General features: G+C 64.9%; 54 protein-coding genes (1 of these 54 running past the window's edge). 15 read left to right on the top strand and 39 right to left on the bottom strand.

Annotated features, from left to right (window positions below; all coding sequences use genetic code 11):
* Positions 1-20 precede the first annotated feature (20 nt).
* A complete protein-coding gene (locus BM136_RS19030) occupies positions 21-1,049 on the bottom strand; it encodes a D-2-hydroxyacid dehydrogenase family protein (RefSeq protein WP_092974150.1) in 1,029 nt (342 codons plus the stop codon).
* 426 nt (positions 1,050-1,475) lie between these two features.
* Here BM136_RS19030 and BM136_RS19020 point away from each other — a divergent pair, with 426 nt between their 5' ends.
* Positions 1,476-3,344, top strand: coding sequence for a phosphoenolpyruvate carboxykinase (GTP) (locus BM136_RS19020; protein WP_092974148.1), 1,869 nt, complete (start codon positions 1,476-1,478; stop codon positions 3,342-3,344).
* Between the two features lie 867 nt (positions 3,345-4,211).
* Complete coding sequence (locus BM136_RS19010; protein WP_092974145.1) at positions 4,212-5,048, top strand: winged helix-turn-helix domain-containing protein; 837 nt, start codon at positions 4,212-4,214, stop codon at positions 5,046-5,048.
* 127 nt (positions 5,049-5,175) lie between these two features.
* On the opposite strand, the gene otnI is transcribed toward BM136_RS19010, so the two are convergent.
* The 6 genes from otnI to BM136_RS18980 form a co-directional block, all read right to left on the bottom strand.
* Positions 5,176-5,964 carry a 2-oxo-tetronate isomerase gene (gene otnI / locus BM136_RS19005; RefSeq protein ID WP_092974142.1) on the bottom strand — a complete coding sequence of 263 codons (789 nt, stop codon included), beginning with the start codon at positions 5,962-5,964 and terminating at the stop codon, positions 5,176-5,178.
* Positions 5,965-5,987: 23 nt separating this feature from the next.
* Positions 5,988-7,313: an MFS transporter gene (locus BM136_RS19000; RefSeq protein ID WP_092974139.1), complete on the bottom strand. Its 1,326-nt coding sequence runs from the start codon at positions 7,311-7,313 to the stop codon at positions 5,988-5,990.
* Positions 7,314-7,376: 63 nt separating this feature from the next.
* Positions 7,377-8,021: a 3-oxo-tetronate 4-phosphate decarboxylase gene (locus BM136_RS18995; protein WP_092974136.1), complete on the bottom strand. Its 645-nt coding sequence runs from the start codon at positions 8,019-8,021 to the stop codon at positions 7,377-7,379.
* A complete protein-coding gene (gene otnK / locus BM136_RS18990; protein ID WP_092974133.1) occupies positions 8,018-9,331 on the bottom strand; it encodes a 3-oxo-tetronate kinase in 1,314 nt (437 codons plus the stop codon). Before otnK ends, BM136_RS18995 begins: the two co-directional genes overlap by 4 nt.
* Positions 9,328-10,239: an L-threonate dehydrogenase gene (gene ltnD / locus BM136_RS18985; RefSeq protein ID WP_092974130.1), complete on the bottom strand. Its 912-nt coding sequence runs from the start codon at positions 10,237-10,239 to the stop codon at positions 9,328-9,330. Before ltnD ends, otnK begins: the two co-directional genes overlap by 4 nt.
* A 15-nt stretch (positions 10,240-10,254) precedes the next feature.
* Positions 10,255-10,971 (bottom strand): FadR/GntR family transcriptional regulator, encoded by a 717-nt coding sequence (locus BM136_RS18980; RefSeq protein WP_092974496.1) that lies wholly within the window; start codon positions 10,969-10,971, stop codon positions 10,255-10,257.
* Between the two features lie 133 nt (positions 10,972-11,104).
* Here BM136_RS18980 and denD point away from each other — a divergent pair, with 133 nt between their 5' ends.
* Positions 11,105-12,088, top strand: a complete 984-nt coding sequence (denD, locus tag BM136_RS18975) for a D-erythronate dehydrogenase (protein WP_092974127.1) — start codon at positions 11,105-11,107, stop codon at positions 12,086-12,088.
* Here denD and BM136_RS18970 read toward each other — a convergent pair.
* Positions 12,085-12,729, bottom strand: a complete 645-nt coding sequence (locus tag BM136_RS18970) for a response regulator (RefSeq protein WP_092974124.1) — start codon at positions 12,727-12,729, stop codon at positions 12,085-12,087. The two genes, denD and BM136_RS18970, sit on opposite strands and share 4 nt — an antisense overlap.
* On the bottom strand, positions 12,726-14,165 hold the full coding sequence (locus BM136_RS18965; RefSeq protein ID WP_092974121.1) for a cache domain-containing protein: 1,440 nt from the start codon (positions 14,163-14,165) through the stop codon (positions 12,726-12,728). Before BM136_RS18965 ends, BM136_RS18970 begins: the two co-directional genes overlap by 4 nt.
* A 226-nt stretch (positions 14,166-14,391) precedes the next feature.
* Here BM136_RS18965 and BM136_RS18960 point away from each other — a divergent pair, with 226 nt between their 5' ends.
* Together BM136_RS18960 and BM136_RS18955 are read left to right on the top strand one after the other, a co-directional pair.
* Positions 14,392-16,446 carry a carbon starvation CstA family protein gene (locus BM136_RS18960; protein WP_092974118.1) on the top strand — a complete coding sequence of 685 codons (2,055 nt, stop codon included), beginning with the start codon at positions 14,392-14,394 and terminating at the stop codon, positions 16,444-16,446.
* An 8-nt stretch (positions 16,447-16,454) separates the two neighbouring features.
* The gene (locus BM136_RS18955; RefSeq protein WP_004628224.1) at positions 16,455-16,649 is read left to right on the top strand and encodes a YbdD/YjiX family protein; all 195 of its coding nucleotides are present in this window, start codon (positions 16,455-16,457) and stop codon (positions 16,647-16,649) included.
* 74 nt (positions 16,650-16,723) lie between these two features.
* Here the strand turns inward: BM136_RS18955 and BM136_RS18950 are convergent, their stop codons facing one another.
* The 5 genes from BM136_RS18950 to gabT all read right to left on the bottom strand — a co-directional run bounded on the left by BM136_RS18950 (position 16,724) and on the right by gabT (position 22,487).
* Positions 16,724-17,470, bottom strand: a complete 747-nt coding sequence (locus BM136_RS18950; RefSeq protein ID WP_092974115.1) for a tetratricopeptide repeat protein — start codon at positions 17,468-17,470, stop codon at positions 16,724-16,726.
* Between the two features lie 103 nt (positions 17,471-17,573).
* Positions 17,574-18,209, bottom strand: a complete 636-nt coding sequence (gene metW / locus BM136_RS18945) for a methionine biosynthesis protein MetW (RefSeq protein WP_092974112.1) — start codon at positions 18,207-18,209, stop codon at positions 17,574-17,576.
* Complete coding sequence (locus BM136_RS18940) at positions 18,206-19,420, bottom strand: homoserine O-succinyltransferase MetX (RefSeq protein WP_092974109.1); 1,215 nt, start codon at positions 19,418-19,420, stop codon at positions 18,206-18,208. The genes metW and BM136_RS18940 overlap by 4 nt, the downstream gene beginning before the upstream one ends.
* A gap of 279 nt (positions 19,421-19,699) precedes the next feature.
* Positions 19,700-21,202, bottom strand: coding sequence for an NAD-dependent succinate-semialdehyde dehydrogenase (locus BM136_RS18935; RefSeq protein WP_092974106.1), 1,503 nt, complete (start codon positions 21,200-21,202; stop codon positions 19,700-19,702).
* Positions 21,203-21,206: 4 nt separating this feature from the next.
* Positions 21,207-22,487, bottom strand: a complete 1,281-nt coding sequence (gene gabT / locus BM136_RS18930; protein WP_092974102.1) for a 4-aminobutyrate--2-oxoglutarate transaminase — start codon at positions 22,485-22,487, stop codon at positions 21,207-21,209.
* Between the two features lie 153 nt (positions 22,488-22,640).
* Between gabT and BM136_RS18925 the strand changes: the two genes are divergently transcribed.
* Complete coding sequence (locus tag BM136_RS18925; protein ID WP_092974099.1) at positions 22,641-24,155, top strand: MocR-like pyridoxine biosynthesis transcription factor PdxR; 1,515 nt, start codon at positions 22,641-22,643, stop codon at positions 24,153-24,155.
* Positions 24,156-24,217: 62 nt separating this feature from the next.
* On the opposite strand, the gene slmA is transcribed toward BM136_RS18925, so the two are convergent.
* The 3 genes from slmA to argB are packed head-to-tail and all read right to left on the bottom strand — an operon-like array spanning position 24,218 to position 26,697.
* Positions 24,218-24,868, bottom strand: coding sequence for a nucleoid occlusion factor SlmA (gene slmA, locus BM136_RS18920; RefSeq protein WP_045205124.1), 651 nt, complete (start codon positions 24,866-24,868; stop codon positions 24,218-24,220).
* 45 nt (positions 24,869-24,913) lie between these two features.
* A complete protein-coding gene (locus BM136_RS18915) occupies positions 24,914-25,771 on the bottom strand; it encodes an HAD-IA family hydrolase (RefSeq protein WP_092974096.1) in 858 nt (285 codons plus the stop codon).
* On the bottom strand, positions 25,771-26,697 hold the full coding sequence (argB, locus tag BM136_RS18910; protein ID WP_092974093.1) for an acetylglutamate kinase: 927 nt from the start codon (positions 26,695-26,697) through the stop codon (positions 25,771-25,773). Before argB ends, BM136_RS18915 begins: the two co-directional genes overlap by 1 nt.
* Positions 26,698-26,868: 171 nt before the next feature.
* Between argB and BM136_RS18905 the strand changes: the two genes are divergently transcribed.
* The 3 genes from BM136_RS18905 to BM136_RS18895 are packed head-to-tail and all read left to right on the top strand — an operon-like array spanning position 26,869 to position 27,929.
* The gene (locus BM136_RS18905; protein ID WP_092974090.1) at positions 26,869-27,462 is read left to right on the top strand and encodes a sigma-70 family RNA polymerase sigma factor; all 594 of its coding nucleotides are present in this window, start codon (positions 26,869-26,871) and stop codon (positions 27,460-27,462) included.
* Positions 27,463-27,504: 42 nt separating this feature from the next.
* Positions 27,505-27,717, top strand: coding sequence for a zf-HC2 domain-containing protein (locus BM136_RS18900; RefSeq protein ID WP_027678660.1), 213 nt, complete (start codon positions 27,505-27,507; stop codon positions 27,715-27,717).
* Positions 27,714-27,929, top strand: a complete 216-nt coding sequence (locus tag BM136_RS18895; protein WP_092974087.1) for a cysteine-rich CWC family protein — start codon at positions 27,714-27,716, stop codon at positions 27,927-27,929. The genes BM136_RS18900 and BM136_RS18895 overlap by 4 nt, the downstream gene beginning before the upstream one ends.
* Here BM136_RS18895 and BM136_RS18890 read toward each other — a convergent pair whose 3' ends face one another.
* Together BM136_RS18890 and BM136_RS18885 are read right to left on the bottom strand one after the other, a co-directional pair.
* A complete protein-coding gene (locus tag BM136_RS18890; RefSeq protein ID WP_092974084.1) occupies positions 27,930-28,151 on the bottom strand; it encodes a hypothetical protein in 222 nt (73 codons plus the stop codon).
* Between the two features lie 46 nt (positions 28,152-28,197).
* Positions 28,198-28,695, bottom strand: a complete 498-nt coding sequence (locus BM136_RS18885) for a copper chaperone PCu(A)C (protein WP_175537170.1) — start codon at positions 28,693-28,695, stop codon at positions 28,198-28,200.
* A 142-nt stretch (positions 28,696-28,837) separates the two neighbouring features.
* Between BM136_RS18885 and BM136_RS18880 the strand changes: the two genes are divergently transcribed.
* Positions 28,838-30,184, top strand: coding sequence for an ATP-binding protein (locus tag BM136_RS18880; RefSeq protein WP_092974081.1), 1,347 nt, complete (start codon positions 28,838-28,840; stop codon positions 30,182-30,184).
* 48 nt (positions 30,185-30,232) lie between these two features.
* Entirely contained in the window at positions 30,233-30,811 is a 579-nt protein-coding gene (locus BM136_RS18875; RefSeq protein ID WP_024977037.1) for a response regulator transcription factor, read from the top strand.
* A 33-nt stretch (positions 30,812-30,844) separates the two neighbouring features.
* Here BM136_RS18875 and BM136_RS18870 read toward each other — a convergent pair whose 3' ends face one another.
* The 20 genes from BM136_RS18870 to gatC form a co-directional block, all read right to left on the bottom strand.
* Positions 30,845-31,048, bottom strand: a complete 204-nt coding sequence (locus BM136_RS18870) for a CsbD family protein (RefSeq protein WP_024977038.1) — start codon at positions 31,046-31,048, stop codon at positions 30,845-30,847.
* Positions 31,049-31,127: 79 nt separating this feature from the next.
* Entirely contained in the window at positions 31,128-31,742 is a 615-nt protein-coding gene (locus tag BM136_RS18865; protein ID WP_092974078.1) for a hypothetical protein, read from the bottom strand.
* 214 nt (positions 31,743-31,956) lie between these two features.
* Positions 31,957-33,288 carry an ATP-dependent protease ATPase subunit HslU gene (gene hslU, locus BM136_RS18860; protein ID WP_024977040.1) on the bottom strand — a complete coding sequence of 444 codons (1,332 nt, stop codon included), beginning with the start codon at positions 33,286-33,288 and terminating at the stop codon, positions 31,957-31,959.
* A 27-nt stretch (positions 33,289-33,315) separates the two neighbouring features.
* Entirely contained in the window at positions 33,316-33,852 is a 537-nt protein-coding gene (gene hslV, locus BM136_RS18855; protein ID WP_004628261.1) for an ATP-dependent protease subunit HslV, read from the bottom strand.
* Positions 33,853-34,007: 155 nt separating this feature from the next.
* Complete coding sequence (locus tag BM136_RS18850) at positions 34,008-35,609, bottom strand: ABC transporter substrate-binding protein (RefSeq protein WP_092974075.1); 1,602 nt, start codon at positions 35,607-35,609, stop codon at positions 34,008-34,010.
* 99 nt (positions 35,610-35,708) lie between these two features.
* Positions 35,709-37,016 (bottom strand): zinc metallochaperone GTPase ZigA, encoded by a 1,308-nt coding sequence (gene zigA / locus BM136_RS18845; protein WP_092974490.1) that lies wholly within the window; start codon positions 37,014-37,016, stop codon positions 35,709-35,711.
* 99 nt (positions 37,017-37,115) lie between these two features.
* Positions 37,116-37,535, bottom strand: a complete 420-nt coding sequence (dksA, locus tag BM136_RS18840) for an RNA polymerase-binding protein DksA (RefSeq protein ID WP_024977044.1) — start codon at positions 37,533-37,535, stop codon at positions 37,116-37,118.
* A 421-nt stretch (positions 37,536-37,956) separates the two neighbouring features.
* Positions 37,957-39,039: a CobW family GTP-binding protein gene (locus BM136_RS18835; protein WP_092974072.1), complete on the bottom strand. Its 1,083-nt coding sequence runs from the start codon at positions 39,037-39,039 to the stop codon at positions 37,957-37,959.
* Positions 39,027-39,554, bottom strand: a complete 528-nt coding sequence (locus BM136_RS18830; protein ID WP_092974069.1) for a Fur family transcriptional regulator — start codon at positions 39,552-39,554, stop codon at positions 39,027-39,029. Before BM136_RS18830 ends, BM136_RS18835 begins: the two co-directional genes overlap by 13 nt.
* Before the next feature lie 97 nt (positions 39,555-39,651).
* Positions 39,652-40,890, bottom strand: coding sequence for a lactonase family protein (locus BM136_RS18825; protein ID WP_092974066.1), 1,239 nt, complete (start codon positions 40,888-40,890; stop codon positions 39,652-39,654).
* 12 nt (positions 40,891-40,902) lie between these two features.
* The gene (locus BM136_RS18820; RefSeq protein WP_092974063.1) at positions 40,903-42,429 is read right to left on the bottom strand and encodes an FAD-binding oxidoreductase; all 1,527 of its coding nucleotides are present in this window, start codon (positions 42,427-42,429) and stop codon (positions 40,903-40,905) included.
* Between the two features lie 132 nt (positions 42,430-42,561).
* Positions 42,562-43,080 (bottom strand): metal-dependent hydrolase, encoded by a 519-nt coding sequence (locus BM136_RS18815; protein ID WP_175537169.1) that lies wholly within the window; start codon positions 43,078-43,080, stop codon positions 42,562-42,564.
* A 78-nt stretch (positions 43,081-43,158) separates the two neighbouring features.
* On the bottom strand, positions 43,159-44,352 hold the full coding sequence (locus BM136_RS18810) for a class I SAM-dependent rRNA methyltransferase (protein ID WP_092974057.1): 1,194 nt from the start codon (positions 44,350-44,352) through the stop codon (positions 43,159-43,161).
* Between the two features lie 36 nt (positions 44,353-44,388).
* The gene (xerC, locus tag BM136_RS18805; RefSeq protein WP_092974054.1) at positions 44,389-45,375 is read right to left on the bottom strand and encodes a tyrosine recombinase XerC; all 987 of its coding nucleotides are present in this window, start codon (positions 45,373-45,375) and stop codon (positions 44,389-44,391) included.
* 14 nt (positions 45,376-45,389) lie between these two features.
* Positions 45,390-46,076, bottom strand: coding sequence for a DUF484 family protein (locus BM136_RS18800; RefSeq protein ID WP_092974488.1), 687 nt, complete (start codon positions 46,074-46,076; stop codon positions 45,390-45,392).
* A gap of 8 nt (positions 46,077-46,084) precedes the next feature.
* The gene (gene gatB, locus BM136_RS18795) at positions 46,085-47,551 is read right to left on the bottom strand and encodes an Asp-tRNA(Asn)/Glu-tRNA(Gln) amidotransferase subunit GatB (protein WP_092974051.1); all 1,467 of its coding nucleotides are present in this window, start codon (positions 47,549-47,551) and stop codon (positions 46,085-46,087) included.
* An 84-nt stretch (positions 47,552-47,635) separates the two neighbouring features.
* Positions 47,636-48,598 (bottom strand): dienelactone hydrolase family protein, encoded by a 963-nt coding sequence (locus tag BM136_RS18790; protein WP_092974048.1) that lies wholly within the window; start codon positions 48,596-48,598, stop codon positions 47,636-47,638.
* The gene (locus BM136_RS18785) at positions 48,598-49,080 is read right to left on the bottom strand and encodes a hypothetical protein (RefSeq protein WP_045205144.1); all 483 of its coding nucleotides are present in this window, start codon (positions 49,078-49,080) and stop codon (positions 48,598-48,600) included. Before BM136_RS18785 ends, BM136_RS18790 begins: the two co-directional genes overlap by 1 nt.
* Before the next feature lie 39 nt (positions 49,081-49,119).
* Positions 49,120-50,619 (bottom strand): Asp-tRNA(Asn)/Glu-tRNA(Gln) amidotransferase subunit GatA, encoded by a 1,500-nt coding sequence (gene gatA / locus BM136_RS18780; protein ID WP_092974045.1) that lies wholly within the window; start codon positions 50,617-50,619, stop codon positions 49,120-49,122.
* 88 nt (positions 50,620-50,707) lie between these two features.
* Positions 50,708-51,007: an Asp-tRNA(Asn)/Glu-tRNA(Gln) amidotransferase subunit GatC gene (gene gatC / locus BM136_RS18775; RefSeq protein WP_092974042.1), complete on the bottom strand. Its 300-nt coding sequence runs from the start codon at positions 51,005-51,007 to the stop codon at positions 50,708-50,710.
* A gap of 502 nt (positions 51,008-51,509) precedes the next feature.
* Here gatC and BM136_RS18770 point away from each other — a divergent pair.
* The 4 genes from BM136_RS18770 to mrdA all read left to right on the top strand — a co-directional run.
* Positions 51,510-52,553: a rod shape-determining protein gene (locus BM136_RS18770; RefSeq protein WP_004628293.1), complete on the top strand. Its 1,044-nt coding sequence runs from the start codon at positions 51,510-51,512 to the stop codon at positions 52,551-52,553.
* Between the two features lie 239 nt (positions 52,554-52,792).
* Complete coding sequence (gene mreC / locus BM136_RS18765) at positions 52,793-53,839, top strand: rod shape-determining protein MreC (RefSeq protein ID WP_092974039.1); 1,047 nt, start codon at positions 52,793-52,795, stop codon at positions 53,837-53,839.
* Between the two features lie 16 nt (positions 53,840-53,855).
* Positions 53,856-54,368, top strand: a complete 513-nt coding sequence (mreD, locus tag BM136_RS18760; protein WP_015856079.1) for a rod shape-determining protein MreD — start codon at positions 53,856-53,858, stop codon at positions 54,366-54,368.
* Positions 54,369-54,410: 42 nt separating this feature from the next.
* Positions 54,411-55,714: the 5' portion of a penicillin-binding protein 2 gene (mrdA, locus tag BM136_RS18755; protein ID WP_092974036.1), read on the top strand. It continues 1,102 nt past the right edge of the window; only the first 1,304 of its 2,406 coding nucleotides appear in the window; its start codon is at positions 54,411-54,413; the stop codon falls past the right edge of the window.

Genomic DNA, 55,714 nt, shown 5'->3' with positions numbered 1-55,714 from the left:
CGACGGACAGAACGCTGGCGTTATGCGCGGATCAGCGCGGGCGCCAGCGCCGTCGGATTGACCACGCTGTCGACGTTGCCCTGCAGGACATCGAGGATGTTCTGGAACGCGATGCTGAAGTACAGCTCGTAGCCCTCGCGTTCGACATAGCCGATGTGCGGCGTGCAGATGCAGTTCTCCATGCGCAGCAGGGTGTGGCCCTGCAGGATGGGCTCCGTTTCAAACACGTCGATAGCGGCCATGCCCGGGCGCCCGCGGTTGAGCGACGTCACCAGGCCGTTTTCTTCCACCAGCTCGGCACGGCTCGTGTTGACGAAGAGGGCGGTCGGCTTCATGCGCGTAAGGTCGGCCACCGTGACGATGCCGCGCGTTTCGTCGTTCAGGCGCAGGTGGACGGACAGCACATCGGACTGTTCGAACAGCGCGTCCTTCGAATCCGCCACGGCAAAGCCATCGGCGCGGGCCCGCTCTTGCGAGCCTTCGCGGCCCCACACCAGCACATTCATGCCGAAGGCGCGGCCGTAGCCGGCCACGAGCTGGCCAATCTTGCCGTAGCCGAAGATGCCCAGCGTCTGGCCCTTCAGGACGCGGCCAATGCCAAAGTTGGGCGGCATCGTCGTGGATTTCAGCCCCGACTGCTGCCACGCGCCGTGCTTGAGGCTCGCCACGTATTGCGGAATGCGGCGCTGCGCGGCCATCACGAGCGCCCAGGTCAGTTCAGCCGGCGCCACTGGCGAGCCCTTGCCCTCCAGCACCACCACGCCCTTGTCGGTACAGGCATCCAGGTCGATATGACTGCCCGAATCGCGCGATACGCGGCCAGTCTGGCTGATGATCTTGAGTTTGGGCAGGCGGTCCAGCAACTGACGCGTCACACGCGTGCGCTCCCGGATCAGCACGATGGCTTCAACGTCCGCCACACGTGCGGCCAATTGACCCACGCCTTTGACGGTGTTGTTGAACACTTTGACTTCGTGATCCTGCATCAGGCTGAAGCAATCCAGCTTGCGAACAGCGTCTTGGTAGTCGTCCAGTACGGCAATCTTCATCGACATCTCACTTCGAACAATGGTGCGCAGCAAAAAACAGCGATCCCTCGCGGTGGTATTCTTCCCATCCCTCGTCGCACGACAATCTGTGTCGACGTTCGGAATTGCCCGCCGCGGGCACGCAATTTGCGCAGCCCCGCTGGTGACGAGTCCTTGTTCTAGGGTCTGTTGACCTCGGTCCCGCCACTTTAGCGCACGCGGCCCCCGCTGCCCGGAAAAACCCACGTTCCGTCAGCGCACCGCTTTGTAACTGAATGTGAAATCAGCACGGCTACCGTCCCTCCGCCTGCCTCACCTCTCCCTCTGGAAATCGCTGATCCGGCCTGCCCATGAGGTGCCGTCGATCGCTTTCCACCCTGCCGCTGGACGCGGCCACCGTGCTGACCCGCCATCGATTTCTTTCTCACTTCCATTGGAGTTTTGGTCATGAATCAACCCGTGATGCAGGGCGTGCCCGCATTGAACGTGCCCGATTACGTGAAACACCCGCGCCTGATCGCGTGGGTGGGCGAGGTGGCAGCACTCACCAAGCCGGAGCGCATCGTCTGGTGCGATGGTTCGCAAGAGGAGTACGACCGCCTGTGCGCCGAAATGGTGGCCGCCGGCACGATGAAGCAGCTCAATCCGGCCAAGCGCAAGAACTCGTACCTGGCGCTGTCGGACCCGTCGGACGTGGCGCGCGTGGAAGACCGCACCTTCATCTGCTCGCAGAAGAAGGAAGATGCCGGCCCCACCAACAACTGGACGGCCCCGGCCGAGATGCGCCAGACGCTGAACGGCCTGTTTGACGGCAGCATGCGCGGCCGCACGCTGTACGTGGTGCCGTTCTCGATGGGCCCGCTGGGCTCGCCGATCGCGCACATCGGCGTGGAGTTGTCGGACAGCCCGTACGTGGCCGTCAACATGCGCATCATGACCCGCATGGGCCGCGCCGTGTATGACGTGCTGGGCAGCGACGGCGATTTCGTACCGTGCGTGCACACCGTCGGCAAGCCGCTCGCCGCCGGCGAGAAAGACGTGCCGTGGCCGTGCAACCCGACCAAGTACATCGTGCATTTCCCGGAAACGCGCGAAATCTGGTCGTTCGGTTCGGGCTACGGCGGCAACGCGCTGCTGGGCAAGAAATGCTTCGCGCTGCGGATCGCCTCCACCATGGGCCGCGACCAGGGCTGGCTGGCCGAGCACATGCTGATCCTGGGCGTGACGTCGCCGGAGGGCAAGACGTATCACGTGGCGGCGGCCTTCCCGTCGGCCTGCGGCAAGACCAACTTTGCGATGCTGATTCCGCCTGCGGGCCTGAACGGCTGGAAGGTGACGACCATCGGCGACGACATCGCCTGGATCAAGCCCCGCAAGGACGCCACCGGCAAGACCCGCCTGTACGCCATCAACCCGGAAGCCGGCTACTTTGGCGTGGCCCCGGGCACCAGCGAGAAGACCAACTTCAACGCGATGGCTACGCTCAAAGAAAACGTCATCTTCACCAACGTGGCCCTCACGGATGACGGCGATGTGTGGTGGGAAGGCATGACCGACACGCCGCCGGCCCACCTCATCGACTGGCAAGGCCAGGACTGGACGCCCGAGACCGCCAAGGAAACCGGCCGCAAGGCTGCCCATCCGAACGCGCGTTTCACGGCGCCGGCCGCGCAATGCCCGTCGATCGATCCGGAATGGGACAACCCGGCCGGCGTACCCATTGATGCGTTCATCTTCGGTGGCCGCCGCTCGACCACCGTGCCGCTCGTGACCGAAGCGCGCGACTGGACCGAAGGCGTATACATGGCTGCCACGATGGGCTCGGAAACCACCGCCGCCGCCGCAGGCCAGCAAGGCGTGGTGCGCCGCGACCCGTTCGCCATGTTGCCGTTCTGCGGCTACAACATGGCCGACTACTTCGCCCACTGGCTCAACGTCGGCGAGAAGCTTGCCGAGAGCGGCGCCACGCTGCCGAAGATCTTCTGCGTGAACTGGTTCCGCAAGGACGAAAACGGCAAGTTCGTGTGGCCGGGCTTTGGCGAAAACATGCGCGTGCTCAAATGGATGATCGATCGCATCGAAGGTCAGGCGCAGGGCGATGAACACGTCTTTGGCGTATCGCCGCGCTACGAAGAACTGAGCTGGGACGGCCTGGACTTCACGGCCGAGCAGTTCGCCAAGGTGATCTCGCTGGACGCGGCAGCCTGGAAGCAAGAACTGGCGCTGCACGACGAGCTGTTCACGAAACTGGCGCACGGCCTGCCGCAAGCGCTGCCCCACGCCAAGGCCCGCCTGGAAGAACGCCTGGAGGGCTGACAGCCGCCGCCGCTTTGGCATCAGGACAGAAAGCCCGCCTTGTGCGGGCTTTTTTTTCGCCTGCCCGCAGAAAGTTGCCCAAACAATGAGCAGTAATCCTAAAGTTTTAAATCGCGCGAATTACCCCTGCCAACAAAACAGATCAATTGATTTTTAGGAAATCGAATCGTTTTGTAAAAAATACCGGCGCACACATAAGCGCGATCATTATGCCGGCGCGAGCATAATCGTCATGCATTTATGCCTGGCTTGAATCGTTGTACGCATGGTATCGGCCAAGAACGTTGCCTGGCATAGCTTTATGAAGAATGCATGTCAACCACGCCACCCCAATGCGTGTCGAATTGAATGAATTTCCAAATTTTAAAATTCCTGCGTGACGAATCCCTACGGGATTCTTATAATCCGGCAAAACGGAATCCCTTTTCTCTGAGCCAGAGGGGGGGTTCATGACTAGAGGAAACGGGAAAGGGCTAACAAGCCTTATGCCAACGGAGGTGGGGAATCCCTACTTCACCGGCGCTCGGGGGGGCGCCGGCTCGGATTGCGCGCAGGCAAGGCCGCAAACTGTGCAAACGATTGCATGGTTCGGCACGCCGCAGCAGGCACCGAGGGGTTTGCAGACCTTTCTCAAGACCACCCTGGACACCACCCAGGAGGCTCCGCTGGCGATCGTCGACGGGAACAGCAGCATGACGATCCGCGCAAGGCCGACGGCCGGGCAACAGCGCCCGCAAGAAACGACATGCGAGCACACGCGCAACTGCCCGCATGGCACTCATAACAACGCGCACCGCAGACAGCAGAGCGCAGCCGCGAGGCTGCTCGCCGGAGTGTGTCGGCTGGTTAGACGGGAGGTATCACAAAGTGGGTATTCAGATCTTGCTGGTCGAACAAGACCAGGCAGAGGGGGAGCGTCTGTCGTTTTCCCTGCGTGATGGTGGACACGAGGTACAACGGGTCAGCCATCCGGGCCAGGCGCAGGCAGCCATTCTGGCGGCCATGCCTGAGTTGCTCCTGATGGAGTGGACGTGGCCCGAGCGCGAGTCGATCGACATGCTGCTGGCGTTGCGCGCCAACATGCAGACGCGCGGCCTGCCGGTCATCGTGCTGTCCCGTCATGGCGATGCGCGTGCCAAGATTGCCGCACTCGACGCCGGTGCCGACGACTACGTCGTCAAGCCGTGCGACACGGGCGAGCTGCACGCCCGCATTCGCGCCGTACTGCGCCGCCGCGCGCCGCATCAGCATGGCGACGACATCCTCCAGGTCAACGGCCTGCGCCTCGATCCGCTCACGCTGGGCGTGACTGCGCAAACCGAAACCGGTCCGCGCGCCATTCCGCTCAGCCCGCTGGAATTCCGCCTGCTGCACTTTCTCGTCGCGCACCCGCAACGCGTGCACTCGCGCACGCAACTGCTGGACCGCGTATGGGGCAACCATGTATTCGTGGGTGAGCGCACAGTGGATGTGCATGTGCGCAAGCTGCGCGTGGCGTTGGCCGGCACGCCCTGCGATGGCCTGATCCAGACCGTGCGCGGTGGCGGTTATCGCCTCGTGGTGGGCACCGGCGGCGCAACGGCCGCGCATGCTGCCGAAGCGATTGGCATGCAACTGGAAGTGGCGACCCGCAAGGCGGAGCTGCCGGCATACGGCCGCGTCCCCACGACGCGCTCGCTTGGCCCCGCTCAGTTGGGCGCCTGACGAGCCTGTCCGCCAGAGCAGACCGCCGCGTGCGCATTGCGCAGCGGCGGTTTTCTTTTATATCTGCGCTTGGCGATGCGCGCCATAACCTGGGCAGATCGACGCAGGTACTCCTTATGCTTGCGCGTCAACGCTGGCTTTCGCGCCAGCGCTTGAGCCAGCCGAGCCCTTCGCTGGTGCCGGCACGCGGCCGATATTCGCAGCCGACCCAGCCGTCATAACCGAGCGCATCCAGCAACGCGAAGAGGTGCGGATAGTTCAGCTCGCCTTCGTCCGGTTCGTGACGATCGGGCACGCCGGCAATCTGCACGTGGCCCACACCATCGAGGTACTGCTTGAGCTTGACCGACAGATCGCCCTCCATGATCTGCGCGTGGTACAGGTCGAACTGCACCTTGACGTTGGTCGCGCCGACTTCCTTGCACACCGCATGTGCCTGCGCCTGGTGCGTTAGGAAGAAGCCCGGCATGTCGCGCGTGTTGATGGGTTCGAGCACGATGGTGACGCCCGCGCCGGCAGCCTCGCGCGCAGCGTAGGCGACGTTGCTCACGTAGGTGGCCTGATGGCGTGCGCGGTCTGCACCGGCGGGCAGCAGGCCGGCCATGACGTGCAGGCGCGTGTTGCCGAGCACCTGCGCATACTCCAGCGCTGTCGCAATGCCGCGCTTGAATTCATCCTCGCGACCGGGCAATGAGGCGATGCCGCGCTCGCCGCCCGCCCAATCGCCCGGCGGGGCATTGAACAGCGCTTGCGTGAGGCCAGCGTCGTCAAGACGGGCGCGGATATCCGCCTTGTCGAAGTCGTAGGGAAATAGAAACTCAACGCCCTCGAACCCATCTTTTGCCGCGGCGGCAAAGCGGTCGAGGAACGCGTGCTCCTGGTACATCATGGAAAGGTTGGCGGCAAAGCGGGGCATGACAGACCTCTGGATACGATTGCTTATTTATTGACCAACTTCGACGGCGTACGCAACACGGCAATGCAGCCGAGCACCAGCACGCCCGCCAACGCATACATGCCGGTGGATGTGCTGCCCGTCATGTCCTTGAGCGCACCGATCATATAGGGGCTCACAAAGCCGGCCAAGTTGCCGACCGAGTTGATGGCGGCAATGCCGGCAGCGGCAGCCGTGCCCTGCAGGAAGGCCGTGGGCAGGGACCAGAACAGCGGCGCGCACGTCAGCACGCCCGCAGCGGCCAATGACAGGAACACGATCGACAAGGCCACGTTGTGCCCGGCCGTCGCCACCACGGCAAAACCGACTGCGCCCATCAACGCCGGCACAACCAGGTGCCAGCGACGCTCGCGTCGTGCATCGGCACTGCGACCGATCAGCACCATGGTGATCGCCGCACATACGTACGGAATCGCAGAGAGCACGCCCACCATGAAGGTGTCTGTCACACCGGCGTTCTTGACCAGCGTCGGCATCCAGAACGTCAAGCCGTATTGGCCCATGACGAAGGCGAAGTAGATCAGGCTCATCATCCACACACGCGGGTCGGAGAACACCTTGCCGATGCCTTGGTGCTCGGTCTTGCCTTTGTTGTCTGCAGCAATGTTGGCTTCAAGAATCTGCTTCTCGTCTTCTGACAACCACTTGGCCTTGCGGATACTGTCATCGAACTTCCACAGCACCAGCAGGCCGACCAGCACAGCAGGAACGGCTTCGATCACGAACATCCACTGCCAGCCCTGCCAGCCGCCGCCGACGCCCGTCCCGTGAAACGCGCTCATGATCCAACCCGACAGCGGATTGCCGAAAATGCCCGAGATGGGGATGGCCGCCATGAACATCGCGACAATGCGCGCGCGGCGATGCGACGGATACCAGTACGTCAGGTACAGGATGACGCCAGGGTAGAAGCCCGCTTCTGCCAAGCCCAGGAGGAAGCGCATCACGTAGAACTGCGTCGGCGTCTGCACGAATGCGAATGCGCCCGAGATCAAACCCCACGTGATCATGATTCGCGCGATCCAGATGCGCGCGCCGATCTTGTTCATCAGCAGGTTGCTCGGCACCTCGAAGAGAAAGTACCCGATGAAGAAGATGCCGGCACCGAGCCCGTAGACCGTCTCGGAAAAATTCAGCGCCTGCGACATCTGCAGCTTTGCAAACCCAACGTTCACGCGATCGAGATACGCGACTACGTAGCACAGCATGATGAGCGGGACGATGCGGCGCGACACGCGCGCATAGACGCTGTCCTCTTTTGAAACGGCGTGCGAAGGCAACGCCGCCGTGGTGGCGGTCGAGGTGTTCATGTGGTCTCCGGTCTAGGTTTTATGTGGGCCGTGCAGCGGGCGCTACCGATTTGCTATCGGTCGCTACCAACGGGCCCCGAACGTCTGGCGCAGTTCGTCGATCTGCGCGTCGGACAGCGGCGCGGGCTTCGGTTCGGTCATCAACCAAAGCCGTGCGGTTTCTTCCAGTTCTTCCAGCGCGTAGGCTGCATTCGACACCGAGCCGTGCCATACCACGGGCCCGAGTCGATCGAGCAGCACGGCGCGCACGTCATTGGCCAGCGCAGCAATCTGCGAAGCCACATCCGGATGCCCCGGACGCCGATACGTGATGAGCGGCACGTGGCCGACCTTCATCACGTAGTACGGCGTGATGGGTGGCAGCACATCGGCTTCGTTCCAGACGCCGGCTAGCGTGAGCGCCACAAGATTCGTCGAATGCGTGTGCACCACGGCATGCGCGTCGGCATTGCGGTCGTAGATGCCGCGATGCAGAGCGAGCGTTTTCGAAGGCTTGTCGCCGCCGACCCACTCGCCCGTCGCCAGTACCTTGGCAATGCGCGCCGGGTCCAGCGAACCGAGGCAGGCATCGGTGGGCGTGATGAGCCAGCCGTCAGGCAGGCGTGCGCTGATGTTGCCTGCCGTGCCGACGGTATAGCCGCGCGCATACAGGCTCTGCCCGACGCGGGCGATCTCTTCACGCAGCGCTGTTTCTGTGGACGCGCTCATACGGTAGCCTCCGCGGTGGCCAGCGCCAGTTGCGCAAGCGCCTTCTCGAAGAAGTCCACCGTTCCGAAGTTGCCGGACTTCAATGCCAGCGCAACCGGATCGGTGTCGATGGTGGCTGTCCAGGGCACGCCTGGGTCGATCTGCGGGCCGATGCGCAGCGCACGCACGTCAAGCGCCTGCACCACGGCGCCCGATGTTTCACCGCCCGCCACCACGAAGCGGCGCACGCCGTCAGCATGCAGCGTGCGAGCGATGCGGCCCAGTGCGTCTTCAACCAGCTTGCCGGCGCGCTCCACACCCAGCGTTTGCTGCACATGGGCCACTTGCTCGGGCGCGCTGGTGGCGTAAACCAGCACCGTCTGACCGGCATGGCGGTGTACGAAATCGAGCGCGTCGACCACCACCGGCTTGCCTTCGGCCAGCGCCAGCGGATCAATCTGGAACGCGGGGCGCGATGCACGCCAGTGCGCCACCTGTGCGTTCGTCGCACGAGAACAGCTGCCCGACAACACGATCGCCGAGTCGGCCACCGCTGGCAGTTGGGCCGCGTTGCCATGTTCGGTGATCAGCCCTGCGCGGCGGTATTGCGCAGGCAAGCCAAGCGCCAGGCCCGAGCCACCTGTGAGCAGCGGCAAGTCGGCAAACGCCTCGCCCAGCACGATCAGGTCATCGTTGGAAATGGCATCGGCGATCGCCAGCTTCACGCCGTCGGCGCGCAGTTGCTGGGCCTGATCGCGCGCGGCCTGGGCACCGCGCATGATGGTGTCGTAACGCAGCAGGCCGACCTTGCCCGCGCTCTGGCGCGCGAGCACCGGCACAAGGTTCGGATCGCGCATCGGCGTCAGCGGATGGTGCTCCATGCCCGACGCGTTGAGCAGCGCGTCGCCCACGAACAGATGGCCACGGAAGATCGTGCGGCCGTTCTCGGGAAACGCGGGGCAGGCCAACGTGAAATCGGCGCCCAGTTCAGCCATCAACGCCTCGGCTACGGGGCCGATGTTGCCGGCGTCGGTGGAATCGAAGGTCGAGCAGTATTTAAAGAAGAAGCGCGAGCAGCCTTGCGCACGCAGCCATTGCAGTGCGCTCAACGACTGCGCCACGGCATCGGCCGCCGGAATCGTGCGCGACTTGAGCGCCACGACAATGGCATCGGCATCCGCAGCGATGCCCTCGCCGCCTGCCTGCGGCACACCGATGGCCTGTACCGTGCGCATGCCGGCGCGCACGAGCATGTTGGCGAGGTCGGTCGCACCGGTGAAATCATCGGCGATGCAACCGAGGACCGGGCGGGAAGTTGGCGCTGCGCTCATTTTTGCTGGCCCTCCGGCAGCGTGATCCCCGGGAAGATCTTGATCACGGCGGAGTCGTCTTCCCTGGCGTAGCCCGCAGTGGATGCCTGCATGAACATCTGGTGCGCGGTAGCCGCCAGCGGCAGCGGAAACTTGGTGGCACGCGCCGTATCGAGCACGAGGCCCAAGTCCTTGACGAAGATGTCGACGGCGGACAGCGGCGTGTAGTCGCCGGCCAGCACGTGGGCCATGCGGTTTTCGAACATCCAGCTGTTGCCCGCGCTATGGGTGATGACTTCATACAGCGCATCCGCTGCCACACCTTCGCGCAGGCCCAGGGCCATGGCTTCGGCGGCGGCGGCAATGTGCACGCCGGCCAGCAACTGGTTGATGATCTTGACCTTGCTGCCCGCGCCAGCCTTGTCGCCCAGGCGATAGACCTTACCGGCCATGGCGTCGAGCACATGGCCCGCCGCCGCATACGCCTCGGGCGTGGCCGACGTCATCATCGTCATCTGGCCCGAAGCGGCCTTGGCGGCGCCGCCCGAAATCGGGCCGTCCACATACAGGATGCCCTGCTGCGCGAGGCGTGCCTCCAGCGCCATCGACCAGTTCGGGTCGACCGTGGAACACATGACGAACGTGCTGCCCCGTCGCATGGCGGCCGCTGCGCCGCCCTCGCCGAACAGCACGGCTTCAGTCTGCGCGGCGTTGACCACCACCGAGACCACCACATCCACACCAGCGGCAACCTCCGCCGGCGTTGCGCAGGCCACGCCGCCTTCCTTGGCGAAGTCCGCTGCGGCACCCGGGCGCGCGTCGCAGGCATGCACGGTGTAGCCGTGATTGCGCAGGGTCTTGGCAATGCCCAAACCCATGGCGCCAAGTCCGATCACGCCGACCTTCCGGTCCGCCATCGATTGCGTCATGAATGACTCCAGAAATCAGTCTTGCGCCACGTCGCGCCCTTCGGCCAAACGACGAGCGGCATTGAACATGTGGGTCTGCGCGGCATTGCGTGCAGCAAGTGCATCGCGGTGGCGGATCGCCTCGACCATCGCGCGGTGTTCGTCGCGGACCTGGCGGGCGAAGTCTTCGCGGCGCGCTTCGTTGCTGCGCGTCACGCCAATCGCTTCTTCCAGGTATTGGCTGAAAAAGCCGAGTGCCTGCACCAGAAACGGATTGCCGCTGGCCGCGGCGATGGCGTGGTGAAAGCGCAGGTCTTCGGCCACGCCGTCACCGCCGGCCGCCACCGCAGCGTCGATGCCGTCGAGTGCGGCGTCGATCCCGATCATCTCGGCATCGGTGCGACGCTGGGCGGCCAGCGCGGCGCCTTCGGCCTCCAACGCCCGGCGCAATTCGATGATGTGCAGCACGGCATCGATCGAGCCGGCCTGCGCCGCATCGATCCGCAGCGGCTTGAGGCCAGCCTGCTGCGTGACGTACACGCCGCTGCCCTGACGCGCTTCGACCACGCCTTCGTGGCGCAGACGCGAGATGGCCTCGCGGATCACGGTGCGGCTCACGCCGAATTCCTGACCAAGCACGGTTTCGGACGGCATCCGTTCGCCGCGGCGCAGTTCCCCGGCGTCGATCTTGTCCATCAGGGTCTGGGCCACGCGGTCGGACAGGGAAGGCGCGGCGTCGAGTCGTTCAAACATGGTGGCAGGGATGTCTTGGCAATCGTAAATTCGTCGTGTCATCATACAAGTTGAGTCGCGGAGCTTCATCCCTGTTTACCCTAGGCATCAATCAAAACGCCGGGCCGCTCAGGCCCGGCAACAAGGAGACACCATGAACATCGTCATCACCGGCGGCGCCGGTTTCCTGGGCCAGCGCGTGCTGGCGGCACTGCTCCAGCAACCCGGTCTGCCCGGCGCGGACGGCGCGGTGCAGCCGGTTGAGACTTTCATCGTGCTGGACCAGGTGCCGGGCCAGATTGCCGATGCGCGCGTGCGCTATGTGACGGGCGATGCTTCCGACCCGGCCCTCATCGCCCAGGTGATCGACGAAAACGTGGGCGGCGTGTTCCATCTGGCCGCCGTGGTGAGCGGCACCGCGGAAGCCGATTTCGACCTCGGCATGCGCGTGAACCTGGACGGCACGCGCGCATTGCTCGATGCGCTACGCGCGCAACACGCCAAGACCGGCCGGGCGCCGCGCGTGCTGTTCGCCAGCTCGGTAGCAGTGTTCGGCGGTCAACTGCCAGCCGTCGTCACCGACGACACGGCGGCCACGCCGCAGGCTTCGTACGGCGTGCAGAAGCTGATGGGCGAATTCCTGGTGGGCGAGTATTCGCGCAAGGGCTACATCGACGGCCGCGCGGTACGCATCCCGACAGTGTCGGTGCGCCCAGGCAAGCCAAATGGCGCGGCATCGAGCTTTGCCAGCGGCATCATCCGCGAGCCGCTGGCCGGCGAGGAAGCCATCTGCCCCGTGGAAGCCGAGACTGAGCTGTGGCTTGCCTCGCCGCGCCAGGTGGTGGCGTCGCTGCTGCGCGCGTACACACTGCCGGCGTCGGCATGGGGCAATCGCCGATCACTGAACCTGCCGGGCATTACGGTGCGCGTGGGCGAGATGGTGGAGGCGCTGCGCAAGGTGGCCGGCGATGCGCCGGTCTCGCGTATCCGATGGGAGCCGGACGCGCGCATCAAGGCCATCGTGCAAAGCTGGCCGGCGCGCTTCGACACCGCCCGCGCCGACGCAATGGGCTTTGGCCGCGACACCTCGTTCGAGGCGATGGTGCGTGATTACGTGGACAGTGCGAAGGGCATCTAACGGCCCTTTCCCAGCTCGACCGCAAACTTCACCAGTTCCGCCTGGCCCTCGATGCCGAGTTTGCGCTTGAGGTTCAGGCGGTGCGATTCCACCGTGCGCACGGACAAGCCCAGCTCGTCGGCGATGCGCTTGTTGGCATAGCCCTTGGCGATGCCGTCGAGAATGTCGCGCTCGCGCGGGGTGAGCGCCTCGACCGGCGTGGGCATGACGGCCTGCTCGGCCATGCGCATCGCCAGCTGCGCGCTGTAGAACGGTCGGCCGGCCAGCACAGCGTCGATTGCTTCGACCAGCTCGCTGGCGGGCGCGTCCTTGAGCACGTAGCCACGCGCGCCGGCGCGGATCACTTGCCGTACGTATTCCAGGTTGTCGTGCATCGACAGCACGAGCACGGCAATCTCGGGAAACGCCTCGGCAAACTTCTCGGTCAGCGCAATGCCGTTCATGCCGCGCATGCCGATGTCCATCAGCGCCAGATCGGGTGACAAGGTGCGCGCGGCCTGCAGGGCAGCATCGGCGTCACCGGCTTCCCCCACTACCTCGAAATGCGGCACGGCTTCGAGCCGCATGCGCACGCCATCGCGCACGAGCGGGTGATCGTCGACGAGGAGCAGTTTGACGGGCGCGGCGGGTCGCATGTTCATACGAGGGGAGAAGAGGGAGCGGAAGCCAGTTGAGCAATGACGACATGCGGGAGCACAGCACACACCTCCGTGCCGTGCGGGCCCGAAGCGATGGTACAGGTGCCGCCCAGCGCGGCCATGCGTTCGCGCATGTTGCGCAAGCCGATGCCGCGTTGCGGGTCCACCTGCACAGATTCCACATCAAAGCCGGGGCCGTTGTCGCGAACGGATAAGCGCACGGCATCCAGATCGTTTTCAAGCAATACGCCGATGCGCGTGGCTTGCGTGGCGTGGCGCTCGATGTTCGAGACAGCCTCCTGCGCAATGCGGAACAGCGCGGTGTTGCACGCGTCCGGTAACTGCACGGGCGGGCCGACCACTTCGAGCGCAATCGCGAACCCCGGCTGGCTGTCTTCGTGCGCCTCACGCGTTTCTCGCACGAGCAGCTCCAGCGCAGCCGCCAAACCGAGATCATCCAGCAGCGCAGGGCGCAGGTTGTGCGACACGCGCCGCACCTCGCCCAGCGCGCCGTTCAGCCGATCAAGCGCGCGGCGCAACATGCTGTCCGCCCGTTCGATCGACGGCGGCGATGCAGCCGACGCCTCAAGATGACCATGCGCGGTTTCGAGCAGCAGCTTGGTCGACACCAGCACCTGGCTGATGCCGTCGTGCAACTCGCGCGAAACACGCGCGCGCTCGTCTTCCTGAGACTTCACCACTTGCTGCGCGAGTTGGCGCAGCTTGGCGTCGGCCTGGCGGTGATCGCTCACGTTCAGCGCCAAACCGCTGCCCGCCACCAGCAGGATGCTGATCGCGGCAATGCCGACCACCCACGCCAGCGTCTGATCGATGTTGGCCTGCGCGCGTTGGTCAATCTCTCGCAGGGTCTGCTCGATGTCATCCAGGTACAGGCCTGTGCCCACCATCCAGCCCCACTGCGGAATCGGCTCGACATAACCGAGCTTGGGCACGCTCTGGTGCGTCGATGGCTTGTCCCACATGTAGCGCACGAAACCGCCACCCGCCTGCGCGGCAGCCACCAGTTTCTGGATGGTCGGCTGGCCACCCGAGTCCGTCAGGTCCCACAGATCGCGCCCGACAAGTTCGGGCTGGCGCGGGTGCATCAGGTTGCGGCCGCGCAAGTCGTAGAGGAAAAAGTAGCCATCGGTGCCGAAGTCGAGGCGGGCGAGGGTGCGCATGGCTTCGTCGCGCGTGGCTTCGTCCTTGGCAGGGTCGCCACTTTGGCCGGACGCAAGCAACGGCGCGATGGCACTCTGCGCAAGCTTGACGTAAGACCGCAGCTCGGTTTCCTTGGCCTGCAGGTACGCCGATTCCACCAACTGTCGCTCGTGCCGCGCCAGCGCAATCGACTGATGCCGCACGGTCAACATGATCGCCAACATGGCGATGGTCAGCGGTGCGACGGCGAGCAGCAGGATCTTCTGGCGGAGCTTCATGGCAAAAACGCGGCGCTTTGCTGCACTGCAAGATGACGACGCGGTCTCGATCGGGTGTGGGGCCCTGCGTAGAACTACGGACGCGTGCTGCGTAGTCCTCCGCTTGTGGCGCGGGGTGAGGCTGGCAAATACTACACGCCCCTGTCACGGGGCAGGACTTACTGCAGGGATGAACCCACATCCCGCGTTCAGCAAATAACTTCGACCAAGGTTCGAGGAGACCGACATGAGCTTCGTCAGGCAACACCTGATCTGGCTGGTCGTCGCCATTCTTGGCGCGTCTGCCTTTGCCACCGTTGCGCTTGCGCGCGGCGAGGCAGTCAGCGCGCTCTGGGTGGTGGTGGCCGCCGTATGCATCTACCTGATCGCGTATCGCTATTACAGCCGCTTCATTGCCGACAAGGTGCTCGGCCTGGACGGCACCCGCAAGACGCCCGCTTGGCGCTACAACGACGGGCTCGACTACGTTCCCACCAACAAGCACGTGCTGTTCGGCCACCACTTTGCGGCCATTGCCGGCGCTGGCCCGCTGGTCGGCCCCGTGCTGGCCGCGCAGATGGGCTATTTGCCCGGCATGCTCTGGATCTTGGCCGGCGTGGTGTTTGCCGGTGCGGTACAGGATTTCATCGTGCTGTTCATCTCCACGCGCCGCGACGGCCGCTCGCTGGGCGACCTGGTGAAGAGTGAGATGGGCACGGTGCCCGGCGTGATCGCGCTGTTTGGCGCGTTCCTCATCATGATCATCATCCTGGCCGTGCTGGCGCTGATCGTGGTGAAGGCGCTGGTCGGCTCGCCGTGGGGCACCTTCACGGTCGCCGCGACGATTCCCATCGCGCTGTTCATGGGCGTGTACGTGCGGTACATCCGTCCGGGCCGCATCGGCGAGATCTCCATCATCGGCTTCGTGCTGCTGATGCTGGCCATCATCGGCGGTCAGGCGGTGCACGAAAATGCTGCCCTCGCGCCGCTGTTCACGTTCGACGGCAAGGCCCTCACGTGGATGCTGATCGGCTACGGCTTTGTCGCCTCGGTGTTGCCGGTGTGGCTGCTGCTGGCCCCGCGCGATTACCTGTCTACGTTCCTGAAGATCGGCACGATCATGGCACTGGCCATCGGCATTTTGATCGTCGCGCCGCAGATGCAGATGCCCTCGCTCACGCAGTTCGCAGGCGGCGGTGGTCCGGTGTGGTCGGGCAACATGTTCCCCTTCCTGTTCATCACGATTGCATGCGGCGCGGTGTCGGGCTTCCACTCGCTCATCTCGTCGGGCACCACGCCCAAGTTGCTGGAGAACGAACGCCAAGCGCGCTTCATCGGCTACGGCGCGATGCTGATGGAATCGTTCGTCGCCATCATGGCGCTGGTGGCCGCTTCGGTCATCGACCCGGGTGTGTACTTCGCGATGAACAGCCCGGCAGCGCTGGTGGGCGCGACGCCGGATACGGTGGCACACACGCTCTCCACCTGGGGCTTCGTCATCACCCCTGACGTGCTGATTCAGACCGCCAAGGACGTCGGCGAGAACACCATCCTCGCCCGCGCAGGCGGCGCACCGACGCTGGCCGTGGGCATGGCGCACATCCTGCACCAAGTGGTGGGCGGCCAGGCCATGATGGCCTTCTGGTACCACTTTGCGATTCTCTTCGAGGCGCTGTTCATCCTCACGGCCGTGGATGCAGGTACGCGCGCCGGGCGCTTCATGCTGCAGGATCTGCTCGGCACCTTTGTGCCGGCACTCAAGCGCACGGATTCGCTCGTCGCCAACCTCATTGCCACGGCCGCGACCGTCGCGCTATGGGGTTACTTCCTGTACCAGGGCGTGGTCGATCCGCTGGGTGGCATCAATACGCTGTGGCCGCTGTTCGGCATCTCCAACCAGATGCTCGCCGCGATTGCGCTGACACTGGGCACCTGCGTTCTCGTCAAGATGAAGCGCGATCGCTACGTGTGGGTGACGCTGCTGCCGACCATCTGGCTGCTGATCTGCACGCTCACCGCCGGCTGGCAGAAGCTGTTCGATCCGGACCCGAAGATCGGCTTCCTGGCCCACGCCAACAAGTACGCCAGCGCGATTGCCGAGGGCAAGCTGCTCGCCCCGGCCAAGTCGATGGCGCAAATGCAGCAGGTGGTGCTGAACGACCGCATCGACGCATTCCTGTGCGGCCTGTTCATTCTCGTGGTGGTGAGCATCGCCTGGTATGGCCTGCGCACGGTACTCAAGGCGCGCGCGGCGAGCCGCCCGACCGCCAACGAAACGCCGTACGAAGCGCTGGGCGCATGAGCACGGGCATGCGCGAAGAACTCGAAAACTTCGGCCGCTACCTGGGCCAGACGCTGCGCCTGATGGTTGGCGTGCCGGACTACGACACTTACGTGCGCCACATGCAGGAGACCCATCCGGGCCAGGCCGTCATGACGTACGAAGACTTCTTCCGCGAACGCCAGGACGCGCGCTACGCGGGGCGCGTCGGCCGCTGCTGTTGATCAACGGTTGAACACGCTCCAAAGCAAAACCGCCGGTGCATGCAGCCATGCCCGGCGGTTTTTTCTTGGGAGCGCTACATGGACTGGCGTGCCGTTGTGGGCGGGTCGCCGTGCTTGGCGCGGTAGGTTTTCTCCACCAGCTCGCGCAGCTTGCCGAGCGCCCCGACATCCCCTTGCGCAGCCGCCCGGCCGTACCATTTCTTGGCCAGCTCAACATCCTGAGGCACTACGCCGGGCTCGCCACGCTCGTAATAGCTGCCGACGATGTACTGCGAAGGCCCATCGCCCCCCTCGGCCGCCTTCTTGTACCAGTTGAACGCACGCCCGTAGTCACGCGGCAAACCGCGCCCGGTGAAGTAGTTGGTGGCCAGCGCACGCTGTGCCTCGACATGCCCGCCCGCCGCGGCGCGCTCGTACCACTTGTTGGCTTCTTCCAGGGAGCGCGGTACCAGCTCGCCGCGCTCAAACAATTCGCCATAGGCAAACTGCGCGTGGGTCATCTGGTTGTCGGCGGCACGGCGCAGCCACTTGACCGCCTCTTCTGGGCGGGCGACGGTGCCTTCGCCGCGCATCAGCATCATCGCGTAGTTAAATTGCGCGAGCCGGTTGCCGCGCTGTGCAGCCTCGGCAAACTCGTCGAGGGCGTGGCCGAAATCGTTCTTCTCGTAATGCGCGATGGCGATCTGGGTGAGGGCGGCGGCATCGCCCTGCGTGTCGGCAGGTGACGTTGCAGCGGCTGTCAACGACATCGCCGTACTCATCACCACCGCCAACACCGCCTGCAGCATGCGCGGACTTCTGCGCCGGATCTGTCTGCTCATCGCGCGCTCCTCACCGGAAGATGGCCCAGTGTAACGCGCCAACCTGCTACGTGCGGGTGCGCACAAACCAGCACACCAGAGGCGCCTGCGGCTGCCGAGGCAATCAGCCCGCGCGCACCCGGTACACGGCCACGCTGCCACGCCAGTTGGCCCCCCAGCGCACCACGCTGCCTTCGTGCAGCACAACGCGATCGAGAATCACCAGCCCCACCTTGGGCGCCAGCGCTTCAAAGTCGCGGATGGTCAGCACGCGCACGTTGGGCGTGTTGTACCACTCGTACGGCAGCGACTTGGACACCGGCATGCGCCCGCGGAAGATCGACAGCCGATGCGGCCAGTAGCCGAAATTCGGGAACGACACGATGCACTCGCGGCCGACGCGCAGCATCTCGCGCAGCACCTGCGCCGTGTTGTGGATGGTCTGCAGCGTTTGCGAAAGAATGACCGTATCGAAGCTCTTGTCTTCGAACAGCGCCAAGCCGCCTTCCATGTTCTGCTGGATCACGTGCACGCCCTTTTTCGCGGAGGCCAGCACGCCCGCGTCGTCGATCTCGATGCCGTAGGCCAGCACGTCGAGCTCATCCTGCAGCACGCGCAACAGGCTGCCGTCGCCGCAGCCAAGGTCGAGCACGGTGGAGCGCGGCTCGATCCAGCGGGCGATGGCACGAAAGTCCGCGCGGTCGGTCAGGATGTTCGGCACCGCGGACGGCGCAGCGGGGTTCAGCGTTTGCGTTGTCATGCGCCGATCTCCTGCGCGATGCGTTCGTAATAGGCGCGGACCAGCGCGTGGTAGCGCGCGTCTTCGAGAAGGAAAGCGTCGTGACCGTGCGGCGCGTCGATCTCGCCGTAGGTGACGGGATGCTTGTTGTCGAGCAGCGCCTTGACCAGCTCGCGGCTACGCGAAGGGGCGAATCGCCAGTCGGTCATGAAGCTGACGACGAGGTAGCTCGCCTTGGTATGCGCGACGGCCTTGGTCAGATTGCCGCCGTAAGCCAGCGCGGGGTCGAAGTAATCGAGCGCGCGCGTGATGAGCAGATACGTGTTCGCATCGAAGTACTCGGCAAACTTGTCGCCCTGGTAGCGCAGATAGCTCTCGACCTGGAACTCGACGTCGAACGAGAAACGGATGTCTTGCGCCTTCAACTCGCGGCCGAATTTCGCGGCCATGTCTTCATCCGACAGATACGTGATGTGGCCGATCATCCGGGCCACGCGCAGCCCGCGCTTGGGCTTGACGTTGTGCGCGTAGTAATCGCCGCCGTGAAAATCGGGGTCAGACAGAATCGCGCTGCGCGCCACCTCGTTGAAAGCGATGTTCTGCGCCGACAGCTTGGGCGTGGACGCCACCACCACGCAATGCCGCAGCCGGTCCGGATACATCAGGCTCCAGGCCAGCGCCTGCATGCCGCCGAGACTGCCGCCCATCACCGCCGCAAACTGCTGGATACCGAAACGATCGGCCACGCGCGCCTGGGCGTTCACCCAGTCTTCCACCGTCACCACGGGAAAGCGTGCGCCATAAGGCAGGCCAGTTTCCGGATGCGGGCTCATGGGGCCGGTCGAGCCGAAACACGAACCCAGGTTGTTCACCCCGATGACGAAGAAGCGGTTGGTGTCGACCGGCTTACCGGGGCCGACCATGTTGTCCCACCAGCCGACTTCGCCCTCGGCGTGCACGCCGGCCACGTGGTGCGAAGCGTTGAGCGCGTGGCAGATGAGCACAGCGTTGGAACGGTCGGCATTGAGCGTGCCGTAGGTTTCGACCATCAGGTCGTAGCCGCTGATCTGCGAGCCGTTGCGCAGTTGCAGCGGCTCGGCAAAGTGCATGCGCTCGGGCACGACCAGGCCGATGGCGTTGGCCGGTTTGCCCTGATGTGCCTTCGGAGAGGAGGTATCGGCCTGCGCCGCATCGGCTGCGGTGACCGCGGGGTCAGCCTGGATGTCTGTCATGGCACCAAAGAAAAAACCCGACCGGCAACGCTGTTCACGCAACCAATCGGGTTCTCATGTGGCGCACGTGGGGCGCTTGCTTTTACCGCCCCCGCTCTGACCGAACCTCTTTAGCCGCATTTGTAATGAGAGCCCAGGGCCACATCCGTGGATATCTGAACTCCCGCGCGCCCGCAAGCCAGTCGTCAAATCGGCGCGCCAGAGGAAGGTGATTATAGAGCAAGCTGCGGCGGACGCATCACCGCATCGTGATGCGTCCGATCCTCCGTCATACGTTGGTCAAAGGCCGGCCATGTTGATGTACTTGATCTCCAGGTATTCGTCGATGCCGTATTTCGAGCCTTCGCGGCCGAGCCCCGATTGCTTGACGCCGCCAAACGGCGCCTCCGCCGTCGAGATCAGCCCCGTATTGACGCCAACCATGCCGGACTCCAGCGCATCCGAAACACGCCAGGCGCGGCCCAGATCGCGTGTGTAGAAATACGCAGCGAGGCCGAACTCGGTGTCGTTGGCGGCGGCCACAGCTTCCTCTTCCGTGTCGAAGGGAATGAGCGCAGCCAGCGGGCCGAACGTTTCTTCATGCGCGAGCAGCATGCCAGGCTTCGCATCGACGACGACGGTGGGCTCGAAAAACGCACCGCCCTGTGCGGACAACGCATGCGGCTTGCCGCCCACCAGGACGCGGGCGCCATGGCGTACGGCGTCGTCCAGATGCTGTTGCACCTTGTCCATCGCGCGCATGTGGATCAGCGGGCCCTGCTGCACGCCGGGCTCCGTGCCGTTGCCCACGCGCAGCGCACGCACCGCGTCAGCCAGCTTGGCAGCAAACGTGTCGTAGATGCCGCGTTGCACGTAGAAGCGGTTCGCGCACACGCAGGTCTGGCCTGCGTTGCGGTACTTGGCGATCATCGCGCCTTCCACGGCCGCATCGACGTCGGCATCGTCAAACACGATGAACGGCGCGTTGCCGCCCAGTTCGAGCGACAGCTTCTTGATGTCGTCGGCGCACTGGCGCATCAGCAAGCGACCGACCGCCGTGGAGCCCGTGAAGCTGAGCTTGCGCACAATCGGGTTGGACGTCAGCTCGCCGCCAATCGCCTGCGAATCGCCCGTGACGATGGACAGCAGGCCCGCCGGCACGCCAGCGCGCACGGCCAGCTCGGCAAATGCGAGCGCAGAGTAGGGCGTTTCCAGCGCAGGCTTCACGACCATCGAGCAACCGGCCGCCAGCGCCGGGCCGACCTTGCGCGTCATCATCGCGATGGGAAAATTCCATGGCGTGATGGCCGCGCTCACGCCGATCGGCTCCTTCTGCACGACGATGCGGCGATCGCCCTGCGGCGAAGGAATCGTGTCGCCATAAATGCGGCGTGCTTCTTCCGCAAACCATTCTATGAACGACGCGGCGTAGGCAATTTCGCCGGCGGCTTCCGGCAGCGGCTTGCCTTGCTCGGCTGTGAGGATGGCGGCGAGATCCTGCTGGTGCTCCATCATCAAATCGGCCAGCTTGCGCAGGACCTTGGCGCGATCGCGTGCGCTCACCTTGCGCCAGGCGCGTTGCGCAACCTGCGCGGCATCGATGGCGCGGCGCGTTTCGGCGGTGCCCATGCCGGGCACGGTGCCGATCTTGCGGCCGGTGGCCGGATCGGTCACGTCGCGTGTGGCGCCGTCATCGGCATCGGCCCAGGTGCCGGCGAGAAACGCCTGCGTGCGCCACAGGCCAGGGTCTTTCAGTGCGATCGGCGGGGTAACCGGCGCGCTAGGCAAATCGGTGCGGGTCATGATGTCAGCCCTCCAGTGCGCGTTGCAGGATGGCAAGGCCCTCTTCAAACACCGCGTCTTCAATCGTGAGCGGGAACAGGAAGCGGATCACGTTGCCGTACACGCCGCACGACAGGAGGAGCAGGCCGGCTTCGAGCGCGCGCTGCTGCACGAGCTTGGTGAAATCGGCGTCCGGCTTGCCGTCCGGCGTATTGAATTCGACAGCAACCATCGCGCCCACGCCACGCACTTCGGCGATGCGCGGCTGTTTGGCCTTGGCAGCGTTCAGTGCGTCAACCAGCCGTGCGCCCAGCGCGGCGGAACGCTCGCAGAGTTTCTCGTCGGCGATGATGTCGAGCACCGCATGTGCGGATGCCACCGCCAGCGGGTTGCCCGCATAGGTGCCACCGAGCCCGCCCGGAGCCGGCGCGTCCATGATCTCTGCACGGCCCGTGACGGCCGACAGCGGCAGACCGCCGGCCAGGCCCTTGGCCATCGTCGTGATGTCCGGCAGCACGCCGGTGTGCTCCATGGCAAACAGCTTGCCGGTGCGGGCAAAGCCGGTTTGCACTTCGTCGGCGATCATCACGATGCCGTGTTCGTCACAGAGCGCACGCACGGCGCGTACGAAATCGGCGGGCATCTGGTAGAAGCCGCCCTCGCCCTGCACCGGCTCGAAGATGATGGCTGCCACTTGGCGCGGATCGATATCAGCCTTGAACAGGCGCTGGATGGCGTCAAGCGCATCCTGCGTGCTCACGCCATGCAGTGCGACAGGCGCCGGCACGTGATAGATGCTGCCCGGGAACGGCCCGAAGCCCGTCTTGTACGGCACCACCTTGCCCGTCAGCGACATGCCCATGAACGTACGGCCGTGGAACGCGCCCGTGAGTGCGATCACCCCCGGGCGGCCCGTGTGCGCCCGTGCGATCTTGATGGCGTTTTCCACAGCCTCGGCGCCGGTGGTGAAGAAAGCGGTCTTCTTGGCGTGCGAGCCTGGCGTGATCGCGTTCAAACGCTCGGCCAGCTCGACGTACGAACCGTACGGCACGATCTGGAAAGCAGTGTGCGTGAAGTGATCCAGCTGCTCGCGCACGGCCTGCACCAGACGCGGGTGGCGATGGCCCGTGTTGACCACGGCAATGCCGGCTGCGAAGTCGATGTAGCGGCGGCCTTCGACGTCCCAGAACAGGGCGTTCTCGGCGCGCTCGGCGTAGCGGTCGGTCATCACACCAACGCCGCGCGGCGTGGCGGCCAGACGGCGGGCATTCCATTGGGCGTTCTGTTGCGGGTCTCGGGCGTTCATGGCGGTCGTGTGCGTTGGGTCAAGAAAGAGGCGATGCGAGCCAGTGTGTTCCCATTGGCTCTGTACAATAAGACCCAATCAGGTTTTTCTTTTAGAACCACTTTGGTTCCATCGCGCACCATGGCCGACCACTCACCCACCCACCGCGCCAGCATGCTGGTCGACTACCTGCAACGCCGCTTCGACCGTGCAGAGCCGGGCGGCGAGCCCGACCACCGTCGCCTGTACCGCGTGTTGCAGGAAGGCATCCTGCGCGACGAGCTGCAGCCGGGCACGCGCCTGCCGTCATCGCGACAGTTGGCTACCGAGCTGGGCATTGCGCGCAACACGGTCATCCACGTCTATGAGCAACTCGGCGTGGAAGGCTATGTGTCGGCGGGCGTGGGCAGCGGCACCTTCGTCGCCGATACCGCGCCAGACCGGCTGGACGCCGCCCCCGCACCGGCTGCAGCGGTTGCCGCAGTGGCGCCCGCGCCGATCACTGAAGCGGCCACGCCGTCCGCGCCGATGCTCTCCATGCGCGGCCGTGCGCTGGTGCGCGATGCAGGTGCCAGCTCGCGCCAATGGGGCGCCTTCATGCCGGGCGTGCCGGAGGTGCGGATGTTTCCGGCGCGCATTTGGTCGCGCTTGCACAACCGGCTGCTGCGCAAGCCTTCACCCGCGCTGCTGACGTATCCCGTTGGCGCCGGCTACCTGCCGCTGCGCACCGCGCTGGCCGATTACCTGCGCACCGCGCGTGGCGTGCGGTGCGAGCCCGAGCAAATCATCATCACTGCAGGCATTCACCCGTCGCTCCAGCTCATCGCCCAACTGCTGTGCGACGCCGGCGACAGCGCATGGATCGAAGACCCCGGCTACTGGGGCGTGCGCAGCGTACTCACCGCTGCGGGCGTGCGCACCGTGCCCCTGCCGGTGGACGACGAAGGCATGCGCTTCGACATCCCCACACGCGGGCGTCAGCGCAGCAAGCCGCCGAAGCTCATGGTGGTCTCGCCATCGCACCAATACCCGCTCGGTTCGGTGATGAGCCTCGCGCGACGCCGCGCGCTGCTGGCTACGGCCCACGCCACCGATGCATGGATCGTCGAAGACGACTACGACAGCGAATTCCGCTACGGCAGCCGCCCGCTGCCCTCACTGCAAGGGCTGGATGAAGGCGGGCGCGTGCTCTACATGGGCACGTTCTCGAAAGTGCTGTTCCCCAGTTTGCGGATCGGTTATCTGGTCGTGCCGCCCGCGCTGGCCGATGCGTTTACGACGGGGCTGTCGGAGATGTTTCGCGGCGGCCAGATTCTCACGCAAGCCGTGCTGGCAGACTTCATTGCGGAGGGGCATTTCGTCTCTCACATCCGGCGCATGCGTGGGGTGTATGCGGAACGGCGCGAGACGCTGCTGGCGTCCATCGCCCACGAGTTTGGCGACGCACTGCCCGTGCATGACGGCGCGTCGGGCCTGCATCTCGTGCTGGGCTTGCCGGCCGGCACCAACGATGTGGCTGTTGCTAATCTGGCACTCGCCAATGACGTCGTCACCCGGCCTCTCTCACGTTATTACCAGAACGATGCGCGCCGCCTGCCGGGGCTGCTGCTTGGCTATGGCCACGTGGAAACGGAGCAGATTGCGGCGCGATTTCATACGCTGGCGGAAGCGGTGCGCACCATTGGCTGACCAACGCTGCACGCAACAAAAAAGCCCCGCATCGCGGGGCTTTTACTTGGGACGAAGCACGCTCAGGCCAACAGCACCCGCAACTGCGCATCCGCACCTTCCACCGGAGACTTCCGGAAGCCGCTCTTGGCGTACCGATGCCAGCGTCCCAGCACCGCACATACGACCAAGTTGGCACGCGAAGCGATGTCGGCATCCGCCGGCCAGGCCCCCTGCGTGACCGCCATGCGCAGACTCTGCTTGAGCGACGCCTCAATGCGATCCAGGCACTGCGCCATGCGCTCGGGCAGGCGCTCGTCTTCGCCGACCAGCGCGTCGCCCACCAGCACGCGCGTCATGCCCGGATTCTTGTCGGCAAACGATAGCAGCATGTGCGCGATGGCATGCGCCTGGCGCAGGCCGTGTTCCTCACGCAAGGTGATCTGGTTGATGAGGCCAAAGACGGTCTGCTCGATGAATTCGATCAGCCCTTCAAACATCTGCGCCTTGCTGGCGAAGTGGCGATACAGCGCCGCTTCGGAGACATCCAGCCGTGCAGCCAAGCCCGCGGTTGTGATCTTTTCACCACGCGGATGCTCGAGCATGCCGGCAAGCGTCTGCAGAATCTGCACGCGGCGCTCGCCCGGGCGGGGGCGTTTGCGTACCGGCGGTGCTTCTATGGCGACGTCCGCGACCGGCTCGGCGGTCGGAAACTCCGTTTGCGCGTTGCTCATGACTTCCTGGCCCCTCTCCCGTTCCGAGCGCGGAGTTACCACTGCCTAGCCGCGTCGAACAAGCCTTCGTTTTAGTTGAAGCACCGATTTTACTTTCACGCTCACATAGCCGGGCCGGTTGGCGAACAAAATCGGTGTGGCGGCCGGTTGATGTGGTGAATTTGCACGCGCGCCAACTGCCGTCGCTTGCATTGGATGCAATGCATCGGCAGCGGAAGTCGGCTGCACGCCGGGCGGCACGCGCCGCAGATAACCCGTCACCCATACCGTGCAAATCCCCAGGCGCCGATAGCGTTTGAGGTGAGAAAGCGTGTCTTCGACGAGGATGGCGCGCGATGGCGCAATACGTTCGCGTGCGAGCAACCGGCGCAGCATCAGCGGGTCAGGTTTCGGACGCAGGCGCCGGTGCACCCACATGTGCTCGACGGCAATTTCGCGCAGGAACGCGCGCTTCAGGCCAATGAGCCGCAGCACCTCGCGCGCGTAGGCGGCCGGCGCGTTGGTCAGCAGAATCTTGCGCCCCGGCAGGGCGCGCAGCAACTGGGCGAGGCCGCGCTCCGCGCGCACCATGGCGCGCAGGTCTTCAAAGCGGTGGGCCTCGGCAAGGAAATCAGCGGGGTCGACGCCGTGATGGCGGACCATGCCCAGAATCGTGGCGCCATAGCGGCGCCAGTAATCCACGCGCACCTGGCTGGCGGTGGCGTCGTCCGTGCCGAGCACGCGCGCCACGTACGCCGTCATCAGCCGGTTGATCTGCGGAAAGATCGCGTGCGATGCGTGGTGAAGTGTGTTGTCGAGGTCGAACAGCCAGACCGGCTGCCGGGCGGGTGGGGAGCCCGCCGGCACCTCGCGCGGGAAGGCGCGCGCAGCATGGCGCACCCGCACCGCCCGAGTGGTTCGCATCAGTGCGAGCGGATCATCGTGCCGAACGCCTGTTCGGTCAGGATTTCCAGCAGCAGCGAGTGCTCGATACGGCCATCGACGATGTGCACCGAGTTCACACCGCTCTTGGCAGCATCCAGCGCCGACGAAATCTTCGGCAGCATGCCGCCCGAGATCGTACCGTCGGCAAACAGCTCGTCGATCTCGCGTGCCGACAGGTCGGTCAGCAGGTTGCCCTGTTTGTCCATCACGCCGGGAATGTTGGTCATCATGACCAGTTTCTCAGCCTTCAGAATCTCGGCCATCTTGCCAGCCACGACGTCCGCGTTGATGTTGTAAGCCTGGCCTTCGTCTGAGAAGCCGATGGGCGAAATGACCGGAATGAACGCGTCGTCCTGCAGCGCCTTGACCACGGCCGGGTTGATCGTCTCGATATCGCCCACGAAACCGATGTCGATAAACTCGCCCGGGCGCTCGCGGTCCGGCATCTTCAGTTTCTTGGCGCGGATCAGGCCGCCGTCCTTGCCGGTCAGACCGACGGCCTGGCCGCCGTATTGGTTGATCAGCATGACGATGTCCTGCTGGACTTCACCGCCGAGCACCCACTCGACCACTTCCATGGTCTCTTCGTCGGTCACGCGCATGCCCTGGATGAAGGTGCCTTGCTTGCCGACCTTCTTCAACGCTTCGTCGATTTGCGGACCGCCGCCGTGCACCACCACCGGGTTCATGCCGACCAGCTTGAGCAGGATCACGTCGCGCGCGAAGCCGTGCTTGAGCTTTTCCTCCGTCATGGCGTTGCCGCCGTACTTGATGACGATGGTCTTGCCGTGGAACTTGCGAATGTAAGGCAGGGCCTGCGCGAGAATTTCAGCCTTCAACGCCGGCGCAACGTGCGCGAGTTCGGGGGCGAGGCCAGCAGGGTCGGGGGCAGCAGAAGCGGTCATGACGGTGACATCCGGTTGGGCGGGTATGATGGAGCGCCGAATGTCGCGTGCTACAAAAACGAAGCAGCCCATTTTCGGCAGGCGCGATTTTACAAGAAAAGGCGCTACGGTCTGGTGGCGCACCTTGCGTGCCTGCCATACCGTTGCCACGAAAGAACACCCTGGGGAAACATGGCCATCGCACCCGACCAACTCGACGCGCTGCGCCCTCACCTGCTGCGCTTTGCGCAACTGCAATTGCGTGACTCGGCCCTGGCTGAAGACACGGTGGCCGACACCATCCTGGCGGTGCTCGAACACCCGGAGCGTTTTGCCGGCAACGCCTCCCTCAAGACGTACGTGATCGGCATCCTCAAGCACAAGATCATCGATGCGATCCGCTCGGGGCGGCGCGAAGTGCGCGTCTCGCTGCTTGCGGGCGGTGAATCCGACGAGGCCGGCATGCGTTCCGACGAAGCGGTCTTCGACAGCCTCTTCGCCGCCGATGGCCACTACACCCGCCCGCCGTCCGACTGGGGCGACCCCGATGCCGCGCTGTCACGGCGCGAGTTCTTCGACGTGCTGCAAATGTGCGTTGATCGACTGCCGCCGCGGGTGGGCCGCGTCTTCATGATGCGCGAGTGGCTGGAGCTGGAAACCGACGAAATCTGTCAGGAATTGCAGATCACCGCGACCAATGCCTGGGCACTGCTTTATCGCGCCCGCATGCGCCTGCGCGAGTGCCTTGACCTGCACTGGTTCGGCAATCAGCCTGCCGCTGCCTGAATCGCCCGTAAGCGCACCTAAGCCGCATCACAGAGAACGACCATGCCGAACCGCTGGGGACTGCCCACCTGCAAAGAAGCCCACCGCATGCTGGTGTCGAAGATGGACCGCGACCTGTCCACAGGCGAGCGGCTACGCCTGCGCGTGCATCTGTTTGCCTGCGATGCGTGTACGCGGTTCTCGCATCAGATGGGATTTTTGCGCCAAGCGATGCACAAGCTCGGGCAAGACGACGACGGGAGCAACCCCGCGTGACTGCGCCGGCTGCCAACACCGTATGTGCGATGTGCGGCGCGGACTTGCGCTGCGGCGCCATCGGCGACGGCACGCAGCCCGACACGACGTGCTGGTGCATGTCCGAAGAAACGCTGCCCGCCAGCGCGCGGCGCCCGGGACAGGGCTGCCGCTGCCAGCGTTGTCTGCGCGAAGCGATTGCGCAGGCAAAGGCAGCGCCTGAAGCGAGTTGATCAGTCTTTGTCTTTGCTGTCGTCGTCCAGCGTGCGCAGTGCGCGGCGGACGTCGGCCCGGCCGCGCTGGCGCTCCGCGTGGCCGCCTTCGGTGTGGGCCCCGGCTTTGCGGCCGCGGGCAAGCGGCACGAGAAAGTTGCGCGGGCGCGCAGTGCCGGCCTTCGTCGAGGGTTCGATGCGGAACGTCAGTTTCTGGCGAGTGCCCAGTGTCTTGTTAGCCATGGGAATGCTTCCTTACGTGGCTTGAAGCGACACTCGCCGCAAGCCATCAATGTTTGTGTTCGCCGCCGTGGTTCATGGCGGGCATGTTGCCGGCGGTCAGGTCGCGCACGCGGGCCTCGACCTTCTGCTCGACGACGCGCTTGTCGGCCAGCTCCACCTTGAGCGTGAGCGGCACGGTGGTGTCCTTCACCAGCGGTTGTTTCAGGTTCATCAACATCACGTGGTAGCCACCCGGCTTGAGCTGCACCGTCTGGCCCTTGGGCAGATCCAGCGAGGGCATCGCGCGCATGCGCATCACGTCGCCTTCCATCTTCATCTCGTGGATCTCGGCCGTACCGGCCACGGGCGTCGACACGCCCACCACCTTGGCACCGTCGGCCGATTGCAGCGTCATGAACGCGCCGCTGGATGTCTGGCCCGGCACCGTGCCGCGCACCCAGGCATCCTGCACCGTGACCTGTGCAAAAGCGGCGGCGCTTGCGAGCAGGCCAGCAGTAAGCACAGCCAGGCAAGCGGAAGAACGGATCGATCGGGACGTCATCATCAAGGGCTCCTGTCGGGGACAAACGTGCTGCGCATTAAAGCACAGCGTCTGTGGGGAGATAGGTTGGGTGCACAATTGTGCGGCTGATTGACGCATCGCCGCACGGAGAACCGCGCGGTGCGCACGTTTACACTTGTCCACCATGCTTTCCACCCTGTCTCTTGCCGCGCCACTGCTGGACGCTTCCAGTCTACGCCGCCTCTTCTGGCTGCGATGGAGCCTGCTGGCCACCCAACTGGTCCTGATGCTGCTGGCGCCGCTGGTATTTGGCGTGCAACTGCCGGTGGTGCCGCTGCTGAGCGTGATGGGCCTGCATGCGCTGTTTAACCTGCTCACCGGATGGCGGGTGCGGCGCAACCGGCCCGTGCAGCATATAGAGATCACCGTTCAATTGCTGGTGGACCTGACCGCGCTGTCCGCCCTGCTGTATTTCACGGGTGGCGCGACCAACCCGTTCGTCTCGTTCTATCTGCCGGCGCTGGCGATTGCGGCGGCCATGCTGCCGATCGCACACGTGGTCGGCCTGACGCTGTATGCGCTGGCCGCCTACAGCATGATGCTCGGCAACTACATCCCGCTGAAGCTGGCGAACCAGGCCGATGCGGTGGCGTATCACCTGGCCGGCATGTGGATCGATTTCGTGGCCAGCAGCGCGATGATCGCCGGCTTTACGGCGCGGCTGTCTGCCGCTTTGCGCGAGAGCGACGCGCAATTGACCGAAGCGCGCGAGCGACTGCTGCGCGAGCAACGCATCGAAGCCCTGATGTCGCAAGGCGCGAGCGTGGCGCACGAGATGGGTACGCCGCTGTCTACCGTGGCCGTCATCGCCGGCGAGCTGCAGCACGACGCAAAGCAGCCCGATTCCCCGCTCGGCCCGTACCGCGAAGACCTGCGCGCCATCGAGCAGCAACTTGAACTGTGCCGCGCCGCTCTCGCGCGTCTGCAACGCAAACCCAACGACGGCGCGCCCGAGCCACTCGGCCAATGGTTGCCCGATTTCACGCAGACGTGGCAGCTGCGGCATCCGGACATTCGCCTGCACACGGAGACGTCGCCGGCGGCACAGGCGGTCGAATTGGATGCAGTGAGCGTCGGCCAGATCCTTACCATCCTGCTGGACAACGCAGCTCGCAGCCAGCAGCACGCCGGGCGCGATCTGGTGCCGCTGCTGCTGACGGCCAAGATCGACGCCAACCCGGACATCCTCCGCGATATGCCGCCGCAGATCGTGCTGTCCATCGTTGATACGGGGTTGGGTTTGCCGGAAGACCTGCGAACCTCGCTGGGCCGCACACCGGTGCCAAGCCGGCACGGGGGGCACGGCATCGGGCTGTATCTTGCCTCCACCACTGCGCGCCGCCTGGGTGGTACCGTGGTGCTCCGTCCGAACCCGCCGCAAGGCGCCATTGCCGAACTCCGACTGCCGATTGGCGGTCCGATGGAACACGCGGCCGCCCCCATCATTGGCGCGCCCACCCTCTTCACATAACGAGACGGCCTGACGCAGCCCCGCGCACGTACGGCCCCGGAGAACACCATGCAGCAGCCCGCCCCCTTTCTGATCCTCGATGACGACGACGTCTTTGCGCAGACGCTGGCGCGTGCGCTCACGCGTCGCGGCTTTGCTCCGCAGATCGCGCACACGGGGGGGGAAGCGTTGGCCCTCGCACGCCAGACACGCTTTTCGTATGTGACTGTCGATCTGCACTTGGCCGCGAGCGACAAGGGCCTGATGCCCCATGGCGGCACGGATTCGGGCCTGCACTGGATAGCCCCATTGCGCCAGGCGCTGCCCGACGCGCGCATGCTGATTCTCACGGGCTACGCGAGCATTGCCACCGCCGTGCAGGCGGTCAAGCTGGGAGCTGACGAATACTTGGCCAAGCCGGCCAACGTCGATTCGATTCTGCTGGCGCTGCAGGTTGGCGTGTCTGAAGCCGTGGCGGAGCAGACGATGGAAAACCCCGCGCCCCTGTCGGTCGCACGACTGGAGTGGGAGCACATCCAGCGCGTGCTGGCCGAGCACGGCGGCAACATCTCCGCCACCGCACGGGCGCTCAACATGCACCGGCGCACGCTGCAGCGCAAGCTGGGCAAGCGGCCGGTCGCCAAATAGACGCCGGCCGCGTGACGCCACATCAGCGCCGCATCACCAACGGGTATCGCGCTCCCACGCCTTGAGCTCGTCTTCGGCGCGTTCCTTCGTGTAGCCGTAGCGTTCCTGGATCTTGCCGGCGAGCTGGTCGCGCTTGCCGCGGATCACGGTCAGGTCATCGTCGGTGAGCTGGCCCCACTTCTCCTTGACCTTGCCCTTGGCCTGATCCCATTTACCTTCGATCTGGTCCCAGTTCATACGTCCTCCGTTGCGATTGTGAGATTGAGACAAAGCAGGGGCGACCCGCAGGCCGCCCGTGTAGGCACTTCCGTACGGCTTACTTCTTGAACTTGGCGGCGACGTCGTTCTGGCACTTCGTCTTGGCATCGCCGGACATGGCGTCGCAGCGCTCCTTCGCAGCCTTGTAATTGGCGTCGTTGGTGTCCTTGACGGCGTCGCGGCGCGCTTCGCTGACATCCTTGGCATTGCCTGTGGCCTTGGCGTGGCTCACCTCTTCGCCACCCTTGGCACGCGTGTAGGCGGCCTTGGCGTCTTTCACGCAGGTGTCCTTCTCGTTGCCCTTCATGGCATCGCACTTCGTCTTGGCGACGTCGTAGTCGGCTTCGGCCTTTTCCTTGGCGGCGCGGTTGCGGGCGGCCTCAGTGCCATCGCGCTCCACCATCGCATTGGCCTTGGCAACGTTGTAATCGCCCTTGGCCTGCGCACGGCAGACGTCGTGGTCATTGCCCTTCATCGCGTCGCACTTGTCCTTGGCGGCTTTGTAATTGGCATCGGCTTGCTTGACGGCACTGTCGTAAGCGGCGCGCTTGGCATCGTTCGGTGCTGAGGCACCGGCGGGGCCGGTTGGCGCGGGCGTGAGCTGGGCGTGGGCGATGCCCAACGGGGCGCAGGCAAGCACGCAACACAGGGCCAGGCGTTGGATCGGTTTCATACGCTTCTCTCCTTGTCGTGGTTGGAATCGCGCACGCCAGGTGCGCGGCGCGCATTGTCTGTGCGGCACCACCTTCTTCAGCAGATAACGGACCTGACCACGCACGATTCTGAGCAAATCCTTGCCAGGCTTGGCTTGGCGGGTGCCCAAACAAAACGGGCCGCATCGTCTCCGATGCGGCCCGCAGGACATATGGAATGCGTTGCTTACACGCTTACAGCACGTAGCGCGACAGATCTTCGTTACCAGACAGCTCGTTCAAGCGCTCGTCGACGTACGCAGCGTCGATGGTCACGGTCTCGCCGGACGATTTGTGTGCGTGGAACGACAGATCTTCAAGCAGCCGCTCCATCACCGTGTACAAACGGCGTGCGCCGATGTTCTCGACCTTTTCGTTGACCGAGCATGCGATCTCGGCCAAGCGGCGGATACCGTCTTCGGCAAACACAAGATCGACACCCTCCGTCTTCAAGAGTGCCTGATATTGCTTGGTGAGGCTCGCGTCGGTCTGCGTGAGAATCGCGCGGAAATCCTCCACTGACAGCGAATCCAGCTCCACGCGAATCGGGAAGCGGCCTTGCAATTCAGGAATCAGGTCGCTCGGCTTGGACAGATGGAACGCGCCTGACGCAATAAACAGGATGTGATCGGTCTTGATCATCCCGTACTTGGTGTTGACGGTCGTACCTTCCACCAACGGCAGCAAGTCGCGCTGCACGCCCTGGCGCGACACCTCGCCGCCGCCGTATTCGCTGCGGCTGGCGATCTTGTCGATCTCGTCCAGGAACACGATGCCGTTTTGCTCAACGTTGGCCACCGCTTTCTGCTTCAGCTCATCTTCGTTCACGAGCTTCGCGGCCTCTTCGTCGATCAACAGCTTGAAGGCTTCCTTCACCTTCATCTTGCGACGGTTCTTCTTGCCCTGACCCAGGCCCGCGAACATCGAGCGGATCTGCTCGGTCATGTCTTCCATGCCGGGCGGGCCCATGATGTCCATGCTCGGCGTGCCGGCCGACACTTCCAGTTCGATTTCCTTGTCGTCGAGCTGGCCTTCGCGCAGCTTCTTGCGGAAGGTCTGGCGCGCGGTCGAATCCTTCTCTTCCGGCTGCGCAAAGCCGATGTCGCGCGGCGGAGGGATCAGGACGTCGAGGATGCGATCTTCGGCCGCATCTTCGGCCTTGGCGCGCACCTTCTTCATCTCGGATTCGCGCGTCTGCTTGACGGCCATCTCGGCCAGATCGCGCACGATGGTGTCGACATCGCGGCCGACGTAGCCCACCTCGGTGAACTTGGTCGCCTCGATCTTGATGAACGGTGCGTCGGCCAGCTTGGCCAGGCGCCGGGCGATCTCGGTCTTGCCCACGCCGGTCGGGCCGATCATCAGGATGTTCTTGGGCGTGATTTCCTGGCGCAGCGGGTCTCCCACCTGCTGGCGGCGCCAACGGTTGCGCAGCGCCACGGCCACAGCCTTCTTGGCCTTGTGCTGGCCGATGATGTGCTTGTCGAGTTCGGAGACGATTTCTGACGGCGTCATGGTTTCAGACATGGGAATCCTGTCGATGAAGGCGTTCGATTATTCGAGCGTCTCGATCACGAAATTGGTGTTGGTATAAATGCAGAGTTCGCCAGCGATGCGCAGCGATTTTTCCACCACATCGCGCGGAGCGAGGTCGGTGTTCTCCATGAGCGCCTTGGCGGCCGATTGTGCATACGAGCCGCCCGAGCCGATGGCAGCGATACCGCCTTCCGGGTCGAGCACATCGCCGTTGCCGGTGATGACAAGCGTGGCTTCGCGGTCGGCGACGATCAGCATCGCCTCAAGATGGCGCAGGGCGCGATCGGTGCGCCAGTCCTTGGCCAGGTCGACAGCGGAGCGCAGCAGGTTGCCCTGATGCTTCTGCAACTTGGCCTCAAAACGATCCAGCAGGGAGAAGGCGTCAGCAGTGGCGCCTGCAAAGCCAACCAGCACCTTGCCATCATAGATGGCGCGCACTTTGCGAGCCGAGCCTTTCATCACGATATTGCCCAGCGTGACCTGGCCGTCGCCGCCGAGCGCGACTTGGTTGCCGCGCCGCACGCTGACGATGGTGGTGCCGTGATACTGTTCCATGCGCTTGTTCCTAGGGGTCCGGCTTGGCGCGGCCCCCAGCGGGCCGGCCAAAGAACTTCATACTTGACGCCAGCCCCGAGGATTTCAAGCCTGATTTCCGTCACAGCGCACACTTTTTGTGCGCCGAAAATCGCTTTTTGGCGTTGCCTTACGCCTCACTGCGTCACATCGAACGCGTAGGTGCGCTCATCCAGACGCGGTATCACCGTGTAGCCCTTGCGGGCCGCCCACACGTTGATATTGAAGTAGAGCGGAATCACGCCGTAATCGCGCATGCCGATTTCCGTGGCTTCCTGCAGCAGCCTCTCGCGCTTGCTGTCGTCCAAGGTCTGCAGGGCTTCGGCCAGCTTGGCGTCAAGCGCTGGATTTGAATAGCGTCCGCGATTGGACGCGCCCCAACCACGCCCCGGATCATAGGTGGCCAGCAGCGCCTTCAGGCTCGAACTGGCTTCGCCGGTATCCGCGCCCCAACCAGCCTGCAGAAACGAAAAGTCCAGCTTGTTCGCCCGCGTGAAGAACGACGCTGACGGCAGCGTCTCGACCCTGGTGGCAATGCCCACCCGCGAAAGCATCGAAGCGATCACCTGTGCGACGCGGTCATCGTTCGGATAGCGGTTGTTGGTGGCATGCAGCGTGATGGCAAAGCCATCGGGGTAGCCGGCCTGGGCGAGCAGTTTCTTCGCTGCGGCCGGGTCTGCCACGGGTGCCTTCAGGCCCGGGACGTGGCCGAACAGCGCGCTGTTGACGAGTTGGCCAGTGGGCTCGGCAGCGCCTTCCATTACGCGATCGACGATGGCTTGGCGCGAGATCGCCAGCGAGATCGCCTCGCGCACGCGTGCATCCTTGAGCGGGTTCTTCGGCAGCGGCTTACCGGCCTTGTCGGTGACGAACGGCGACACGTCGCGGTTCGAATCCATGTGCAGATACATCATGCGGAACACCGGCATCTTGAACACCGTCACCGCCGGGTTGGTCGACAGCTTCTTGATGTCCGAGCTCGGCACGTTCTCGATGACCTGCACGTCGCCCGCCAGGAGCGCCGCCACGCGCGGCGCGTCGGCCGTCAGGATGCGCAGCGTCACGTGCTGCCATTGCGGCTTCTTGCCCCAGTAGCCATCAAAGCGCGTGAGTTCCACGCGATCGCCGCGGTTGAAGGAGACGAACTTGTACGGCCCGGTGCCGATCATGGCGCGGCCGTTGTTGAAATCGTCCGCGGCGGCTTTTTCGACGGCCTTCTTCGACACCATGTAGACGGTCGACAAATCGTTCGGCACCAGCGGGTATGGCCCGTTCGTGGTGATGCGCACGGTCAGCTTGTCGACCGCCGTCACGTCCTTGAAGCCACGCGTGTAGATCGTGAACGGCGATGGGCTGTTCTTGATGGTGGCCGGGCGCGCCAGCGAATAGACGACGTCGGCCGAGGTGAATTCGCTGCCGTCATGGAAATGCACGCCAGGGCGCAGCTTGATCTCCCATACCGTATCGCTCAGAGCCTTCCATGACGTGGCGAGGCCCGGCTTGAGACGCATCTTCTCGTCCTTGGCGATCAGCGCCTCGAACATATGCTCGGCCACGTTCGAATTGGGCGTGACGTTGTGGAAGTGCGGATCGAGCGAAGTGATGTCGCTCGACAGCCCAATCACCAACGTGGATGCCGGCTGGGCATGCGCCGCAATCGGCGTGAGCGCCGAGAGCGTCGTGGCAAAAGACAGCGCAGCGACCAGGTTCGCGGCGCGCAGCAGACGCAGGACCGACATGACGACTCCCCGTAGTTTATGACGAAAGCAAAACGTTCGGGGATTGTCGGGACCGGACGACGCCGGTGTCAACGTCGATGAAGCAGGGGGTCTGCGCGCTCAGTGATGGTGCCCGCAGTCGCAGTCGTCACCGTGTTGGTGATCGTGGTCGTCGTCCCACTCCGTGTCGTCGTGGTCGTCGTAGGCCCAGGCGGGGAAGGGATCGGCCAGCGCGACCCATGCTTCGGGTCCGGCAGCCATCTCGGCATCGGTCAGAAGGCAGGCATCGAGCTGCGCAGTGAGCGCGGCTTCATCCAGATCGGTACCGATGAAGACCAATTCCTGGCGACGATCGCCCCAGCGCGCGGGCGCACCGTTGTCGTGCATCTTCTCGGAAATGTCTGCGCGGGCTTCTTCCTCGTCGGGCCATTCGGCTTCATCCACCGCTGCCCACCACGCGCCGGCACCGCCGTGACGCATCACGCCGCCGGCCTGGCCCCAGCTGCCCGCCGTGTCCATGCGTGAAGCCAGCCAGAAATAGCCCTTCGAACGCAACACGCGGCCATGCTCGCGCAGCCATTCGGTGTGCATCAGATCCCACAGACGCTGCGGGTGGAACGGCACGCGGCGGCGATAGACGAAACTGCCGATGCCGAGCGCTTCAGTTTCGGGCACATGTTCGCCGCGCAGCTCGGCCAGCCACGCAGGTGCCGCCGATGCGGCATCGAAATCGAACCGATGCGTGTTGAGGATCTCGTCCAGCGGCACCTTGCCAAAGGACGCCGGCACGATGCGCGCGCGCGGGTTCAGCGAGTGCAGGATGCTGGCCAGGCGCTCGCGCTCGGCATCGCTCACGAGGTCGATCTTGTTGAGCACAATCACGTCGCAAAACTCGACCTGTTCGATCAGCAAGTCGACGACGGTGCGGTCGTCGTCTTCATCACGCGCCTGGCCGCGGTCGGCCAGAAAATCGGCGGCATCGTAATCGACCAGGAAGTGCTGGGCATCGACCACGGTGACCATCGTGTCGAGGCGCGCAAGGTCGGACAGCACCTCGCCTTCAGCGTCTTCGAACGTGAACGTCTCGGCAATCGGCAGCGGCTCGGCCACACCGGTTGATTCGATCAGCAGATAGTCGAAGCGGTCTTCACGGGCTAGGCGCGCGATCTCGTCGAGCAGGTCTTCGCGCAGCGTGCAGCAAATGCAGCCGTTGGACAGCTCCACCATGCGTTCGTCGGTGCGCGAAAGCTGCGCACTGGTGGCCGTACCATCGCCCACGAGCTGCGCGTCGATGTTGACGTCCGACAGGTCGTTGACGATCACGGCCACGCGCTTGCCCTCGCGGTTGGCGAGCACGTGGTTGAGCAGCGTGGTCTTGCCGGCGCCCAGAAAGCCGGACAGCACGGTAACGGGAAGCGGACGGGACATGATCAGCGGCCTCGGTTCGTGGCCAAACAAAGCAAACAGCCCGGTGAGTTACCGGGCTGCCAAATCAAATGAATGCGTCAGACAAATGCGACGCTTGCGTCAGTCACCCATCAACTTCTGGCGCTTTTCGCGGCGCTCTTGCGCCTCCAGCGTCAGCGTGGCCGTCGGGCGAGCAAGCAGACGCGGAATGCCGATCGGCTCGCCAGTCTCGTCGCAGTAGCCGTAGTCGTTGGCATCAATGCGCGCAATCGACTGTTCGACCTTCTTGAGCAGCTTGCGCTCACGATCGCGCGTGCGCAGCTCCAGCGCGTGCTCCTCTTCGATGGTGGCACGGTCAGCCGGGTCCGGCACGATCACCGTCTCACGCAGGTGCTCGGTGGTCTGGTTGGCGTTCGCGAGAATTTCATCGCGCATTTTTACAAGCCGGTCCTTGAAGAAGGCGAGCTGCGCCTCGTTCATGTAATCCTTGTCGCTCATCTTCAGGATTTCGGCTTCGGTGAGTAGTTTCTTGCTGCTCATGGTTGCTGCAGATGATCCTGGTAAGTCGCGCGCCGTCTCGGCTGTCGCGTCGTCCTTGCGCGGGGATGCGCCGGACTCATTCTGGCTTGCGGCGGACTTGCCGCCCCGCGCGCCTCCTTTTGCCTCTCCCGCAGCGGCGCCCCCTGCCGCTTTTTTTCGGGTGGCTGGCGCAGCCTGGGCTGCTGCCGACTCCGTTTCGGACCGCCCGGCACCGCCGTTGGCGCCGCGTCCTTCCTTGGTCTTAGTCACCATCGCCTGCTCTCCTATCGGACGTGCTTCGGACGACGTGCTTCTAAATCGACCTATTGTAGCTGAACGATATTAACCGAACTATCGGAGAAACACGGACACAAAATCCGGCCCGGATTCTGCCTGAAACCGCGCGGCGGGGCCACCCAAAAGGAGGGAAAAAGCGCCGGAATCAGGCCAGGCAGTTCTCCAATCCTTTCAGAATCGTTTCGCGCGGCAGGTCCACACCGATGAACACCATGCGGTTAGAAGGGGTCTCGCCGTCCCATTTGCCCCCCACGTCGCTGCCCATGAGCTGGTGCACGCCCTGAAACACGACCTTGCGGTCGACGCCTTCCATATACAGCACGCCTTTGTAGCGCAGCAGCTTCTCGCCGTAGATATTCAGCACGCCGGAGAGAAATTCCTCCAGCTTGGTGTAATTGAACGGCCGTTCGCTGCGGAAGACGAACGAGGCGATGCGGTCCGTGTGGTGCGCATGGCCGTGGTGATGGTGGTGACCGTGGCCATGTTGATGACCATGATCGTGATCGTGGTCGCAGTCGGCCGAGCAAGCGTGGTCGTGATCATGCTCGTGGTGATGGTCATGATCGTCTTCGCGCAGGAAGTCGGGATCGATCTCCAGCTTGGCGTTCAGATTGAAGCCGCGCAGGTCGAAAATCGTGTCGATCGGCGCCTCACCAAAATTGGCGGTGCGGATCGGGGCGCGCGGGTTCATATGCAGCAGGCGGTGGCGCAGTGCGTCCACATCGTCGGCGGACACCAGATCGCTCTTGGTGATGAAGATGGCATCGGCAAAGCCCACTTGGCGCTGCGCTTCTTCCTGCTTGTCGAGCTGCATGTTGCCATGCTTGGCATCGACCAGCGTGATGACGGCATCCAGCAGGTAGCGGCTGGCGATCTCGTCGTCCATGAAGAACGTCTGGGCAACGGGGCCGGGGTTCGCAACGCCGGTGGTTTCGATGACCACGCGATCAAATTGGATCTGGCCGTTGTCACGGCGCGTGAGCAGGTCGGACAACCCCTTCACCAGATCGCCGCGGATGGTGCAGCAGATGCAGCCGTTGCTCATTTGCACGATCTGCTCGTTGCCGTCCTGCACGAGGATGTCGTTGTCGATGTTCTCTTCGCCGAACTCGTTTTCGATCACGGCGATCTTCATGCCGTGCTGTTCGGTCAGGATGCGCTTGAGCAGCGTCGTCTTACCGCTGCCGAGAAAGCCCGTCAGGATGGTGACCGGGATCATTTTGGACATGGTGCGTTTCCTGTCTTGTGATGGGCCGCCAGATGCGCGCAATCCGCGCAAGCGCCCTTGATGGTGAGTTCAGCATGGTCGGCCGCGAAGCCGGCGGGCAGGCCGGCCTTCGGCATGGCCGGCGGCTCGGCGCCCTCCAGGCAGAAGTCGCGCCCACATTGCGTGCAGTGGAAATGGCTGTGCGAGCGGTGCGCCGCTTCGCGCGCGGCGTCGTGCTCGGCAAGGCTGAAGCGGAAGACACGATCCGCCCCCGCCGTCTTGTGGACGATGCCGCCTGCCACGAGCCAGTCGAGCACGCGGTAGACCGTCACACGGTCGATGCCCGAATCGTCGGGCAGTGCGTCGCACACGGCTTGGTGCGAGAGCGGATCGGCGCCCTGCATCAGCACGGCAAGCACGCGCACGCGGGGCTCGGTCACGCGGCTACCCAGGCCACGCAGGCGTGCGCGGGCAGCCTCTTCAGGCGAATGGGATTGCGGAGTGGCGAGATCGTCGCGCGGGGGCCGGCTGTTCATGCGCGGGATTGTCCCACGTGGCGCGGGTTGCTGCAATTGAGTTGCAATTGGGCGGCATTGCGCCGCCCCGGGGTTTCTTTTCGCGCTTCGCTACCGCTTATGCCGCGAACACCAGACACACGGGCGTCGGCACCTTTGCCACCACCACGGGCTGGTCCAGCTTGCCGGTTTGTCCGTCGATGCGCAGCCGCAGGAGGGTGTCGCCCTTCTGGTTGAGCACGTAGACGTAGCTGCCGTCGGGCGCCATCGTCATCGCGCGCGGGAAGTGCACACCTTCGCTCCAGTACTGAAGCGGCGCGAGCTTGCCGGAGGCGTCAATGCTGAATGCGGCCACGCTGTCGGCCAGCGGGTGATCCGACTTCAGCTTCCGGTTGCTGGCGTAGAGGAACCGCCCCGACGGATGCATCAGCAGTTCGGCGCCGCTCTTCTGGCCGGTGTAGTCGGCAGGGGTGGTAGAGATGCGTTGGCGCTCCTCCTGCACGTGGCCGGTGGCGGGGTCGTAACCGTGGCAGGCGACTGAGCCCTCGAGTTCATTGATGACGTAGAGCAGCTTGCCTTGCGGATGCAGCGCCAGGTGGCGCGGGCCGCTGCCGGGCTTGAGCTGCGCGCGATCCCGCGGGGCTAGCTTGCCGCCCTCGATGGCAAATACGTTGATGCGATCGGTGCCCAGGTCGGTGCCGATCACGTGCTGGCCGGTGGTGTCGAACAGCATCATGTGCGCGTGCGGCGCTTCCTGTTCGGGGCGGGGGCCGGAGCCGGTGTCCTTGAAGATGCCGGAGACGGTGCCGAGCTTGCCGTCCTCGCCGATCGGCAGGAGGTTGTACGCGCCGCCGCTGTAGATCGACACGCACAGGTGCTTGCCGTCCGGCGACACGACCACGTGTGCGGGGTTCGTGCCCGACAGTGACAGCGGCTGGCGGTTCAGCAGCGTCAGCTTGCCGTCGCGCGCGTCGATCGCATAGGCCTCGGCGCTGCCGTTCGGCCGACCTTCATACACCTCAAGTTCGTTGATGGCGTACAGGAATCGCTGATTCGGGTGCACGGCGAGGAACGACGGATTGGCGCTTTCGACGACCTGCACCTGCGTCCATGCATCGCCGCGCGGTGCCAGCACATAGATGCCGCGGGCGGCCGGGCCACCGGCGGTGCCGCCCGGCGCATTGAACGTGTAAGTGCCGACATAGGCGAAGCGGGGAGGGCGTGCATTGCCTGCGGGCTGCGCGCCCGACGCGGCGGATTGCTCGCCCGCCTGGGCCATGACGGTTTTGGGAAGAGCGCCCAGCAAAGGCAAGCTACCGGTCCACTGCATGAAAGTTCGACGAAGACGATTGGTCATTGGATGGCTCCATCAAACACGCACGGACATGGCGTGGTGGAAGATGTTGTTCGGATCATACCGGCGCTTCACGTCCTGCAGAAACGCGTACAGGTCGCCGCTGCCGTAGTAAAGCTGCGGCCAGAACGGGTAGGCGAGCATGTCGACGTCGGGGTAATTGATGTAGCAGCCCTCGTACCGGTCGCCGGGGTATGGCGTGCCGCTGTGCGGCGCGGGCACATCGGGCGCGCCGTAGACGTCGCGGTAGAAATCGCTGATCCAGCGCAGGTGGCCGGCATCGTCGGCGGCGGACGTCCAGTACGTCTGGTACTGCAGCTTCATGATCGACGCCCGCTGCGGCACGGCGGTGTCGCCAATGCGCTCGGCCTTGTTGACGGCGCCGCCGTACGAATCGACCTGCAGCAGCGACTGGCTCAGGTCGACGCCTGGCATCGTCCGCGTGAGGTGGGCGTAGATGCGCTGCGCCTCCCGCGCCGTGAAGCCGCGCTTCATGTAGGCCGATTTGTACTTGCCGCGCTGATTGGCTCCCGAGCCGTTCAGATACTGCGTGGCGGTCAGCCAGTCGTATTGCACGATGGTGTGCGGCTTGGAGCAGAGCAGTTGCCCCACGCCCTGCTTGTGCGCGGGGCCGTAGCCGGGCGGGCGCCCCTTGACCGGCGTGGGCGCGCAAGCCTGGAAGCGGTTCAGAAAATCATTGAGGACGGAGAGATCGCGGCACGTGCCATCCGGGTTGCAGAACTGCGTGAGCAGCACGATTTGCCCCGACGATTTGTGCGTGAGTTTGAGCAGCGAGAACATGCCCCACGTGTCCGGATCCTTGCCGCGCGTCTCCCAGTATTCGCCGTAGATGCGCAGCAGTTCGGCAAAGCGCTGCGGCGTCATGGTGGCCCAGTCAAAGGCCACGGTGGCGAGCGCCACTTCCTGCGGTGCCGCCGGCAGCTTGGCGAACGTGTAGCTCGTGACGACGCCGAAGTTGCCGCCGCCAGCGCCGCGACACGCTCGGAACAAATCCGGATCGTGCGCTGCATCCACCGTGCGGGCAGCCGCCTTGCCGGTCTTGTCCACGGTGACGATGTCCACGGCCGAGAGCCAATCCACCGTCAGCCCTTGCAGCCGCGAGAGCAGTCCATAACCGCCGCCGCAAATATGCCCGCCTGCGCCCACCGAGTAGCACGAGCCGCCGGGCAGCGTCACGTTGTGGCGCTTGTACAGCTCCAGGTAGCCGTTCCAGTTCTGCGTGCCGGCCGGAATGCGCACCGAGCCGTCGGCGCGCACCTCGGGGGTGGCGAGCAGGCTCAGGTCGACGATCGTGCCGTCGGGGTTGTTGGAGACGAAATCCTCATAGCAATGCCCGCCGCTGCGCACGGTCGGGCGCTGGCCCGCGTTGATGATGCGCTGCACGGCGGGCGCCACATCGTCGGGCTTTTCTATGAGAGCGATGCGGCTGGCGGCCTGCGCATTCGTCGAGGGCCAGCGCAGGTTGAAGCCATGTTTGAGCGTGTTGTAGCGAGGGTCTTGGCGCGTCACATCCAGTGTCATCGACGACTCCCGGTGAGGGCGTTTGCGCAAGCGTTGCGCAAACGAAGTTGGATACGGACGCGTGGCGTCCGGCGGTTCCAACTTAGTCGTTCGCAGACCCGGCTTCCATCAGACAATGCCGAGACGCTGGGCTCATCGCGCTTGGTGGGCGAGCCATCCAACCACCCGCGTTGCCGTCGCCGCCCACAGCGGCCGCACCAGCCAGCACGCCGCAGCCCACGCCAGGATCACCACGATCAGATCGCAGCGACCGCTCTTCCACAAGTTCAGGGAATGGCGCCCCCAGATCCAAGGCACGCCCAGCGGATTGGGCCAGTCCGCCAACAGGTGCATCAGCCCGCCGCAAGCGAAGCCGAACAGCAACGGCGCCCACAGATGGCCGTGGCCCAGCGCCTGATATGACAAAACAAGCACCGCCACCCAGCCAATGCCCCAGTGGGTGGCGGTGCGGTGCGTGATCCACAAGCGGCGAGCACGCGTCCACCACGCGACCTCCATCCAGTCAGGCGCGGTGCTGCCGGCAATCGCCGCGCAAAACGCCAGGATGCTGCCGAGATGTTCGAGAGACGTATGGGAAGCCTGCGCGACGGCGGTGGCGGCAATCAGACCTGCCGCCCAGCCCGTCGCATGGTGGGCAGCATTGGAAGCCATGCACGTGATGCGGAAGACGAAGGACCGCATCTTCGCAATGGAGGCTTGCCGGGACAAGCCAAAAATTGCGACAAATTGCTAGCCGATCTGGAGCAGCAGCCCCTTGAGGTATTCGCCTTCCGGGAAGCTCGTCAGCAGCGGGTGGTCGACGCCGCCCGCCAGCCGGCGCTGGATGCGCGCCGTCACCTTGGCATCGGCCGCCGCACCCGCGACGATCTTCTGGAACAGGTCTGCGTCGATGGCGCCCGAGCACGAATACGTGAACAGCAGACCGCCCGGGCGCAGCAACTGCATGCCAACCAAGTTGATCTCTTTGTATGCGCGCGCCGCGCGATCGACCTGCTGCGCCGAGGCTGCAAACTTGGGCGGATCCAGCACGATCAGGTCGAACTGGCGGCCTTCCGCGCGGAAGTTGCGCAGCGACTTGAAGACGTCCGCGTCCAGCCATTCGGCGCGCGCCGGATCGAAGCCATTGAGCGTGACATTGCGCTCAGCCACCGCCAGCGCCTCGCCCGACGAGTCGATCGACACCACCGAGCGCGCCCCGCCCTTGAGCGCCGCCAGCGAAAAACCGCCGGTATAGCAGAAGCAGTTCAGCACATCGCGGTCCTTGGCCAGCGCGCCGACGAGTGCACGGTTGTCACGCTGATCGACGTAGAAGCCGGTCTTGTGGCCCTCGCGCACGTCCACGTAATAGCGGACGCCGTGCTCGGTGGCAGACAGATCTGCGGCGGGCTCCGCACCGGCCAGCACGCCGGTCATCTGCTCCAGGCCTTCGCGCTCGCGCACGCTCACATCGGAGCGTTCGTAGACGTTGGGGCAACCCGTCTCTTTGATGAGCGCGGCGACGATCGCCTGCTTCCAGTGCTCCACGCCCGCGGCGCTGAACTGGCAGACGAGCTGGCCCGCATCACCTGTACCGTACTGATCGACGATGAGGCCGGGCAGGCCGTCGGCTTCGCCCATGACGAGGCGCACGGCGTCGGTGTCGTGCACCCACGCGCGCCGGTACGCCACGGCGGCGGCAATGCGGCGTTTGAAGAACGCGTGATCGACGGGCTCGGCTTCATCAAAGCTCCACACGCGGGCGCGAATCTGCGATACGGGGCTGAACGCGGCGCGCGCCAGAAACTGGCCGTTATGCGCGCGCACGATGACAGTCGCACCGGACGCTGGCTTGCCTTCCACGCGATCGATGGCGTTGGCGAAAATCCACGGGTGCCGGCGCAGCAGCGAGCGCTCCTTGCCGGGCTTGAGAATCAGGGTTTGCATACGACTGGGATGGTTCGCCCGAGAAAGCGGGCAGCGCTACTTCTTCTTCGCGCGGGGATGCGCCTGATCGTAGATCTTGGCCAGGTGCTGAAAATCGAGCGAAGTATAAACCTGCGTGCTGGCAATGCTGGCGTGGCCGAGCAGTTCCTGCACCGCACGCAAATCGCCCGACGACTGCAGCATGTGCGTGGCAAACGAATGCCGCAGCACGTGCGGATGCACATCCGCCGGCACGCCCGCCGCGATGGCGTTGCGCTTCATGCGCAATTGAATCTGCCGCTGCGCCAGCCGCTTGCCGCGCGGCGAGAGAAACAGCGCGTGCGCGTCTTCGGGTGCCGCGTCGGGCTTGGCAAGCTGCTCGCGCACCGCCAGCCATGCAGCCAGCGCCTCCGCCGCCTTGGTGCCCACCGGCACGGTGCGCCGCTTGCTGCCCTTGCCGAGCACCTGCACCTCGCGCGCCTCCAGATCGAGCCAGCTCGCCGACTCATACGCACCGGCCTTCACGTGGCGCATGTCGAGGCTGACCAGCTCGGAGAGCCGCAGCCCGCACGAATAGAACAGCTCGTTGACGGCACGGTCGCGGACGGTCTCGGCATCGTCGCCAGGCAACTGCTCCATCAGCGCGACGGCCTGTTCAACGGACAACGCTTTCGGCAGCCGCTTCGGGCTCTTCGGGGCGCGTACGCCATCAACGGGATTGGCGGTGACGGCGGCATCGCGCAGCGCCATCCATTTGAACCAGCCGCGCCACGCCGACAGCGCCCGCGCAATGCTGCGGCCGGACAAACCGTCGCCGTGCAACTGCGCCATCATGCGGCGGATATGGTGGGACTGCAGTTGCGTGAGATCGACATTGGCGGCGTGCTGCGCACCGAGGCGCTGCAGCACGGCCAGCTCGCGGGTGTAGCTCTCCAGCGTGTGGGGCGAGAGCTGCCGCTCGAACTTCAGCGCGTCAAGGTACGCCGCAATCTGCGGATGCGGCGCCTGCGCGCCAGACGCATCGGCTGAAGCAGATTGCGGCATGCGGTGGGCTGCGCTCAGTCGCGCAGGCGGTTGAGCGCGGCAGCGGCCAGTTCGCCGATCTGCGCGAGGTAAGTCGTACCCATGCCGTCATGGAAGCGGCGGGCGTCCGACGAGCCGAGCACCAGCAGGCCGAATGCCGGCGCAGCACTGGCATCGGCATCGCCCCGCACGGGCACGCGCAGCGTCACGATGGCGAGCGATTCGATCGGCTCGCCGCTGTCAGACGTATCGAGCCAGCCGGCGGCCTCAAAACCGGCGTTGGCGCCGCAATACGGCGCACGCAGGCCGGCCGCAAACAGGCGCACTTCCTCGCTCACGCCCTGCGCGACTTCCAGGTGCGCAAATTCTTCGCCGACCTGCCACACGCGCAGCGCCACGGCCGGCACGTCGAAGATTTCACGCAGGCCATCCTGCACGGCATACGGCAGCGCATGCGTGTCAGCCTCGCCCAGCAGCCGCGTCGTCCACGCGTGCACGCGCTGCTGCGTGCGGTCGTTCTCATTGCCGTGGCGCATCAGGTCCGACAGCTTGAGTTCGAGGTGCTTGTTCTTGTCGCGCAGGATTTCCATCTGGCGCTCCTGCAGCGACACCGCGCGGTGGCTGTGCGGGCTGGTGAGCTGGATGGCAGCCAGCAGCTCGGCGTGCTCTTCAAAGAAGGCCGGATGCGCCTGCAGGTAGTTGGCGACGTCTTGTGCGTTCATCGTGCTCATCAGGCTGCGCCCAGTTTTTTCTTCAGCAAATCGTTCACCTGCGCGGGGTTGGCCTTGCCGCGCGTGGCCTTCATGGCCTGACCGACCAGCGCGTTGAATGCCTTCTCCTTGCCGGCACGGAATTCCTCGACCGACTTGGCATTGGCGGCCAGCACGTCGTCGATGATCTTCTCCAGCTCGCCCGAATCCGACATCTGCTTCAGGCCCTTCTCGGCGATGATCGCGTCGGCATCGGCGCCGTGCTCGCCGGCCCACATGGCGGGGAAGACGTCCTTCTTGGCGGTGTTGTTGCTGATCGTGCCGTCGGCAATGCGGGCGAGGAGCTTGGCGAGCTGCGCAGGCGACACCGGCGCTGCATCGATGTCCAGATCGGCGCGGTTCAGGTTCGAGGCGACCTCGCCCATGATCCAGTTGGCAGCGGCCTTGGCGTTCGCAGCGCCGGCATCAGCCACAACCGCTTCAAAGTACGCAGCCGTCGCCTTGGTGGCGGTGAGGATGCTGGCGTCATACTTCGGCAGGCCGTAGGCCGACTCGAAGCGGGCAGCCATGGCGGCGGGCAGCTCGGGCAGCGTGGCGCGCACGCGCTCGATCCACTCGTCGCCGATGACGAGCGGCAGCAGGTCGGGATCGGGGAAGTAGCGGTAATCCTGCGCGTCTTCCTTGCTGCGCATCGAGCGCGTTTCCTTGCGGTCCGGATCGTACAGGCGGGTTTCCTGCACCACCGTGCCGCCGTCTTCGATCAGCTCGATCTGGCGGCGCACTTCGTAGTTGATCGCCTCTTCCAGGAAGCGGAACGAGTTGAGGTTCTTGATTTCGCAGCGCGTGCCGAACGGTGCGTCCGGGCCCCGGCGCACCGACACGTTCGCGTCGCAGCGGAAGCTGCCTTCCTGCATGTTGCCGTCGCAGATGCCCAGCCACATCACCAGCGCGTGCAGCGCCTTGGCATAGGCCACCGCTTCGGCCGCGCTGCGCATGTCGGGCTCGGTGACGATTTCCAGCAGCGGCGTGCCGGCGCGGTTCAGGTCGATGCCGGTCATGCCGGCAAAGTCTTCGTGCAGCGATTTGCCGGCGTCCTCTTCCAGATGGGCGCGCGTGAGCTGCACGGTCTTCTCATAACCGGGCTGGCCGCTCTTGCCTTCCACCTGGATGGTCAGCGTGCCGCCCTGCACCACCGGAATCTCGTACTGGCTGATCTGGTAACCCTTGGGCAGATCGGGGTAGAAGTAATTCTTGCGCGCGAAGATGCTCTTGGGCGCGATCTTGGCGCCGATGGCCAGACCGAACACGATGGCGCGCTCGACGGCACCCTTGTTCAGCACCGGCAGCACGCCAGGCAGCGCCAGGTCAACGGGCGCCGCTTGCGTGTTGGGCGCCGCGCCAAAGGCGGTGGACGCGCCAGAGAAAATCTTCGAGACCGTCGAGAGCTGCGTGTGCGTCTCGAGGCCGATCACCACTTCCCATTGCATGTTGCGTGTGTCCTGTCGATTGTTGTGGTGTGAATGTCTAGGTACTCAGGTATTCAGTGTTCAGGTGTTCTTCGGTTGCTGCGCTCAGGGGTTCGCTGCATCAAGCCACGCCGCCAGCTTCGCAAACGCAGCTTCGCGCGCTGCCGGGTCGCCACCGACGGTGACCGTTCCATAGCGACGTCCCTTCGGGATGCCGTTGCGCTCCTTGACTGCAGCCGTGCCGTCAAAGCCGTGATACGCGCCGCCAAACATGTCCAGCTCAAAACGCGCCTGCGGCTGCCGCGCCAGAACGGCCGTCTGCAGCGCCTGGCAGTGATCAACCGGGGTCCAGTCGTCATTGCCGCCGGCCAGCAGCAGCAAAGGCGCGTTCAGCCGATAGTCGGGCCGTTTCTGGGCCGACGCACAGCCCGGGTAGAACGCCACCGCGCGATTGATCGCGGGCGTATCGGCGGGCCAAGCGCGGCTGGCATCCACGGCCTCCAGCACGGCCTGCGCGCCGTTGGACCAACCCAGCAGAACGATGCGGCGGGCATCCACGCCCGGCTGCCCCGCCACCCAGCGGATCGTCGCCAGCACGTCCGCGCGGCGCACCGCACCGTTGATATCGCGCGTGGCGGTGCGTTCGGTGCAGATGCCATGCGGCTTACCGCGCGGGCCGAAGCTGTCGGGAAACACCACCGCGTAACCACGCGCGCGAAGCCACTGCGCATACCCGCGATACCGCGAGCCCAGCGCCTTGGCATCGGCCCCGGCCTGCGTATAGAGGCCGCTGCAGCCGTGCAGCGCGATCACCACCGGCGCGCCAGTCGCAGGTGCCTTGACGGGCGATGCGACCCAATAGGCGGTCAGCGTTTGCGGCGCATCCTCGGCGTCTTTCGTCGACGCGCGCGGAATCTCCACCGTCTGCACGCCAAGTTCTGCAGACGATGGCGCACGCGCAGCCGGCATGTCGGGCAAGGCGCCTTCGGCGTCCGGCGTCGGCTGCGCAGCAGCGTGCAGCGCCAAGGCGCTTGCCAGCGCCGCCAACACACGAAGCGATTTACGCATCACCGGGCATTCCGGGCGCACTGGCCCGTTTGCGGATCGAACATCACCGGCCAGGCTTCTTCGTAGATGCCGGGCGTGCAATGCGCTTCGCAGTTAGCGTGTGCCAGCGTGACACGGCGTGGATCCTGCCAGACCATCAGCGTGCACTTGCCGTAGCGCTCGCGCAGCTCAATGCTGGGGCGGCGCTTGGTTTGCTGGAATGTCGACAGGTCGAACTGGCACGAACCGCGCCGGCCGACCCACAACTGCCATTGCATTGCGCTGACGTTGTTGTCGGCCACGGTGAGCGTCGCCTGCTCGCGGAAACCGTCTTCCTCGGTCTGGTTGCAGTAGCCGTTGATGTCGATACGGCGGTCGGAGATCGGCGGCGGCTTCGACGGGCGGCTGATGCCGGGAATGGACGGCAGCGGAATCGGCACGCAAGCCGCCAGCAGGCCGGCGGCAAGCGCGAGCCCGAGTGCAGTGCGGATGCGGTGGTTCATGCGTGCCTCCTGCATGGAGCGGGTACGTCGTAAGGGGCCTCAGGCTGCCGGCTGGCGGTTGTGCCAGTCGGTCGCCTGCTGGAACGCATGCGCAATCTGCAGCATGCGTGCCTCTTCAAAATAGTTGCCGATGATCTGCAAGCCAACCGGCAAACCGTTGGCGCCGAAACCCGCCGGCACGCTCATGCCTGGCAGGCCTGCCAGGCTGGTCGACAGCGTGAAGATGTCTTCAAGGTACATCTGCACCGGATCATCGCTCTTCTCACCGATCTTCCAGGCAACTGTCGGGGCGACGGGGCCCATGATCACGTCGCACTGGCGGTTGGCACCGGCCAGCGCGTTCTGGAAATCCTGCGCGATGATGCGGCGGATCTTCTGCGCCTGCAGGTAATAGGCGTCGTAATACCCGTGGGACAGCACATAGGCGCCCACCAGGATGCGGCGCTTGACCTCCCAGCCAAAACCTTCGGCGCGGGACTTGCGATACATGTCCGCCAGATCGCGGTATTCCGCCGCGCGGTGGCCGTAACGCACGCCGTCAAAGCGCGACAGGTTGGACGACGCCTCGGCCGGGGCGATCACGTAATACGTCGGGATCGACAGTTCGGTCTTCGGCAGGCTGATGTCGACCAGCGTGGCGCCGAGCTTTTCCAACTCGGCCAGCGCAGCGCGCACGGTGGTGCGCACGTCGTCGGCCAGGCCTTCGCCAAAATACTCCTTGGGCAGACCGATGCGCAGGCCGGCCAGCGGGCGCGCAGCATCGGCGCCTTGCAGCGGCTGGCCGAGCAGGCGGCCGAAGTCTTCCACGTCGCCCCCGCGGCCGGGTTCCAGACTCGTGGAATCGCGCGGGTCAAAGCCGGCCATGGCAGACAGCAGCAGCGCGCAATCTTCAGCCGTGCGGGCCATCGGGCCGCCCTGATCCAGCGACGAGGCGAAGGCGATCATGCCGTAGCGCGACACGCGGCCGTACGTCGGCTTGATCCCGGTAATGCCCGAGAACGATGCCGGCTGGCGGATCGAGCCGCCGGTGTCCGTTCCGGTTGCAGCGGGCGCCAGATCGGCCGCCACCGCTGCCGCCGAGCCGCCCGACGAGCCGCCCGGCACGTGTTCGAGGTTCCACGGGTTCTTGACCGCGCCGAACGCCGAGTTCTCGTTGGACGAGCCCATCGCGAACTCGTCCATGTTGGTCTTGCCCAGCGTCACGATGCCGGCCGCGCCCAGGCGTTCGACCACGGTGGCGTCAAACGGGCTGGTGTAATTGCCGAGCATCTTGGAGCCCGCCGTAGCGCGCCAGCCGCGGGTGACGAACACGTCCTTGTGCGCGATCGGCACGCCGGTCAGCGGCGCCGCGTTGCCGGCCGCGATGCGAGCATCGGCGGCGCGGGCCTGGGCAAGCGTTGCCTCGGCGTCGACATGGGTAAAGGCGTTGAGGTGTGCCCCGGCCTCGATGCGCGACAGGTAATGGCGCGCCAGTTCCTCCGCCGAAATCTCCTTGGCGGCGAGTTGGGCGGACAGGGCTTTGATCGTGGATGCGGTCATCGAATACGTTCGGATGGGCTGCCGGCAAGCGCCGGCGACGTCGAATGGAGTGGGCTCAAGACGGGCGCGGGAGCGCCGTTTATGCGGATTACTCGATCACCTTGGGCACGAGGTACAGGCCGGCTTCGGTGGCCGGCGCGCATTGCTGGTAGTCCGCGCGGCGGTCAGCCTCGGTGACGGCATCGTCGCGCAGACGCTGTGCTTGCGCCTGAACCTGCTCGATAGGGTGGGCCATCGGCTCAATGCCGGTGGTGTCCACGGCCTGCATCTGCTCGACCAGGGAAAAAAACTGGTTGAGCTGGGTGAGGGTCTGCGCGGCCTCGCCTTCGGAGATTTCGATACGGGCGAGGTGGGCGATGCGTTTGACGTCGGAGAGTTCGAGTGCCATCGGAATGGGTCAGTGAGTGCAGCGGCGGGCGGGCAATGTACGACATGCGACGGCTACTGCGCGCGAGGGGCGCCCAGGTTGGGCCCCGACAGCGCCGATTTGCCGCAATTTTGGCGCCAAACGCCCGCCGAATACCCGCAGAGTGCCCGAATTATAAGGTATGATTGCCGACTAAATTTCTAAGTCAGCAGGCGACTTCGTGCAGTCACGGACCCTCTGATTAAGTACTCCGGGAACCTCCCGGCAGTCGCACCGTCAGCATCAGGCGACACTTAATCAAAGGTTCCTTGGGGGCCCCCTCTCCGGGCGGCTCAGCCTCGGCAGGATGGCCAGTGCCACGGCACCCCACCGTCGACCACCACGGAGCCCGCGACATTCCCGGGAGCGCAGTAGCAGGATCGGACCGCATGGCATGCCCTTGCGACGTCCGCGCGTTGGTGCAGCCGTTGCGCCGCAATCTTGCTGCTGGGCCGCCCATGACTCGAAAAACAGGATTCATTCGATGTTCGGCTTTTTGCGCAGCTATTTCTCCAACGATCTCGCGATCGACCTCGGCACCGCCAACACCCTGATCTACGTCCGCGACAAGGGCATCGTCCTTGACGAGCCGTCGGTGGTGGCCATTCGCCAGGAAGGTGGCCCGAACGCCAAGAAGACCATCCAGGCCGTCGGTAAGGAAGCCAAGCAGATGCTGGGCAAGGTGCCGGGCAATATCGAGGCGATCCGCCCGATGAAAGACGGCGTGATCGCCGACTTCACCGTCACCGAGCAGATGCTCAAGCAGTTCATCAAGATGGTGCACGACACCAAGCTGCTGCGCCCGAGCCCGCGCATCATCATCTGCGTGCCGTGCGGTTCGACCCAGGTCGAACGCCGCGCCATCCGTGAATCGGCGCTGGGCGCCGGGGCATCGCAGGTCTACCTGATTGAAGAGCCGATGGCGGCTGCCATTGGCGCTGGCCTGCCGGTGTCGGAGCCGTCGGGTTCGATGGTGGTGGACATTGGCGGCGGCACCACCGAGGTGGGCATCATCTCGCTGGGCGGCATGGTCTATAAGGGCAGCGTGCGCGTGGGCGGCGACAAGTTCGACGAGGCCATCGTCAACTACATCCGCCGCAACTACGGCATGCTGATCGGCGAACAGACCGCCGAAGCCATCAAGAAGGAAATCGGCTCGGCCTTCCCGGGTTCGGAAGTGCGGGAAATGGAAGTGAAGGGCCGCAACCTGTCGGAAGGCATTCCGCGCGCCTTCACGGTGTCGTCCAACGAAATCCTGGAAGCGCTGACAGACCCGCTGAACCAGATCGTCTCCTCGGTGAAGATCGCCCTGGAACAAACCCCGCCGGAACTGGGCGCCGACATTGCCGAACGCGGCATGATGCTCACCGGCGGCGGCGCGCTGCTGCGCGACCTCGACCGCCTGCTGGCCGAAGAAACCGGCCTGCCGGTGCTGGTGGCCGAAGACCCGCTGACCTGCGTGGTGCGTGGCTCCGGCATGGCCCTGGAGCGCATGGACAAGCTCGGCAGCATCTTCTCGTACGAATAACGGGACCATGCGCCGCGCCGATCCGCGTTCCGCTGTTACGGCCGATTTCGTGACTGCCGTTGTGGTCACGCCAGCCGCCTTCGCGGACCGCTGAGATGCGTCTCGCGCCGGTGCGCCGTGCTCCGCCCACCAAGGGCTTGGGCACCGCACCAGCGCCACACCCAATCTGTTGCCGGCAGACCGTTGACCTTGACGTTGACCGTCACGCGTCTGCCGTGCTCATTTGAAGCGTCCGGGTCATGGATTACTCCCCGCCGCCCCTCTTCAAGCAGGGCCCGTCCGCCACCGCGCGGCTGGTCGCTCTGCTCGCGCTTGCGCTTGCGTTACTGGTGATCGATGCCCGCATGTCCGTGCTGGGCGTGGTCCGGCAAGTCGTATCGGTCATCCTGTACCCCGTCGAGCGCCTGGTGCTGATCCCGCGCGATACGGCACGCGCCGCACTCGAATACACGCAATCGTCCACCAAGTTGGCGGTTGATAACCGCAGCTTGCGCGAATCGGCCGTTGCCCAGGCGCAGCAATCGCTGCGCGCCTCGCAACTCGAAGCGGAAAACCGCAATCTGCGTACGCTGCTCAATCTGAAACAGCACGCGGCGGTGCCCACGGTGGCGGCGGAAGTCCTCTACGAGGCACGTGACCCTTATACGCAGCGCATCGTGATCGATCGCGGCTCCAAGGACGGCGTGCGCGCGGGCTACCCGGTCATCGATGACCGCGGCGTGGTCGGGCAGGTGACGCGCGTGTCGCTGTTCGAATCGCAAGTCACGCTGCTGACCGATAAAGACCAAGCGATTCCCGTAGAGGTCGTGCGCAACGGCCTGCGCAGCGTGGCCTTTGGCGGCGCCCGACCGGGGGCGTTGGATCTTCGCTTCATGGCGGCCTCGGCCGATCTGCAGCAGGGCGACCTGCTAGTCACGTCTGGGTTGGACGGCGTCTATCCGGCGGGCCTGCCGGTGGCCCGTATTTCGCAGATCGAGCGCAAGGCCGACACCGCGTTCTCGCGTGTCGTCTGCGAGCCGGTGGCCGGCATCCGCAGCAACCGGCACCTGCTGATCGTGAAGTACGAATCGGGCTTCCCAGCGCCGACCGATCTGTCGCCCGCGCCGGCGCCCAAGGGCAAGAACGCCGCCCGCGACGCACGCGCAGAGAAGGACCGCGCTGCACGCGCCGCCGCCGAAGCCAATGTGCCGGGCCCCACGCCTGCCGCTGAAGAAAACACCCCGCCGCCGCGCCCGACCGACGCCGACGGCAATCCGCTGGACACCGATTCAGCGCAAAAACGCTGAAGCGAGGCCATCGATCATGAACTCGCCCCAATACCTGCTGCGCCCGGTCAACCCGGGCTTCATCGCGTTCAGCTTCGTGCTGGCCTTCCTGTTCAACCTGATGCCGTGGGGCCACATGCAGTGGATTCCCGATCTGGTGGCACTCGTGCTGGTGTTCTGGAACATCCACCAGCCGCGCCGCGTGGGCATGGTGGTGGCCTTCCTGCTGGGTCTGTTGATGGACGTGCACGAAGCGCGTCTGCTTGGCGAACACGCGATGGCCTACACGATGCTGTCGTATTTTGCGATCACGATTCACCGGCGCGTGCTGTGGTTCTCGGTGTTGTCGCAGGCGCTGCATGTGCTGCCGCTGCTGGTGCTGGCTCACGCCGTACCGATCGTCATCCGCCTGCTGATGGGCGCGCACTTGCCGGACTGGCAGGTCATCCTGCCACCGTTGATCGAAGCCGCGCTGTGGCCGTTCGCAAACGCGTTCCTGCTGGCGCCGCAGCGTCGCCCGGAGAGCGTCGACGAAACTCGGCCCATCTAAGGCGGCCGACTTGATGCGCTCCGCTATTCGCCCGCACCTGGCATGACCGAAATCCGCAACGTCGAACAGGAGCTGTCGCGCTTCCGCCTGCGGCTGGCGGCGGCCGCCCTCTTCGTGCTCGTCTGTTTCGGGCTACTGCTGGCGCGCTTCTTCTGGCTGCAGCAGGTCAAGCACGAGCAGTACTCGGCCAAGGCGGAAGACAACCGCATCTCGGTGGCCCCGATCGAGCCCAATCGCGGCATCATCATGGACCGCAACGGCGTGGTGCTGGCGCGCAACTACTCGGCGTACACGCTGGAGATCACGCCGTCCAAGCTGCAGGACACGCTCGACAACACGATCGACCAGCTTGCCCAGGTGGTCGATATCCAGCCGCGCGACCGCCGCCGCTTCAAGCGCCTGATGGAAGATGCGCGCAGCTTCGAAAGCCTGCCGATCCGCAGTCAGCTGACGGACCAGGAAGTCGCGCGGTTCTCGGCGCAGCGCTTCCGCTTTCCGGGCGTGGACGTGCATGCGCGGCTGTTCCGCCAATACCCGCTGGGCGAATCGGCGTCGCACGTGATCGGCTACATCGGCCGGATCTCTGAACGCGATCTGGACCGCATCGACAACATGAGCGATGCCAACAGCCAACCTAACGTGACGTACGATCCGCGCAAGGACTCCAACAATTACAGCGGCACGGAATACATCGGCAAGGTCGGCATTGAACAGAGCTACGAGACCGAGCTGCACGGCCTGACCGGCTACGAAGAGGTGGAAGTGAGCGCGGGCGGGCGGCCGATCCGTACGCTGTCGACCTCGCAGGCAACGCCGGGCAACAATCTGATCCTGTCGCTCGACATCAACCTGCAGCGGCTGGCCGAGCAGCTCTTCGGCAACCGACGCGGCGCGCTTGTGGCGATCGAGCCTGAGACGGGCGACATCCTCGCGTTCGTCTCCAAGCCGACGTTCGATCCGAACCTGTTCATTGAAGGGATCGACAGCGCGACCTGGGGCGAGCTGAACAACTCGCCGGACAAGCCGCTGCTGAACCGGCCGTTGCGGGGCACGTATCCGCCCGGCTCGACGTACAAGCCGTTCATGGCACTGGGTGCCCTCGAGCTTGGCAAGCGCACGCCGCAGTGGGGCATGGCCGATCCGGGCTCGTTCACGCTGGGCAACCACACGTTCCGCGACGACGTGCCGGGCGGCCACGGCTGGGTCGACATGTACCGCTCGATCGTGGCCTCGTGCGACACGTATTACTACCGGCTCGCGAACGACATGGGCGTCAATGCCATCCACGATTTCATGAAGCCCTTCGGCTTCGGGCAAGTCACGGGCATCGACATTGAGGGCGAGCG

Source organism: Ralstonia sp. NFACC01 (assembly GCF_900115545.1).
Lineage (GTDB): Bacteria > Pseudomonadota > Gammaproteobacteria > Burkholderiales > Burkholderiaceae > Ralstonia > Ralstonia mojiangensis.
The sequence above is the reverse complement of the archived record's forward strand: the minus strand, read 5'-3'. Positions and strand labels throughout refer to the sequence as shown.

What these genes read in the sequence shown, in the direction of transcription:
- BM136_RS19030 (WP_092974150.1), bottom strand. Translation starts at nt 1,049, where the DNA reads ATGAAGATTGCCGTACTGGACGACTACCAAGACGCTGTTCGCAAGCTG.
- BM136_RS19020 (WP_092974148.1), top strand. Translation starts at nt 1,476, where the DNA reads ATGAATCAACCCGTGATGCAGGGCGTGCCCGCATTGAACGTGCCCGAT.
- otnI (WP_092974142.1), bottom strand. Translation starts at nt 5,964, where the DNA reads ATGCCCCGCTTTGCCGCCAACCTTTCCATGATGTACCAGGAGCACGCG.
- BM136_RS19000 (WP_092974139.1), bottom strand. Translation starts at nt 7,313, where the DNA reads ATGAACACCTCGACCGCCACCACGGCGGCGTTGCCTTCGCACGCCGTT.
- BM136_RS18995 (WP_092974136.1), bottom strand. Translation starts at nt 8,021, where the DNA reads ATGAGCGCGTCCACAGAAACAGCGCTGCGTGAAGAGATCGCCCGCGTC.
- otnK (WP_092974133.1), bottom strand. Translation starts at nt 9,331, where the DNA reads ATGAGCGCAGCGCCAACTTCCCGCCCGGTCCTCGGTTGCATCGCCGAT.
- ltnD (WP_092974130.1), bottom strand. Translation starts at nt 10,239, where the DNA reads ATGACGCAATCGATGGCGGACCGGAAGGTCGGCGTGATCGGACTTGGC.
- BM136_RS18980 (WP_092974496.1), bottom strand. Translation starts at nt 10,971, where the DNA reads ATGTTTGAACGACTCGACGCCGCGCCTTCCCTGTCCGACCGCGTGGCC.
- denD (WP_092974127.1), top strand. Translation starts at nt 11,105, where the DNA reads ATGAACATCGTCATCACCGGCGGCGCCGGTTTCCTGGGCCAGCGCGTG.
- BM136_RS18970 (WP_092974124.1), bottom strand. Translation starts at nt 12,729, where the DNA reads ATGAACATGCGACCCGCCGCGCCCGTCAAACTGCTCCTCGTCGACGAT.
- BM136_RS18965 (WP_092974121.1), bottom strand. Translation starts at nt 14,165, where the DNA reads ATGAAGCTCCGCCAGAAGATCCTGCTGCTCGCCGTCGCACCGCTGACC.
- BM136_RS18960 (WP_092974118.1), top strand. Translation starts at nt 14,392, where the DNA reads ATGAGCTTCGTCAGGCAACACCTGATCTGGCTGGTCGTCGCCATTCTT.
- BM136_RS18955 (WP_004628224.1), top strand. Translation starts at nt 16,455, where the DNA reads ATGCGCGAAGAACTCGAAAACTTCGGCCGCTACCTGGGCCAGACGCTG.
- BM136_RS18950 (WP_092974115.1), bottom strand. Translation starts at nt 17,470, where the DNA reads ATGAGCAGACAGATCCGGCGCAGAAGTCCGCGCATGCTGCAGGCGGTG.
- metW (WP_092974112.1), bottom strand. Translation starts at nt 18,209, where the DNA reads ATGACAACGCAAACGCTGAACCCCGCTGCGCCGTCCGCGGTGCCGAAC.
- BM136_RS18940 (WP_092974109.1), bottom strand. Translation starts at nt 19,420, where the DNA reads ATGACAGACATCCAGGCTGACCCCGCGGTCACCGCAGCCGATGCGGCG.
- BM136_RS18935 (WP_092974106.1), bottom strand. Translation starts at nt 21,202, where the DNA reads ATGACCCGCACCGATTTGCCTAGCGCGCCGGTTACCCCGCCGATCGCA.
- gabT (WP_092974102.1), bottom strand. Translation starts at nt 22,487, where the DNA reads ATGAACGCCCGAGACCCGCAACAGAACGCCCAATGGAATGCCCGCCGT.
- BM136_RS18925 (WP_092974099.1), top strand. Translation starts at nt 22,641, where the DNA reads ATGCTGGTCGACTACCTGCAACGCCGCTTCGACCGTGCAGAGCCGGGC.
- slmA (WP_045205124.1), bottom strand. Translation starts at nt 24,868, where the DNA reads ATGAGCAACGCGCAAACGGAGTTTCCGACCGCCGAGCCGGTCGCGGAC.
- BM136_RS18915 (WP_092974096.1), bottom strand. Translation starts at nt 25,771, where the DNA reads ATGCGAACCACTCGGGCGGTGCGGGTGCGCCATGCTGCGCGCGCCTTC.
- argB (WP_092974093.1), bottom strand. Translation starts at nt 26,697, where the DNA reads ATGACCGCTTCTGCTGCCCCCGACCCTGCTGGCCTCGCCCCCGAACTC.
- BM136_RS18905 (WP_092974090.1), top strand. Translation starts at nt 26,869, where the DNA reads ATGGCCATCGCACCCGACCAACTCGACGCGCTGCGCCCTCACCTGCTG.
- BM136_RS18900 (WP_027678660.1), top strand. Translation starts at nt 27,505, where the DNA reads ATGCCGAACCGCTGGGGACTGCCCACCTGCAAAGAAGCCCACCGCATG.
- BM136_RS18890 (WP_092974084.1), bottom strand. Translation starts at nt 28,151, where the DNA reads ATGGCTAACAAGACACTGGGCACTCGCCAGAAACTGACGTTCCGCATC.
- BM136_RS18885 (WP_175537170.1), bottom strand. Translation starts at nt 28,695, where the DNA reads ATGATGACGTCCCGATCGATCCGTTCTTCCGCTTGCCTGGCTGTGCTT.
- BM136_RS18880 (WP_092974081.1), top strand. Translation starts at nt 28,838, where the DNA reads ATGCTTTCCACCCTGTCTCTTGCCGCGCCACTGCTGGACGCTTCCAGT.
- BM136_RS18875 (WP_024977037.1), top strand. Translation starts at nt 30,233, where the DNA reads ATGCAGCAGCCCGCCCCCTTTCTGATCCTCGATGACGACGACGTCTTT.
- BM136_RS18870 (WP_024977038.1), bottom strand. Translation starts at nt 31,048, where the DNA reads ATGAACTGGGACCAGATCGAAGGTAAATGGGATCAGGCCAAGGGCAAG.
- BM136_RS18865 (WP_092974078.1), bottom strand. Translation starts at nt 31,742, where the DNA reads ATGAAACCGATCCAACGCCTGGCCCTGTGTTGCGTGCTTGCCTGCGCC.
- hslU (WP_024977040.1), bottom strand. Translation starts at nt 33,288, where the DNA reads ATGTCTGAAACCATGACGCCGTCAGAAATCGTCTCCGAACTCGACAAG.
- hslV (WP_004628261.1), bottom strand. Translation starts at nt 33,852, where the DNA reads ATGGAACAGTATCACGGCACCACCATCGTCAGCGTGCGGCGCGGCAAC.
- BM136_RS18850 (WP_092974075.1), bottom strand. Translation starts at nt 35,609, where the DNA reads ATGTCGGTCCTGCGTCTGCTGCGCGCCGCGAACCTGGTCGCTGCGCTG.
- zigA (WP_092974490.1), bottom strand. Translation starts at nt 37,016, where the DNA reads ATGTCCCGTCCGCTTCCCGTTACCGTGCTGTCCGGCTTTCTGGGCGCC.
- dksA (WP_024977044.1), bottom strand. Translation starts at nt 37,535, where the DNA reads ATGAGCAGCAAGAAACTACTCACCGAAGCCGAAATCCTGAAGATGAGC.
- BM136_RS18835 (WP_092974072.1), bottom strand. Translation starts at nt 39,039, where the DNA reads ATGTCCAAAATGATCCCGGTCACCATCCTGACGGGCTTTCTCGGCAGC.
- BM136_RS18830 (WP_092974069.1), bottom strand. Translation starts at nt 39,554, where the DNA reads ATGAACAGCCGGCCCCCGCGCGACGATCTCGCCACTCCGCAATCCCAT.
- BM136_RS18825 (WP_092974066.1), bottom strand. Translation starts at nt 40,890, where the DNA reads ATGACCAATCGTCTTCGTCGAACTTTCATGCAGTGGACCGGTAGCTTG.
- BM136_RS18820 (WP_092974063.1), bottom strand. Translation starts at nt 42,429, where the DNA reads ATGACACTGGATGTGACGCGCCAAGACCCTCGCTACAACACGCTCAAA.
- BM136_RS18815 (WP_175537169.1), bottom strand. Translation starts at nt 43,080, where the DNA reads ATGGCTTCCAATGCTGCCCACCATGCGACGGGCTGGGCGGCAGGTCTG.
- BM136_RS18810 (WP_092974057.1), bottom strand. Translation starts at nt 44,352, where the DNA reads ATGCAAACCCTGATTCTCAAGCCCGGCAAGGAGCGCTCGCTGCTGCGC.
- xerC (WP_092974054.1), bottom strand. Translation starts at nt 45,375, where the DNA reads ATGCCGCAATCTGCTTCAGCCGATGCGTCTGGCGCGCAGGCGCCGCAT.
- BM136_RS18800 (WP_092974488.1), bottom strand. Translation starts at nt 46,076, where the DNA reads ATGAACGCACAAGACGTCGCCAACTACCTGCAGGCGCATCCGGCCTTC.
- gatB (WP_092974051.1), bottom strand. Translation starts at nt 47,551, where the DNA reads ATGCAATGGGAAGTGGTGATCGGCCTCGAGACGCACACGCAGCTCTCG.
- BM136_RS18790 (WP_092974048.1), bottom strand. Translation starts at nt 48,598, where the DNA reads ATGCGTAAATCGCTTCGTGTGTTGGCGGCGCTGGCAAGCGCCTTGGCG.
- BM136_RS18785 (WP_045205144.1), bottom strand. Translation starts at nt 49,080, where the DNA reads ATGAACCACCGCATCCGCACTGCACTCGGGCTCGCGCTTGCCGCCGGC.
- gatA (WP_092974045.1), bottom strand. Translation starts at nt 50,619, where the DNA reads ATGACCGCATCCACGATCAAAGCCCTGTCCGCCCAACTCGCCGCCAAG.
- gatC (WP_092974042.1), bottom strand. Translation starts at nt 51,007, where the DNA reads ATGGCACTCGAACTCTCCGACGTCAAACGCATCGCCCACCTCGCCCGT.
- BM136_RS18770 (WP_004628293.1), top strand. Translation starts at nt 51,510, where the DNA reads ATGTTCGGCTTTTTGCGCAGCTATTTCTCCAACGATCTCGCGATCGAC.
- mreC (WP_092974039.1), top strand. Translation starts at nt 52,793, where the DNA reads ATGGATTACTCCCCGCCGCCCCTCTTCAAGCAGGGCCCGTCCGCCACC.
- mreD (WP_015856079.1), top strand. Translation starts at nt 53,856, where the DNA reads ATGAACTCGCCCCAATACCTGCTGCGCCCGGTCAACCCGGGCTTCATC.